Here is a 55,803-nt window from a genome sequence, read left to right on the forward strand (position 1 = left end):
ATATCCTGAGTTTTCCGTTCGCTGAGTTACGCAATATTCCCGACGACGAACACTACATGGTTCTGTCCACATCTTCCGATCCGCTGCACCCGGTCTGAAGGTCTGACCACGGCTTGTCAAACCGCGCAGTTGCGCGGTTTTTTTCTTTTTAAAACAGATATTTTTGCACTTTTCTGGGAACAAGTCGCGGCGTCATTCGTTTGTTCAACAAGACCGCGGGAAATGCGGTCAGAACAGACCAAAGGAGTGAGCTATGAAACGTTTTCTGACCACAACTTCGATCGTTCTGGTGATGTCGGCATCGGCCTATGCAGAAAGCTCGAATGTCGAAGAAGTCGGCAAGAACCTGGAAGAGGCAGCCGAGGCAGCCGGTGATGCGCTGTCCAATACCGCGCAGGACATCAAGAACGCCGCCCGGAACACGGCGGAAGACGTCGACCAGGCAGCCGAAGCAACTGGTGAGTACATCAGCGAAAAAGCCGGACAGATGGCCGATGCAGTTGATCCAACCACCATCGACATCACGGGCTATGTCCCCGTTGCCCAAGACACCATCCCGGCCAAAGATCTGACCGGCATGCGCGTCTATGACGTCTCGCAAGAGTGGATCGGTGAGATCGAAGAGGTTGTCGTTGACATGGACGGATCGGTTGATGGGGCCGTGATTGGCGTCGGCGGGTTCCTCGGCTTGGGGGAAAAGGATGTTCTGATCGATTTCTCGCGCGTGTCGCTGATGCGTGAAATCGATGGTGACACCACCTATGCCTTCGTTCATGCCGACAAGGAGATGCTGAAGGATATGCCGTCCTACGAAGGGTCGTAAACCGGCTCTTCAGTCGCAAAACTCGTGATCAAGCCGCCGGCCGATTTTTCGGTCGGCGGTTTTTCAATTCCTGTCCATCCGCCACGTTTAGATCAGCGGGCGCGGAACGGCTTCGGTGATTTCGACCAAGCCAAGCTCGGCCAGACCCTCAAGGTCGTTAATCTGCAGCACATTGTTGGACCACTCGGCCAAGCCGAGATCCTTCAGTCGGCGCAGGGTCTTGTTCGTGTGAACCAGAGACAAGCCCAACGCATCCGCAAGATCCTGCTGCCGGTAGGGCAGCGGACACCGCAAGCCTTTTGCCAATCCGACGGCCTGCGACCGTGTGTAAAACCGGTGCAGGCTCCACGCGATCTTCTCGATCGCGCCGCGCTGGCCAACGGTTGTCAGGGCGTCGCCCAGAAAATGCTCTTCGACGGCGGCCAGGAATGTCAGGTCAAAGGCGCGATCAGGCTGGTTCTGATATAATTCGAACAGCCGCGAGCGATTGAACACGCACAGCCGCATCGCGGTTGTCGCTTCGACGGAGTGCCGCATCTCGCCCATGACCCCAGCCTGCAGCCCGACGAGATCGCCTGGAAGCACAAAGCCGATGACCTGCCTGCGACCATTTTCCAGCGTTTTATAACGAACGCCCATCCCGCTCAGAACCGTGAACAGATGCGCGGATTTCGCACCCTCGATGAACAGTTGCGTTCCGGGTTCGGCCTGCATCTCGCCGGTTTTGAACCTCTGCATGAATCGCAGGTCGTCTTCCGAGAACGGCAGGAAGACGTCCATCTGCCTCAGCGGACAGTCCGCACATGCGATTAGAGAATTTTTTCGTTGCTGTGTCATAGTTTATTGCGGCGCTGTGGGATTGCCCTAGGGTGGCATCGAACAGATTTCAGGATGGTATTTATGGAAGCCTCTTCCCGCAGCGTAGCAGATGTTTTGATTGTTACGGAAAACTTTATCGAAGCAGCGGACATCAGTGACGCCATCCCCGGAGTTCCAACCGATCGCATTGTCCATATCCGCGAGCTGCACGCGGGCAGGCATTTCTGGCAGGAGCCCAAATTCGCCCCAGCCTTGAGCGTTCTGAGCTATCGCAGAAGTGAGACGTCATTTGACGCCGTCGCGCGGCTGTTGGCCGAGCGCGGCAGTGCGCTGTTGCTGTTGGACCCGTCCCCCGAGGTGCAAGCGCAATTTGAATGTGCGGCACTGATACGGCCTTTTACGGCCGCAGATCTTGCCCGCAAGATCGCAGCCATTGATTTTAGTGGGAACGGCTTGAAGATCGGTTCTGATCCTGGGTGAGACGGCGAAGGGTGCATTGTGCCCCCCAGATCCTTGAACCAAAAAAAGCGCGGCCGATGCCGCGCTTTTTTGTACCGAAAATCTCCGCGCTGATCAGATCGCGCTGCGCGCTGCCTTCGGGCCAAAGATCAGCCAGCAGATGAAGCCGACGACCGGAAGCAACAGAACGAAAAGGACCCACAGGATTTTTGCACCGGTCGTCGCAGACGAGCCGATGATCGAGATAATGGCCCAGATCGACAAAACCAGGACGATCAGACCGCCAATGCCATACACTTCCACCATACCGAAGTTCCTTTCGAGTTACTTGTCGTTGTTCCTACAAGGACACAACGCGATAGGTGGCCAAAAGTTCCCGACAAAGATCTGGGTGTGATCCCAGCTCTCGCACGAGGCTTGAGGATTTTTGCGCCTAATGGAACAAAAACGACCGGCAGAACGTTGGGTTTGAAGGTCGATACAAGGGGTCAAAATGTCCAATACACACAACGCGCCGCGAAAAGATCTTGTCGAGAAAGAGAGCGAGCGCGAAGCGGTCGAAGAAGCGTCCGGCCTGTCTCCGCGCCTGATTTTCGAGACCATCCGCCAAAACGGCGAGGAGGAACTGGACCGCCCGACCAAAGCGTTGTTCTGGTCCGGGATTGCCGCTGGAGTGCTGATCAGCTTTTCGGTGCTGGGTGAAGCGATTTTGCGGGCACATCTGCCCGAAACCAGCGGGCGCTTCCTGGTCGAGAACCTGGGCTATTCCCTCGGCTTTGTCCTGGTCATTTTGGGGCGGATGCAATTGTTCACAGAGAACACGATAACGACCGTCGTTCCAGCCATGATAAATCCGTCCGTCGCGTGCTTCACCAAAACCGCCAGGCTGTGGGCAATCGTTCTGGGTTCCAATGTGCTGGGGGCGTTTGCGATATCTGCCTTCCTGATCCATACGCCGGTGTTGTCGCCCCAACTCGTCGCGGTCATCAACGACCTGAGCCACCACGCCACCGGCATGGGCGCCTGGGTTGGCTTTCTGCGCGGAATACCGGCGGGGATCCTGATTGCGGCGATCGTTTGGATGCTGCCTTCGGCACAGAACAACGAGGTGCTGGTCATCGTAATCTTCACTTGGATGATTGCGGCCGGTGACTTTACCCACGTCGTTGCCGGATCGGTGGAAATGGCGGTTCTGATGCTTCAGGGGCAGTTTCCACCAGGCGCAGCCGTTTTCAGCTTTTTCCTGCCCGTTCTGGCCGGCAACATCATCGGAGGAACCGCTGTCTTCACGATGCTGGCCTACGCCCAGATCAAACCCGAAATAGAAGAAGACCCAAAGCGCGGCTGAGGCGCTTTGGGCCTTTGGGATGGCGGGTTGGTTGGCGTGGCAGTGACGAATAGCGCTGTCAGCGATTCCTGATGAAGAACCAGATCAGTAGACCGGCCAAACCCAAGCCGAGCATGGCCGGCAATACGTACTCGATGCCCATATCGGTCGCGAAGTATCGCGTGTTCTAACCGCGGTCCGCCTTGCGAAACGCGAGGCCCAGCAGGACACCCACGCCCAACGCTCCGACCATAGCCAGACCCGGGTTCTCGCGCACGAATGCGGCACTTTTCTCGGATGTCAGTGTCAGCTGCTTTTGCGCCTCGTCGCGCGCCGTCTTCAACGTGTCACGCGTTGCGGTTACGCCATCTTCCAACGCTGATTTGGCCTCCTTGGCCACTTCTTCGATCCGCGCCGCCATCTCCACATGCGGAGTGTCCTGAGGGGCCTTTTTCGCCGTTTTCTGTGTCATGTCAGATCTCCTTTCATCGACCCAACGCGGGCGCTCGTCAAAGGTTCCACCAAAATGACCCGGAACCAATCTGGGGTTCCAAGCGTTAACCCGTCAGTAGCCACAGAAATGAAAGGAAATCCCATGTTGTCCTGGGCGCTGATCTTTTTCGCACTTGCTATCGTTGCTGGCATCTTCGGGTTTGGCGGCATCGCGTCGGCCTCGGCCGGTATTGCGCAGATCCTTTTCGTGATCTTTCTGGTCCTGTTCATCGGTTCGCTGATCTTGCGGCTGATCCGTGGGTGAGCCCCCGCGCATCCCCATTCCCTGAAACAGTACCCCGAGGTTCAAAGCCCTATGAAAGATGCCGTCCATACCCAAACCGCCGCCGAATTGCTGGTTGCCTGCCTGGAAGCCAACGGCGTGGCCTGTGCATTCGGTGTTCCGGGTGAGGAAACAACCGATCTGATCGCCGCAATCGACAAGTCGAGCATCGACTTCGTCCTGTGCCGGCACGAGCAATCGGCGGCGTTCATGGCATCGGTTCACGGGCGTTTGACGGGGAACCCGGCGGTATGCCTCTCGACACTTGGACCTGGGGCGACCAACCTTGTCACCGGTGTGGCTGACGCCACGCTTGACCATGTGCCGCTTATCGCCCTCACGGGACAGGGTGCGCGGTCCAGGCTGGGCCGCGAAAGCCATCAGATCATCGATCTCGAAGCACTCTTCGCGCCAGTCACCAAGTTGAGCCGAACGCTGATGGTCGCGGATGAAATTCCCCAAGTCGTCGCCGAGGCCGTGCGGTTGAGCAAGCTCGACAAGCCCGGTGCCGTCCATCTTTCCCTGCCCGAGGATCTGGCCGAGGTTCCGATTCTGGCCGAACCTTTCGTGGCGCCGCCGACAGCCGAGGTGCGGCCGGCGACCGATGCGGTCATCCGTGCAGCGCGCCTGCTGGCCGAGGCAAACAAGCCCTTGATTCTTGCAGGACACGGGGTGATCCGATCCGGCACGGCAAGCGACGTGCGGGCACTTTCAGAAAGCCTTTCCGCCCCGGTCGTCACGACATTCATGGCCAAAGGCGTTTTGCCGCCGGGGCACCCGCTCTCGCTGCATTCGGTCGGTCAACCGGGCAAAGAATTGGTGTCTGAAGCCTTCGACCTGTGCGATCTGATCATTGCCATCGGGTTTGACCCGGTTGAATATCCAACCTCGAACATCTCGATGGGCGGTAAGAAGCCGGTTCTCGAGATCTCGGACGTGGCCTCGGCGGTTGATGTGGACTGGCCGGTAAAGGCCGCTCTGACTGGGGATCTTCCGCACTGCATTGACGTTCTGGCGAAGGCCACGGCCGAACGTTCCGCGCAAAGCTGGTTCAAAAGTCTCCAGCGGAGGATTGACGCCTCGCTGGAAGGTGGGCCAACACCTTCCGATGCCGCCTGTGTCGCGCCGTCGAACATTTGTCAGGCGATTTCCGAAACGCTTCGCGAAGGCGACGTTCTGTTGTCTGGTGTGGGCTTGCACAAACTTTGGGTCGCCAGCAAGGTTCAAGCGCGCCGGGCAGGGCAAATCATCATTCCGAACGGCCTGGCCGGTATGGGCCTTGCGCTGCCCGGAGCGATTGAGGCGGCCCGTCTGTTGGACGAGGGTCGGGTAATCGCCGTTTGCGGTGATGGGGACTTCCTGATGAACGTTCAGGAGATGGAGACGGCGGCCCGGTTGTGCGTGCCCGTGACTGTTCTGGTCTGGGAAGACAACGGCTATGGTCTGATCGACGAAAAACAACCAGGTGCGCGCGAGTTTTCCTTCGGCAACCCCGATTGGGAGTCACTGGCCCGATCCTTTGGCTGGGTCTATCACGACATCGAAAGCCACAGCAAACTTGCTCCTGCGCTGCAGGCGGCTGCCGACGTCGCCGTTCCGACTTTGCTGCGGGTGTCGGTCGACTATTCGGCTGATGGCGGAATGCCCACTGTCACCTGATTTTTTTCGTCGAAAGTGGAACAACGCCAGGCTTTGGGCGTTTCTTCCCCAGTAGAAAAAAGGAGTTGTCATGACCGACGCATTGAACGTTGTCCCGAACGAAAACCCCGTTTCCACTGGCGTGCGCGACACCGCGCCCTTGGCCAAGGGTCTGGCTGATGTTCTGGCCGACACCTACCGGCTGACCTTCAAGACACATGCGTATCACTGGAACGTGGAAGGCCCGCTGTTCTATTCGATCCACAAGCTGACCGAAGAACAGTACGAAAACATGTTCGCCGCTGCTGATGAGATCGCGGAACGCATCCGCGCGCTGGGTCATCTGGCACCCTCGCGCATGTCCGACATCCTGGATTTCTCGGTCATCAAGGACCGCGAAGGGGACCTGACCGCCGCCGACATGATCGAAGATCTGGCTGCTGATCACGAGCGGGTGGCGCACCGCCTGCACGCCTTGACCGAGCTTGCAGGCAGCCGCAAAGACGTCGTGACTGAAGATCTGGCGACCGAACGTTCGGCATTTCACGAGCAGGCAGCTTGGATGCTGCGGGCGATCTCCAAATCAAGCTGACGCGGTGTCCGGGCGCGTTTGGCATTTCGAGATCCAACTGCGCGCGCTTAAGGTCTTGTGCAGGCTTGCCGAAAAATAGGCTAGCCTGCACATTCTGATCTGGTGACCAGTCCAAAGGGTGGCAATGTCTGATAAAAACACGAAAAGCCAAAACTTGGCCGAAGAGCGGACCGACTGGGCCGAAGACCGCACCATTTTGGCCAATGAGCGCACGTTTGCGGGTTGGATGAGAACCGGGATGGCATGCGTGGCCATCGCCCTTGGCCTCAAGGCCGTATTTTCCGCCGTCGAGCCCGAGTGGTTGGCGAAAGCCGCAGCCACTCTTTTTGGGTTGATCTCGCTGCTGATCTATTGGGGAGCGTGGATGAACGCACGCCGCGTGTATTCCCGATTGGAAGCGCACAGCGCCCAACCGGCATCTCGCTTCCACTTGCAATTGGTTGTTGGAAGCCTGTCCCTCGGATCAATCGCATGTTGCCTTGTGTTGTGGCTTGTCTAAGTAAGGCACCTGGCGTGCCCCCGTCGGGTGGTCCGGTCTGATTGTTAGTTCATCGTCGGCCTCTGGTCCACCGGCACGATGCATTCTGACGCGGGCGGACGGTAGCCCAGTGCACTGTGTCCTGACGGTATTGTAGTGGACACGCCATTGCTCGATCAGGAATCTGGCTTCCTTTAGGCTATAGAATAGCTCGCCGTTGAGCAGTTCATCGCGGAACCGTGCGATGAAGCTTTCGCAGAAGCCGTTTTCCCAAGGTGACCCCGGCTCGATGTAGGCCGTTTTGGCGCCGACGGCCGCGATCCAGTCCTGCACCTTCTGCGCAATGAACTCGGGGCCGTTGTCGGACCTGATGTATTCCGGCGGTCCCCGCAGAATGAAAAGGTCCGTCAGCGCATCCAGCACGTCGGTCGAGTTGAGCTTGCGATCAACGCGGATCATCAGCGCCTCACTGGTGTATTCGTCGATGATGTTCAGGGTACGGTAGGCCCGCCCATCGGCGGTTCGATCTTGGACGTAATCATAGGACCAGACGTGGTTGGGCCGCTCTGGCCGAAGCCGAACGCACGACCCGTCTGCTGCCCGGCAGGGCATTGCGCAGCAATGTCCCGAGAGGGTTCAGCCAGAGTCCCCGCCGCGCGGCTTCGTTTATGGCGAAGTCCCTTAACTGCCCCGTGGTCAGGTCCGGCAGGTCCAGCACAACGCAGCGGCTCTGAAACGGTTCTGGCAGGCCCTGCCGGCTGTTCGCCGTCATCACCCAGTTGACCCAGGACATGTCCATCTTGACCTGGAAGAACGGGCATTCCCAGGTCGCCGCCGTCATCCGCTCCAGCAGCGGCAGCAGGGCGTCAGTCAGCGTGTGCCGCGTGCCTTTGTTGGAGTGGACCTCGTCGGCCTTTTCGATCTCGTCGATGATGACCAGCGGCCCGCCATGCCGGTTGTTCAGGACCGTGTTGACCAGTTTGCCCGCATGGGCGCTGCCCCAGCCGCGCTGGGATCCGGTGAGCGCGAAGGACGCCGGCTTGCCCGTTGCATCAATATTGGTCGCAGGGACCTCCAGATGGTGGGCCAGTCGCCGGGCCCAGAAGCTCTTGCCGATACCAGGCGGGCCGTTCAGGATCAGCGGGGCGAAGCGGACACCCGGCAGGCCCTCGCGTGTCGAGGCCCGCAACCCGTGCCAGACGGCTTCGGTGGCGGGCGCCATCCAGGGCATCTCAGCATGCAAGGCGGTCGCGATCTCGTCCGCCTCGTGTTCGGTGGTGATGCGGCTGACCGGCAGTCCGCCACGAATGGGCGTCAGCTTCGCGCGGTTTTCCTCGCTGAGGTGAGACAGACCAGACAGGGCGTCCAGCCGTTGCACGTAGCGGTGCGCGCGACGCCGGATCTTCCGCCGCTCGGCCTCATTCAGATAGTCGAAGAACTGGTCCATCTTGTCGCGGGCGCCTTCATCGTCACCGGTCTGCGCCGCCTGGCGTTGCCTGCGGAGGCCGCGCAGGAATGTTTTCAGGCGCCGTTCGACCGCGTGCAGCGTCGGCAGGTCGTCTTCGAAACGCAGCGCATGAAATGGATTCGTGGTGGTGGCACGGGGCATCGCAGAATCCTTTCGAGGCGCGACGGGGCTTGCCGCGCCGTTGTCCACACCGCCGGGGCTGGCGGGACTGATGGGTGTGAAAGGTTCCGGAACCTGTGAAACGATTAGGGAACAACTAACGTGCTGCGTGTCAACGCATCCTGGTTGGGTTGCGCCATCGAACCCGGCCGGAATGAACGAACCGATCCACGACACACAAGTTGTTGAAAGAACTGCGCTAAAAGGAAGGTAGATTCGAGGGCAATTCAAAAAACCGTTTTTTGTCGTAAAAACGGACTTTGGATGTCGAACGTCAATCTGGGAAAACTGGCGACCCCGGCAGGATTCGAACCTGCAACCTGCCCCTTAGGAGGGGGCTGCTCTATCCAGTTGAGCCACGGGGCCGCGCCCTGCCTTCTGTAACCGGGATTTTCCGGGTTGTCATCGCCTTTGCACAATTGTTGTACACACCGACCTGTTCACGCTAGCATCGGACAAAACAACAACGCAGGTGCCTCCCGTGAACAGTGAAACCAAACGCCCGCTTACCCTTCGTGATGTGTCCGAGGCTTCCGGTGTCTCAGAGATGACGGTGAGCCGGGTTCTGCGTAACCGGGGGGATGTGTCCGACGCCACCCGCACCCGCGTTCTGGCCGCCGCCAAAGAGCTGGGATATGTCCCCAACAAGATCGCGGGCGCCCTGGCATCCAGCCGGGTCAACTTGGTCGCGGTGATCATCCCCTCACTTTCGAACATGGTATTTCCCGAGGTGATGACCGGCATCAATCAGGTGCTCGAAGATACCGAACTGCAACCCGTGGTTGGCGTGACGGATTATCTGCCCGAAAAAGAGGAAAAAGTGCTGTACGAGATGCTCTCGTGGAGACCCTCGGGCGTGATCATTGCAGGGCTGGAACACACCGACGCGGCGCGCGCCATGCTGGATTCGGCTGGCATTCCGGTGGTCGAGATCATGGATACCGACGGCAAACCTGTCGACGCGATGGTCGGCATCTCGCATCGCCGCGCCGGGCGCGAAATGGCGCAGGCGATCCTGAAGGCCGGGTATCAGCATATCGGCTTTATGGGCACCAAGATGCCGCTGGATCACCGCGCCCGAAAACGCTTTGAAGGGTTTACGGAAGTGCTGGGCAAACACGGGATCGAGATCGAAGATCGCGAGTTCTATTCCGGTGGCTCTGCCCTGGCCAAAGGGCGCGAGATGACACAGGCCATGCTTGATCGGTCACCCGATCTGGATTTCCTGTATTATTCCAACGACATGATCGGAGCTGGTGGTCTGTTGTACCTGCTGGAGCAAGGCGTGGATATCCCGGGGCAGATCGGTCTGGCGGGGTTCAACAACGTGGAACTTTTGCAGGGTCTTCCGCGCAAATTGGCGACGATGGATGCCTGTCGTCTGGACATAGGACGTCAGGCCGCGCAGATCATCGCTCAACGCCTGAAGGACCCGGAGGCCGAAATCGAGACACGGGTCACGCTGACCCCCAAGATCAGCTATGGCGACACTCTGAAACGACGATGAATGCGCCCCTGAAGCGGCTCGACAACCGGACGGCCCGCGCCGTTTTCCTGGATCGCCATGCTTTGGCCGAACAGCCTGCGGGCGCGGCCAAGGGCGCCGGGCTTCTTGACCTTGTCCAGCGGTTGGGGTTCGTGCAGCTCGACAGCATCAACACCGTTGCCCGCGCTCATGACATGATCCTGTTTTCCCGACGGCCTGCGTATCGCAGCGCCAACCTGAAAAGGCTCTATGAAAGGGAAAAAGCGCTGTTCGAACACTGGACACATGATGCGGCCGTAATCCCCATGTCGTTCTATCCGCACTGGCATCTGCGCTTTCAGCGTGATGCGGATCTGTTGAAGGCACGCTGGAAGAACTGGCGGCGGGATGGGTTCGAGCAACAGTTCGAGACTGTCTTGCAACACATCCGCGACCACGGGCCCGTGTGTTCGTCAGACGTTGGCAAGGATGAAAAGAAAGGCTCGGGCGGTTGGTGGGACTGGCACCCGTCAAAAACCGCATTGGAGTTTCTGTGGCGTTCCGGGGCCCTGACCGTTGTGGGCCGCGACGGGTTTCAGAAACGGTATGATCTGACTGAACGTGTGATCGAAACCCGCCTGTGCCCCGGGAACATGGCCTGTGATGCGACGGCGACCGTGGATTGGCTGTGCAACGCAGCGCTGGACCGGTTGGGCTTTGCCACGTCCGGCGAGCTGGCCGCGTTCTGGGGCACGGTTACCACCGCCGAAGCCAAAGACTGGTGTGCCACGGCGTTGGCTCAAGGCAATATCGAAGAGATCGAGGTCACTTGCGCCGATGGACGCCTGCGCAAAACCTTTGCCCGCCCTGAATTGATGGATCGGGCAACCGACTTGCCGCAACCGCCTGGTCGGATCCGAGTGCTCAGCCCGTTTGACCCCATGCTTCGGGACAGAAACCGGGCCGAGCGGCTGTTTGGCTTTCACTATCGCATCGAAATTTTCGTGCCCGAAGACAGGCGCACATATGGGTATTACGTCTTCCCCTTGCTTGAAGGCGATCGATTGATCGGCCGGATCGACATGAAGGCGCATCGCGATCGCGACCTGCTGCATGTCAAAGCGCTCTGGCCCGAACGCGGAGTGCGCTGGTCTGACGCCCGCACCCGCCGCCTGAACGCTGAGCTGGACAGGGTGCGTAGGCTGGCAGGCGTCACGCATGTAGAGTTCGCAATTGACTGGCTGAAAGACCCTAAATAGGGTCTATCCGACGTCAGACAGCGTGAGCTGAATCGGCTCCAGCCCATCGATTTCACCAGTCAGAACATCTCCTGCTACAACCGGGCCCACGCCAGCGGGCGTGCCGGTCAGGATCAGATCGCCGGGGCGCAGATGGTAAAAACCGGACAAGTGCACAACGATTTCGTCTATCTTCCAAATCAGCTCTTCCAGTGTCGCGTTCTGGCGCAGTTCGCCGTTTACACTGAGGCGGATGTGTTTGTTTTCGTCCGGTGACCAGGCAGCGGTGGGCGTCAGCGGTGCGAATACCGCTCCGTTTTCGACGTCTTTGCCCAGATCCCAGGGTCGCTGCTTGTTTCGCTCGCGGATTTGCAGGTCGCGGCGGGTCATATCAAGCGCACAGCCATAGGCGTAGACAGCATCCCATGCCTGCGCACGGGTGGTCCGAAACACAGGCTTTCCAATCGCCAATGCCAATTCCATCTCATGATGGTAATTCTCGGTCCCGGCTGGATACGGGACGGTCGAACCAGTCAGAATCGCGTTTGGCGCAGATTTGGTGAAATAGAATGGTGCTTCGCGATCCACTTCATTCCCCATCTCGGCAGCATGGGCCGCGTAGTTTCGACCGACGCAGAAAATGCGCCCAACAGGATACCCTGCGGTCTCGCCAACAATGGGGATGGTGATTGGATCGGGAAGGGAAAACACACTGTTCGACATGTTGGTTCCTGAATATTGCTTTGCCGTCATCTTACGCCTGCCAGAACAGTCAGCAAGCCGGGAAAGCGCGCTGGATTTCGCCGCTATCCAAGAGTTGTTTCAGCGCGAACCTGCTCAATTCTGACCTGAAAGAAAACCGCCGTATCAAAACAAGTGCATATCCGTCTTTATGGACGCATCAAGGTACAAACAAATCGGGTTAACACTTGGCTCAGACGAAAGTCGGGCTAGGTACTGAGGAAGACTGGTTTGACGCATCCATCTTATGAGATGCGAAGACAGCAACACCGCGCCCTTGGCACCATAAGCGACCAAAGTGACGCGAGGAAACCACTTGCGGACCCACGTAACGATCGGCAATTGCCTAAGTCTGTTTCGGAGAGCATAGGTGCATGGCCCTTCCCCCAAGGGCCGAAAGACCCTAGTCAGAGCCACATTTCCGGCTCTTCAATACTCCGATGCGCAGGCCGGACCGTCAGGCAAGGCGTGACGCAACCGGCCTCAGGCCAGGCCTAACCCAAATCCAAGTCTGGCCACCCCGTCGGAGATCGCCCCTAAAATCTCCGGCGGGGTCCTTGCAGATGACACCCATGTTCTGCGACCGGCATCAGGTATCCAGGTCGTTCAACTCGTTCAGAAGATCCAGCAACAATTCGTGTTTTTCCGGCCCCAGAAGGGAACGAATGCGTTTCGCCTGTGCCATGCTGGCGGGCTGATTAGCATGAATGATCTGAACGCCACGCTCACCGATCTCGACAATCTGGCGACGCCGGTCCGCCGGATGGCATCGTCGGGAGATCAGGCCGCGATGCTCCAGTTTCTGCAATATCCGTGTCAGGCTTGGCAACAACAGACAGGCGCGTTCGGCAATATGCGTCGGTTCCTGCGGGCCTTCTTCGTTCAATACGCGCAACACGCGCCACTGCTGTTCGGTGACACCGGCGTCGGCCAGCATTGCTCGGATGGGTCCCATAACCTTTTCCCGCGCCCGCAAAAGCGCAATGGGCAAAGATCGCGACGTCAGTGGGAGGTCGTCGGTCATGCCAAAATTATCGCCGAAATCCGTGATTTACGCAAGGGAACCCTCGGCTTTCGGTTTGAAGCACAAGAACCGCAGGGTCGCCGCCGCCCTTGCGTGACACGCCTTTGCCGCCGTCAATCCGATGACGCCAAATTGCATTAAAACTGGACAATTTTGCGCCACGGAAGAAGATGTGGAAACGGCCACTTTCGCGACCACGTCGCGCCGAAGATTTTGCAACAAAGGAAACAGTATGGCTGCGCAGCAAAACGCGTTCAAACAGGCTCTGAAAAAGGGAGAAACCCAGATCGGGTGCTGGATGAGCTTTGCCGAGCCCGCAGCGGCAGAGATGATGGGAACCGCGGGTTTTGATTGGCTGGTAATCGATGGAGAGCATGCCCCTAACGATATCCGGTCGATCCGGGACCAGCTTCTGGCACTTGCGGCAAGCGACTCTCATGCGGTTGTGCGGGTTCCCGTGGGTGAGACCTGGCTAATCAAGATGGTTCTGGATGCGGGTGCTCAGACCATTCTGGTTCCGATCGTGGAAAGTGCCGAGCAGGCGCAAGATCTGGTTCGGGCCTGCCGTTATCCCCCTGCCGGTGTCCGTGGCGTGGGCGCGATGGCATCGCGGGCGACGATGTACGGATCGGTCGGAGATTATATTCAGACCGCAGATCAGGAGATTTGTTTGTTGTTGCAGGTGGAAACCCGCGCCGGAATTGCTGCTCTGGACGACATCCTGGATGTTGAAGGCGTGGATGGCGTATTCATAGGCCCTGCTGATCTGTCGACCGATATGGGCCATCAGGGCAACAGCGCGGCACCCGAGGTGCGCGCGGTTATCCGGGATGCACTGACGCGGATCAAGGCCGCAGGCAAAGCGCCGGGCATTCTGGCCACAAATGACGAGGCCCGTCAGGCATATCTGGATATGGGCGCACAGTTTTTGGCGGTTGGCATTGATGTGATGCTGCTGACGCAAACGGCACGTGATCTCGCCGCACGATGGAAAGCCGACTAACCGCTCAACGGACCATGGCCGCTGCGGCTTGGGCGTATCCGCCCGAGGCACCGTCGACGAAATGCACATGATCGTCCCGTGTGGCCGACGGGACGAAACAGGTCATCATCGCCTCGTCCTGCACGTGCAGACCGTATCGGATTTTGCCGCGCCCGCGCGCTTCTTTCAGCAAGTGTTCGATCTGTCGCAAAGTGGCCGGGTCACAATCCAACGTCATCTTCAGGCCGTCATCGAACTTGCGGAAATCGGCATTGCTGCTGACCATCGTCCTGTAGTGTTCGGGTTCGAACTGTCCCAGCTTCTTGCGTGTTTTGAACAATATCGCGATCAGCAGGTTCTGAAACAGAAGAACGAGCTTGTGCAGAAACAAATTCCGCCCGTTGCGCGAAACATGCGCATCAATGTCGAGGCCGGGGGGCGGCCACGTCATGGGCGGACCATTTACAGGCACCGGATGACCTGCGCGCTCCAGCTCTTCTGACGCGGACAGAACCGATTGCGCAAGGTCGGCAAAGTCGCGTTCAGTTGCCGACGCAGTGGGTTCAACGACCAGTGACACGATCTGACCGTGCCGCGCCGGGCTGTTTGACCATCTGCATGACAGGCCTGTCAGGTCCGGCTGCGCACCCGGTTCGGCAGGCGCGATCATGTGATGGCCCGCTTTCATCTCTGCCTCGGCCCAGGCCAAGCCTCCGCCCGAGAACATGGCATAATCCACCCCGGAAGAGGGCGCAAAACGAGCGACGCGCAAGTCCCTGCCTGCTTTTCGGATATCCGCCACCGACACCAGCGCCGCACGCAACGGCATGGAAAACTCTTCTTCCGCCCAGCGCCGCATGGCTGACAGAGTATCCCGCGCTGCTTCAATTTCGCTGGGGGGGATCGCAAACGCCGCCCCGTCGCCGCCAAAGACATAGGGAAACAACTTGCCGTCCATCGCGTTTATCATCGCCGAGATAACAGCAGCCCCCACGGTGTTGACGGTTTTGTATCGCCCCCGCGCGATCTCGCCGGTTGAATCGACGATGTCGGCAACCCCCAGAAACCAGTCGTCGGGCACCGGCGAAAACTGCGCCGGATCCGCCAGACGGGTGAAATCCCTCAACAGGGGCAGGTTTTCGTAAAATGCGGAATGGAGGTCTTTCATTTTCCCCCTCGAAATCAAACTTCTGGCAATGATAGCCGGAATGCGGCCCGAGTCCTCGTTTTGAAACATAGTACACATGCTTGTGCGTTGCATCATTGCGTGCCAAGCATTCCTTGCGGAAAAGCGGAAAAGAGGCGGAATATGCAGGCGGGTTTGGTGGTTTTGTGCCTGGGCTATGTGCTCAGCCAGTTTTTCCGTGCATTTCTGGCTGTGCTCAGCCTGGATCTTGAACGCGATATCGGCGCTACACCCGAAGATCTGGCCTTTGCATCCGGCCTTTGGTTTCTGGTGTTCGCTGCAATGCAAATCCCGGTCGGCTGGGCGCTGGACAAGGTTGGGCCCAGGCTGACCGCAGCCGCGCTTCTTCTGGTTGGCGGCGCAGGAGGATCCGCAATTTTTGCGGTCGCGACCTCACCGTTGCATGTCAGTGTTGCCATGGGCCTGATCGGGGTTGGGTGCTCTCCGGTTCTGATGGCTTCCTATTTCATCTTTGCCCGCGAATACCCGCCTGCGAAATTCGCGACACTGGCTGCCGTCATGCTGGGTGTTGGCTCGGTGGGCAATCTCGTGGCCTCCTATCCGACTGCGCTTGCGGTCGAATGGATGGGATGGCGCGCCACCATGGTTGGGCTGGCCGTTATATCTGCTGCGATTGCTTTGGGTATTTGGCTGAGCCTGCGCGATCCAGCGAAGGTTGATACGGAACACAAAGGTTCACTTCTGGACCTGCTGAAAGAGCCTGCACTGTGGCTGATCATGCCCTTGATGCTGGTGGCCTATGCGCCCTCTGCCGCGCTGCGCGGGCTATGGGCCGGGCCGTATCTGAACGATGTCTTCGGGCTCAGCACCACCCAGATCGGCACTGCGACACTGGTCATGGGGTCTGCGATGATCGCCGGTACCTTTGTCTACGGACCGCTGGATCGTGTCTTCGGCACTCGGAAGTGGGTTATCTTCACGGGCAACGCGCTGGGTGTCGTGGCGCTGACCCTGCTTTGCGTTTGGATCGACCATGCCACATGGCTGTCCGTTCTGCTGTTGGCCATCATAGGGTTCACCGGGGCCAGTTTTCCGGTCATCATGGCCCATGGTCGGGCCTTCGTTCCCGCCCATCTGGTGGGCCGAGGCGTAACCCTGTTGAACCTTTTCGGAATCGGAGGGGTCGGCATCGCCCAATTTGTCACCGGGCGCATTCATGCCGCCACGGCCCAGGCTGGAACAACCGCGCCCTACACCGCGATTTTCGGGTTTTTTGCGGTAACCCTTGCCATCGGTTGCGTGATTTATCTATTCAGCCAGGATAATGTGGATTGAAGCAATTGCGGAGCAAGCCGTGCAGGATATCGAGGTTATAGCGCCGAACCTGAAACACAGCCTCTCCGGCGTCACCACAACCGTAATCCGCCTGTTGCCGATTCAAAAGCACATGATCAGGATCGTCGCCACGGGACCCGGCCTGCCGGGTGATCTGCCCCATATCCGGTTGATCAAAATTCCGTTCCTTTCGAACAGAACGCTCCGGGTGTGGCATGCACGGCGCAACACCGAAATGCTGATGGGTTTGTTTCTGAAACATGTGCTGCGACGCAATCTGAAACTTCTGTTCACCTCGGCTGCGCAACGAAATCATTCGGGGTTCACCAAGTGGCTGATTTCGAAGATGGATGCGCTGATCGCCACAACGCCGCAAGCGGCGTCGTTTCTGGAACATCCCGCAACCGTCATCATGCACGGTGTGAACACCGAACTGTTTCACCCGGCCGAAGACAAAACCGCCCTGCGGCAGAAGCTGGGGCTGCCGGAAGGGACCTTGATCGGGTGTTTCGGGCGTATTCGACCTCAGAAAGGTGTCGATCTGCTGGTGGATGCGGCGATCGAGATTCTGCCGAACCATCCCGACGCCAGCATCGTGTTCACCGGGCGCGCCACCAAAGAATTTGAAGCGTTCCAACAGGAGCAGGAAGCCAAACTCAAAGCTGCCGGGCTGTCGGAACGGGTGCACTTCCTGGGCGAGCGCCCTTGGGAGGAGATCGTTGAAACCTACCGCGCCCTTGACCTGTTCGTGGCCCCGGCCCGTCACGAAGGGTTCGGCCTTACACCGCTTGAGGCGATGGCCTCCGGCGTGCCTGCAATCGCCTGCCACGGGGTCGGAGCGTTCAGCGCCCAGATCGAGGACGGGAAAACCGGCCGCTTGATCGAAAAGGACAACGCCGGGACGCTGGCTGAAGCACTGGAACAGATGTTGAGCGATCTGGACAAGCTGGTGCAATCCGGTCAGGCCGCAAGACAGCGTGTCGAGCAGCATTTTCGAATCGAAGGTGAGGCCGAGGCCATCGTGCGGGTCTATCGGTCTTTGCTGAACACGGGTGAAAAAGCGCATTCGGGTTAAAATCGACGTCAATTCGGCCAATTCACCCGTGATAGCCCTTTTTTCTTTGCTGCAACGCGGCTATGAACGCGCGTCCTTAACTTTGGAGACATGAAATGGGCTATCGCGTCGTTGTCGCCGGCGCCACGGGTAACGTGGGCCGCGAAATGCTGAACATTCTGGCAGAACGCCAGTTCCCGGTCGATGAACTTGCCGTGCTGGCAAGCCGTCGTTCGCTGGGTACGGAAGTAAGCTTTGGCGACAAGACACTGACCACCCAGGACATCGACACCTTCGATTTCACCGGCTGGGACATGGCCCTGTTCGCCATCGGCTCGGACGCAACCAAGACCTATGCCCCCAAAGCGGCTGCGGCTGGCTGTGTGGTGATCGACAACTCGTCGCTCTATCGCTATGACCCCGAGATCCCTCTGATCGTGCCGGAATGTAACCCGCAAGCGATCCACGACTATAAGAACAAAAACATCATCGCTAACCCCAACTGCTCGACCGCGCAGATGGTTGTCGCGCTGAAACCGCTGCATGACCGTGCGAAGATCAAGCGCGTTGTGGTGTCGACTTATCAGTCGGTTTCCGGTGCCGGTAAGGAAGGCATGGATGAGCTTTGGGATCAGACCAAGGCCATCTACAACCCGACTACCGAAGTTGAGCCGAAGAAATTCCAGAAGCAGATCGCCTTCAACGTCATCCCTCAGATCGACGTCTTCATGGAAGACGGCTCGACCAAGGAAGAGTGGAAGATGGTTGTCGAGACCAAGAAGATCGTCGATCCGTCGATCAAGGTCACAGCCACCTGCGTGCGCGTTCCCGTGTTTGTCGGCCACTCCGAGGCCGTGAACATCGAGTTCGAGGAATTCCTGGACGAAGACGAAGCCCGCGACATCCTGCGCGAAGCACCGGGCATCATGGTGATCGACAAGCGCGAAGCCGGCGGCTACGTCTCGCCGGTCGAATGCGCGGGCGATTTCGCCACGTTCATCAGCCGTATCCGTCAGGACTCGACCATCGAGAACGGTCTGAACCTGTGGTGCGTCAGCGACAACCTGCGCAAGGGCGCCGCCCTGAACGCGGTGCAGATCGCGGAGCTTCTGGGCCGCGAGGTTCTGAAAAAGGGCTGACATCCCGATTTTGGTCAAAGCTTGAGAACCAGGAAACCCGCTGATTGTTCGGCGGGTTTTTTGCGTTTCCCAATAGCTGGTTTACAGACGACGTGACGGTTCGGTCAGGTTGCTGATGCCAACGGAAATACTGCATGGTAGGTGTTAAAGATGGGCCGACCAACATCAACCAAGCACGATCCAATACCCTACGCCCTTGCCGGGGCGGGAGTGTTCTTTGCATCCATCTGTTTTGGCTTTGTACCCTATTTCAGCCGGGGTCTCACTGACCAGGGACTCGCGCCCTACGCGGTTGCGTTTTATCGGTACATCTTGACGGCGATCCTATTGTTGCCAACCCTTCTGAAGCATCGTTCAAACCGGCGGGAAATAGTCTGGGGTATGGCTGCGGGGGCAGTCATGGGGCTTGGGTGGGTCGGATATGTTACCGCACTTGAAACAGTGCCGGCATCAACGGTGGGTGTTCTTTACATGACCTACCCGGTGTTTACGATCATCATCGCTTGGGCGATATTCGCCGATCCGCCGACGCGGCGCAGCCTTGTTGCGGCCGGTTTGATTGTTCTTGCGGCAGGCATTGCAGGGTCTCCGGCATCCGTACCGATTGACCAAATTCCAACGCTGCTTGTCTCTTTGGCTGCACCTTTCGGATTTGGCTTCGGCATATGCGTGCTTGTACACCGTCTTTCGCGAATTGCTCCTTTGGCCAGGATAGCGTCGGTTTCGTTGGGGTCGGTCGTCGGGCTAACCCCTTTGATTATCTCTTCGGAAATTGGCGAAGTCCTGCCAGCAGGCGGCAGTGACTGGTTTCTGATCGTCGGGATCGGTCTTATGACGGCACTGGTTCCCCAGCTGATTTACACCGTCTGTTCCCCTGTCATCGGGGCATCGCGCACGGCCGTTATCGGCAGCATTGAACTGCCGACAATGTTTGCCGTGGGCGTTTTTGCCTTCGGTGAAACAATCACAGGTGCGCAAGCAGTGGCCTGTGCCTTGGTTTTGAGCGCCATTGCACTTGCACAAAGTCGCGCAACACGAACCTTTACCACCGTGATCAGCAGTCAACGTCACAGGTGAGTCCGCGCCCGAGGTGGCCCGTCAATGCGCTCAACAGAACCGGCTCGGATCACCTCTTCCACCAAATCGGCACCTTCCGGTCCATCACCCGCATCCATCATGGCTGCGCTATGAACCTCGGTTAGGGTACAGTCTTGCGCGCGGTGAAAATCGCCAACCTGTTGACAAAACCAGACACGCTTGCCACCTAAAACTGAACCTTGTTCGTGGCGGATGTCGGAAGTCCGGAAAAAAACCGCCCGGTGCAAGGTAAAAGAGGCAGGGCATGCACATTTCGACCAGACGCAGGATTGCCAGAACCCTGACCATCGGATGCACATGCGTTCTGATGATACTGGTCGTCATTGGCTTTACGGGGCAGGTTTTTGCCGTGGGAGATTCAATCGCTCTGCTCCGGCCTCAGGCTGGTGTTTTGCTTCTCCCCTGCGCGGTAATTCTTCTTTTCATGCGCGCCAGATATCTTGCATTGGCCACCTTGGTCTTTTCCGGGATTGCCATCGGGTCCATCGCGGCCAGCGTTGCCGCGCCCTCGGACGATTGCGACGACACCTGCCTGACGCTGTACCAGAAGAACCTGATGAGCAAAGCCTGGCCCCGGTATTCGCTGGCCGATGATATCCTTGAATCAGACGCTCAGATCGTGACCTTGCAGGAAGTCTCCAGCCACAACCGCAAGTACATGAGCAACCTGTTCGAGCATTACCCCGAACAGGTGATCTGTGAATTCCGCCCTGAACAAAACGTCGCCATCCTGACGACCTTGCCGATTGTCGAGAATTCCGAGTTCTGTCTGCAAGGTTATGGGCTTGTGGGGTTACAGGTCAAAGCGCCCGGCGGTGACTTGGTCTGGGTTGTTTCAGTTCATCTGAACTGGCCATTTCCTTACGACCAGTCCAGACAAAGCCAGGTGATTGCCGACCGCATCAGCCAACTTGAAGGACCGGTTCTGATTGCCGGGGATTTCAATATGGTGCCCTGGGGCGAAAGCGTCAGACGGATCGGAGCAGCCGCAAACAACCAAAGCTTTGGAACCGTCCTGAACACCCACAACCTCGGCAGTTGGAAAATCCCATTGCCGATAGACAACCTGTTGTTCCCCAAAGGCACAACCGGAACAGTTGAGCTGCGCCCCTTCATGGGATCCGATCACCTGGGAAAGCTTGCCCGGTTTCGACTGGGCTAGGGCTTCGGTCAAGCACACCTCCGCATGCTTTCCCACAAACAAGCAGCCTAGCTTTGGTTTTCAACCAGTGCTTTCAGATTGGTCAGACCACGGTCATAGTCCTCGCCCACCCACGTATCCATCATCAAACCCATCCAGCGGGACATGGGATTCAGACCCAGATCCGAGTCAAACCCCCAGGTCACTCTGGTTCCCGCCCCGTCAGGCTCAAGGATGAAGGACGCTGTGGCAGTACCCATCGGGCCAAAATCCAGCGCCGTTTTGACCCGTTGGTTTTCCACGCTTTCGACGATTTCCTGTGATCCCGTACCGACCTGCGGGTGATCCGACGCCCAGTTCAGAGTGTTCCCGACTCCGGCGGCAGGGCCAGAATAGGTCAGTTTGGTTTCGGGGTCCTGGTGCAGCCACGGAGACCACTTTTCGGTTTCCTGCATCGAATTCACGTACGGAAAGATGGCGCTTGCCGGCGCGTCGATCGCGATGCTACGCGAAACTTCCGCCTTGCCCGGCAACAGATAGGAAACCGCGACCAAAACCAGAAGACAAACGACCAATCCTGCGAAGATGCGCTTGATGACTTTCATGGCAGGCTCCAATCTTCAGGTGTAATGGGTGGAGTATACCAAAAACGGCCCTGAATCAGAGCCGCCATTGTTGTTTCGGATTTCCAGCTCTGTCACTGTCAGACCGGGACGAACTTTTTTTGGTAAGGGTCATAGCTTTCAAGCCCGCCTGCGCCGATATCCGTCCACAAGCCGTGCAAGCTCAGCGCGCCTTGATCAACGGCTGACGAGACGAAGGGGAAGGTCATCAAGTTTTCCAGCGAAGCGACAACCGATTGACGTTCGAACTGCCGGGCCTGTTCGACACCGTCCTCGATATCCGCGACCAGTTCGAATTTCGGCTTCAGAATATCCATCCAGCGGCCAACAAAGCTGTCCTTGGCATCCAGTTGCGGCGCCTGCCCCTTGCACATGTCGATGCAGCCCTGCACGCCGCCGCATTGCGAATGCCCCAGCACGATCAAATGAGCGACCTTGAGCGCCGTTACAGCGTATTCGATCGCGGCGCTGGTGCCGTGGTGGTCCCCGTCCGGTGCATAGGGCGGCACCAGGTTGGCGATATTGCGGTGAATAAAGAAATCGCCCTGGTCAGCGCCGAACATGGACGTTACGTGAACCCGGCTGTCGCAGCAGGATATGACCATGGCGCGGGGGCGTTGCCCTTCATCGGCGAGACGGCGATACCAGACCTGGTTTTCCGAATATGTTGTGGCCTTCCAACCGTGATACCGTTTTACAAGGTAGCTCGGCAGAGGTTTGGCAAATTCCATTTCAATGTCCCCGTTCTTGTCGCTGAAGGATGATCTAAACCGAATTCAACGAAAATTCGAGCCATTATCCAGTTTCCCCGCAAGGTTTTGCAAAGGAATTTTCTGCCAGGATCAACACCGCGCCGTGGGGGCGTTTGAACTAGGGTGAATGTGGTGGAAAAGATTATCACGCTTGAACATAAGGAATCCGTCCGTCTGGACTCGGATCAACTGAGCGGGCTGTACCGGCAACTTGGCGACAAGAATGCGCTGGATGTTCTGTGTCGCACGGTCGAAGAGCTTGCCGTGCGCCTGTCAAACTGCGAACGCTACTGGCGTCAGCGCGAATGGGCGGACCTGCGCAAATGCGCCAGGTCACTGGTCGCTATATCCGAACAGATCGGGATGACGGCCCTGGCCCGGGTGGCGGGTGACGTGGCCCACACCGTCGATGCCGGTGACGCCGTTGCGGCAGGCGCGACGCTTGGGCGTTTGATCCGCGTGGGCGAACGATCGCTGACCGCCGTCTGGGACCAGCAGGACCTTTCCGTCTGACAGGGGTTGCGGGCAGATCATGCGCGGCTAGTCTGTGCGCAGAAACCATCAGCCGAGACGCCCATGACCCTGTCCTTCGCCCCATCCTCTGACCCGTCCATACCGCTTCATGTGATTGCGCAGCCGGATTTGGACAGTTGGTTGCAGGACCAGCCGGATACCGTCCGGACCTGGGTTGCCGCAAGCGGGTTTACAGGTGCGATGGGGCAGACCCTGCTGGTGCCAGGCGCGCATGGCGCGGTTGATTTTGTGCTGGCCGGGTATGGAACAGAAGACAAGCGCGAGCGAAAAAGGTTCCCATTGGCCGCCGCAGCCATGGCATTGCCCGAAGGAACCTATCATATCGCGTCCGGCATTCCCGCTGATCGTCTGGAAATGGAGTGCTTTGGCTGGTTGATGACAGGTTACACCTTCGATCGCTACGCGTCTCAATCTGCTGGAACCGCGGCGCTGGTTGCGCCCGAAGGTGTCGACGCCAACCGTATCGAAGCGATGGCCAATGCCGAAGTTCTGACCCGCGATCTGGTGAATACGCCAGCCTCGGATATGGGTCCTGAGCAGTTGCAGCAGGCGGCCGAGGCTCTGGCCGGTGAATTCGGTGCCGCGTGCAGCGTGATCAGCGGCGCGGCCTTGCTGGAACAGAATTTTCCTATGATCCACACCGTAGGGCGCGCCGCCGAACAAGCCCCCCGGTTGATCGAGCTGAATTGGGGCAGCAGCGGCCCCAAACTGACTCTGGTCGGCAAGGGGGTGTGTTTCGATACGGGTGGATTGAACCTGAAACCGGGCGCATCCATGGGTCTGATGAAGAAAGACATGGGTGGCGCGGCCAATGTGTTGGGGTTGGCGCGGATGATCATGCAGCTGGGTTTTCCCCTGCAATTGAGGGTCTTGATACCGGCAGTCGAAAACGCGCTTGCCGGAAATGCCTTCCGCCCAGGGGACATCCTGACCTCTCGCAAGGGACTGACGGTCGAGATCAACAATACGGATGCCGAAGGGCGTCTGGTGCTTGCTGACGCGTTGGCGCTTGCTGAGGAAGGTGAACCCGATCTGGTGATCTCGATGGCGACGCTGACCGGGGCCGCCCGTGTGGCTGTGGGCCCCGATCTGGCACCTTTCTATACCGATGATCAGCGCTGCGCGTCTGCTCTGTCGCATGCCGCTGAGGCTTCGGCTGATCCGGTCTGGCGCATGCCGTTCCACGCGCCCTATGAAGCGATGATTGAACCCGGCATCGCCGATCTGGACAACGCGCCGTCGGGCGGGTTTGCAGGGTCGATCACAGCCGCTCTGTTTCTGCGCAGGTTCGTGGGCACACGCCGCTACATCCATTTCGACATCTATTCCTGGCAGCCCAGCAAAGAGCCGGGGCGCACCAAGGGCGGTCTGGGTCAGGGACCTCGTGCCGTGCTGACGGCGTTGCCGGAGATATTGGGACTGTGACACGCCATCGAGTTTCCGCACCCGTTGTCGATTTGCTGCGCAGCCCAGACGGGCCACGCGACCGGCAATTGTTGTTCGGTGATACGGTTCAGATCGAGGAAACAAAGAGCGGGTGGAACAGGGTCATCGCAGACAAAGATGGGTATACCGGCTGGTTGCGAACAGATCAGCTGACGGCGGATGCGCCTGCGACGCATTGGATCACGGCGCCTGCAACGCATGCCTACCAGGAAGCGGATTTCAAAAGCCGCGATCTGGTGTCGCTGAGTTTCGGAAGCAAAATCCAAGCCAGGACCGAGACGGACCGGTTTGTTGAAACCGAACTGGGATATATCCCAAAGGTACACACGGCGCCGATGACCGAAAAGCCTGACGACCCGGTCGAAGTGGCCCAGCTGTTTCTGGGCACACCCTATTTGTGGGGCGGCAACAGCCGGTTCGGCATCGATTGTTCCGGGTTGGTTCAAGCGGCGCTTTTGGCTTGTGGCCTGCCGTGCCCCGGCGACAGCGGCGATCAGGAACGCGCTTTGGGCAAAACCGTGATCGAAGGGGGCCCTGCGCAACGGGGTGATCTGTTGTTCTGGAAAGGGCACGTGGCCTGGGTTTCGGGCCAAAACATGCTTTTGCATGCGAACGCCAGCCATATGGCGGTGGTATTCGAACCAATGGATCAGGCGATCCGCCGCATAATGGATCAGGGTGACGGGCCGGTCACGGCCCACAAAAGGCTCTAATCCGGGTTTACGGCCCGGATCAGCTTGCGTTCCAGTACCCGCAGGACTGCCCGAAGATCGTGGCCGCGTTTCAGGATGCGGCCATCCATACCTATGACGGAATACATTCCCTGCCGGGACCTCAGGCGCGGGTGCTTTTCGACGCGGTAGATCGGATGTTCTGCGGTGCGCCGAAAGATCGAGAACACCGCCATGTCGCGCAGGTTGGAAATACCATAGTCACGCCATTCTCCGGCGGCGACCATCCGACCATAAACGGATAGGATTTGAGACATCTCATGCCGGTCGAAAGCCACGGGCATCTGCGCTGCGCTTGCCGAGAACCGGCTGGGAGGCTGCATATTCATACCTCCAGCCTTGCCGGAAATCGTGTTTGAATCAAGCCTGATGCGCAGTTGTCCTACAATTGCGACACAAGTGTTACCGTCGGCCGACCTGACGGCAGATCAGGATTACAGGTAACAGACCCACCGCCAGAATGACCAGCGAAGGCACGGCGGCGCCCTCCAGCCTCTCGTCCGAGGCCAGCCGATACGCCTGCACCGCCAATGTGTCGAAATTGAACGGGCGCATGATCAGCGTGGCGGGAAGTTCTTTCATCACGTCCACGAACACGATCAGCAGGGCCGTCAGCAGCGAGGGGGTCAGAATCGGCAGGTGAACCCGTCGCAATGTTCCCAACGGCGTCTGCCCCAGTGAACGGGCTGCGGCGTCCATATTCGCATGTACAGTGCTTTGGCCCCCCTCATACGCGCTAAGCGCGGCAGCCAGGAAGCGCACCATGTAGGCAGCGACCAGCAGCCAGATGGAACCTGTCACCAACAGCCCCGTGGATACGTCGAAGGTCTGTCGCATCCAGACGTCCAGCGCGTTGTCAAAACTCGCAAAGGGGACGATCAATCCAACCGCAATGACGCCACCGGGAACGGCATATCCCAGACGCGCCATATATGCGGTCGCAGACGAGGCGCGCCCGGGCCTCAGACGTTGAAAGAACCCGACACTGATCGCCGCAAAGACGGTGATGACCGCCGCCGTACCAGCAAGTATCAACGAATTCTGGATGAAACCGATATAACGCTGCGACAGCAGGTTCTGTTCGGAGTCCAGGCCCATCTCGACCAGAATGATGACGGGCAGCAAAAAACCGAAAAGAACGGGTATTGCACACAGCAGAAATGCCCCGCAGGCGCGCAGACCCGTCAGATTTGCCGCCGGTTGCGCCACATGCTGTTTCCCCGCCTGATAGTATTTTGCCTTGCCACGCTGGGTGCGCTCGGCCACGGCCATGATCAAGGCAAAGACCAGCAGGCACAGGGCCAGTTGCGCCGCTGCCGCACGATCGGCCATGGAAAACCAGCTTGTGTAGATCCCGGTGGCAAAGGTCTGTACGCCGAAATACGACACGGTTCCGAAATCTGCGATGGTCTCCATGACGGCCAGCAGAACGCCGCCTGCAATGGCGGGTCGCGCCATCGGCAGTGACACGCGCCGAAAAGCCAGCCATGGATTGTTGCCCAGCGCCCGCGCCGCCAGAAACGCGGTTGCGCTTTGTTGCAGGAACGCAGCCCGCGCAAGCAGATAGACATAAGGGTAAAGCACAAGGATCAACATGACCGCCGCACCCTCGGTCGAGCGGATTTCCGGGAACCAATAGTCGCGCGGGCCCCACCCCGTTACATCACGCAGCGTGCTTTGAACGATGCCCGGGTGATCCAGAATGAAGGTGTAGGCATAGGCCAGAACATACGCCGGAAAGGCCAGCGGAAGGACCAGTGCGATCTCCAGAATCCGCACGCCGGGAAAACGGGTCATCGTTACCAGCCAAGCCGCCCCGGTGCCGATGCTGAACGTGCCGGCCGCAACCAGGACCACAAGAATCAGGGTCGTCGCGATATAGCCGGGCAGCACCGTCTCCATCAGGTGCGAGATCGTGTCCGTTCCCCCGGTTACAGCCGCCAGGACCACGGCGATCATCGGCAAAAGGCACGCGGCAGCCACGACATAGGCGATCCCCGCCAGCAGTCGGGTACCGCGTACACCGCGATTGCGCGATCCGTTCTGTGAAAACTCGATTTCGGCCATCATCCCGGCTTGTGATTGGCAAAGGCGAAGGGTTCGCCTTTAATCGACCAAAAAGCTCGGAAACACCAGTGCATCGGTCAACAAATCTGCGGCACAAACTGCCGCAGATCTGAAAAACACCGCTATTCGTAGACGCGCTGATCCTCGATCACCACCCCGTCCTTGGGAAGGGATCCGGGGGCCACGACCTCGATCGCACCTTTCAGTTTCAACACTTCGGCCACTGACTTGGCATATGCCGGGTCGTCACCGCGCGGACTTTCGATCCGGACCGTCATCGTGTCCATCTCACCCTGGCGGGCTGCAATAACGCGGGCTTTGACAATTTCCTCATGCTTGTCGACCAGGGCCGCAACCTGTTCCGGGCGTACAAACATACCCTTGATCTTGGTGGTCTGATCGGCGCGACCCATCCAGCCTTTGATCCGGGTGTTGGTCCGGCCACAGGGCGAAACACCCGGCATGACGGCAGAAAGATCCCCGGTCGCAAAGCGGATCAGAGGGTAATCCGGGTTGAGAGAGGTTACAACAACCTCGCCCACCTCGCCCGGCTCTACCGGGGTTCCGGTTCCGGGCGTCACGATTTCGACGATCACATGTTCGTCGATGATCATCCCTTCCATCGCGGCGCTTTCATAGGCGATATTACCCAAATCCGCCGTCGCATAGCATTGCAGGCACGAAATACCGCGATCCGCATATTCCTGACGCAAAGACGGGAACAGCGCGCCACCACCAACAGCGGCCTTGGAGAAATTCAGCGAAACGCCCATCTCGTCAGCCTTGTCCAGGATGACTTTCAGATAATCAGGCGTGCCCGCATAGGCGGTGCAGCCAACGTCACGCGCGGCTGTCACCTGCAATTCGGTCTGCCCGGTTCCCGCCGGCAGAACGGCAGCACCAACAGCGCGGGCGCCGTTTTCAAAGATCATGCCAGCCGGTGTCAGGTGATAGCCAAAGCAGTTCTGAACAATATCGCCAGCTGCAACACCAGCGGCATGCAGGAACCGGCCCATGCGCCACCAGTCGTGATCGGTGCTGCCCGGTTCATAGATCGGCCCGGGGGACTGGAACACGTGATGAAAGTGGCGCGCGGGCTTCACGGTGAACCCACCAAAAGGGGGGCGTTCCGCCTGCGCCCGGATCAGGTCCGATTTGCGCAGCACCGGCAACATCGGCAAATCATCTGCCGAGACCACCTTGTTAGTGTCTGATTCAGAAAAATGTGCAGCAAACCCGGGGGCAGATGCAGCACGTTTGATTTGCTCTACCAGCGCTGCGGCCTGATCCGAAGCGCGTTCGTCCGCCGAGCGTGTTTCGAGTGCGTCGAAATACATCATCGCCATATCCTCCATCCGCTCACAGCCACCTCTTGCGGCGACGATAGGACCGCACATCGCGAAAACTTTTGCGACCTTCATCCGACATGCCAAGGTAGAATTCCTTGACATCCGGGTTCTCGCGCAGTTCGGCGGCCGGGCCATCCATCACAACGCGCCCGGATTCCAGAATGTATCCGTAATGCGCGAACCGAAGGGCAACATTTGTGTTCTGCTCGGCCAACAGGAAGGAAACGCCCTCTTTCTCGTTGAGATCCTTCACGATGCCGAAAATCTCTTCGACCAATTGCGGCGCAAGTCCCATCGAAGGTTCGTCCAGCAGGATCGTCTCGGGGCGCGACATCAAAGCCCGGCCCATGGCAACCATCTGCTGTTCACCACCCGACGTATAGCCTGCCTGCGAACGGCGGCGCTCTTTCAGGCGGGGGAAATAATTGTAGACCAGCTCCAGATCCTGCTGGATCGCTGCGCTGCCGTCCTTGCGGGTATACGCGCCCGTCAGCAGGTTTTCTTCAACCGTCAGGTGTTCGAAACAGTGACGGCCTTCCATCACCTGAATCACGCCTTTTTCAACCAATACGGCGGGGTCGCTTTCGTGTACGTTCTGGCCACGATACTTGATCGTGCCTTTCGTGACTTCGCCGCGTTCTGAATGCAGCAGGTTCGACACTGCCTTGAGCGTGGTCGTCTTGCCCGCGCCATTGCCCCCCAGCAAGGCCGTAATACCGCCCTTGGGCACAGTCAGGCTTACGCCCTTCAGCACGAGGATCACGTGGTTGTAGATCACCTCGATATTATTGACCTCAAGCAGGTTTTCCGCCTGCACGTCAGTGGTTTGTGCCGCATCAAGCATCAGCGCGTGTCCTCATGCCTGCCCCCTTCGGGACTGTTCGTGAGGAGCGGCGGCAAACCGCCGCTCCGGAGTTTTGAGAGCCGGCCTCAGCCGGGAAGAAACCGACTTTATTCGCAGCGCGGTTCGATGTTGTTTTCGGCCGCGTACGCTGCCGAGTCTTCCGCGATAAGCTGGCCGATCACTTCCTGATCAGTTGGCATAAAGTCCTGAAGCTTGTTCCAGGTACCGGTCGAGGCATCCCATTGAACAACACCCACCAGACCCGGGCCGCCATGGTTTTCACAAGTCACGCTGAATTCGGGACCAAATCCACTCATGCCCAGAGATTCCATCTTGGCATTGGTGATCTCCAGCGCCTCCATACCGTCGCGCATCATCGCTGGGGTGATATCGGTCACGCCATGGATTTCTTGTGCGGTCTTGATGGCTTCAGCCGCCAACATCGCTGCGTAGAGACCACGGTTGTATTGCACCGCGCCCAGTTGATCACCGGCGCCCGCAGCTTTACCCGAATCGACGACGTATTTCTTTAGGTCGTCGTAAACCGGGTAGTCATCGCCCAGACCGGTGAATGTAAGCGCCTTGTAACCGGTTGCTTTATCACCAGCAGGCTCAACGTCGAATTCTGCGCCCGACCACCAGACACCGATGAAGTTTTCCATTGGGAAACGGATGTTCGCAGCTTCCTGAATTGCGACCTGGTTCATCACGCCCCAGCCCCACATGACCACGTAATCCGGCTTTTCACGACGGATTTGCAACCACTGCGACTTCTGCTCCTGACCCGGGTGGTCCACTGGCAGCAGCGTCAGCTCATACCCATGCTTTTCAGCCAGCATTTCCAAAGTGCGGATCGGCTCCTTGCCATAGGCAGAGTTGTGATAGACCAGCGCGATTTTTTTACCGTTCAGGTCACCATCGTTTTCGCTCAGCAGATAGTTGATCGCGCCCGAAGCTCCGTTCCAATAGTTGGCCGGATAGTTGAACACGTTGCTGAACACCTTCCCGTTTGCAGCCGAAGTGCGGCCATACCCCATCGTGTGCAGCGGAATTCCGTCTGCCGTCACTTTGGGGATCAACTGATAGGTGATACCAGTCGACAAAGGCTGATAAACCAATGCACCTTCGCCTTTGGTCGATTCATAGCATTCCACACCCTTTTCGGTATTATAGCCGGTTTCACATTCAACCACCCGGATCGGTTCTCCTCCGATACCGCCATCCCGCTCATTGAGCAGAGTGAAATAGTCGTTGTAGCCGTCCGAGAACGGGATACCGCCTGCAGCATATGGCCCGGTGCGATAGCTGAGATCAGGGATCACAAGATCCGCCATCGCTGGCCCAGCGGCCATAAGGGCGCTCAGCGCCACGGTTGCCAGTTTCTTGTTCATCGGGTGTATCCTCCCTTGATTGATCCGATGGTGTATTCGGGTTTTCGCACCCGTCTTTTTGATTGGGCCTACCCTTAGTGCGGGAACGGCCAGAGTCTGAGTTTCTCTTTCGCGACGCGCCACAGCTGTGCCAGCCCATGGGGTTCGAGGATCAGGAACATGATGATCAGGGCGCCGACAATCACCAGCTGAAGATGGGCAACGATATCTGTGGGCCAGCCCAGCACATCGACGCCGACCACTTTCAGGACCACCGGCAGAAGCACAAGGAATGCAGCGCCCGCAAAGGATCCGAAGATAGAGCCTAACCCGCCGATAATTACCATAAACAGCACCAGGAACGATTTTTGGATGCCAAAGACTTCACCGACCTCAACCGCGCCCAGATAGACCGCAAAGAACAGTGCGCCCGCGATACCCACGAAGAACGAGCTTACGGCAAAGGCGGTCAGTTTCGCCTTGAGCGGGTTCACCCCGATGATCTCGGCGGCGATGTCCATATCGCGGATCGCCATCCATGTCCGCCCTGTCGTACCGCGTGTCAGGTTGCGCGCAACGAGGGCGCAGACGGTCAGGAAAATCAGACAGAACAGGTAGGTGGCCCAGGCCGATGCATTCGGACCGGTGATGATGATGCCGAAAACATCCCGTTCCGGCGCGTTGATCTGCCCCGAAGCCGAGTAATTGTAGAACCACGGCACTCGGTTGAACAGCCAGACCAGAAAGAACTGCGCCGCCAGCGTCGCCACCGCAAGGTAAAACCCCTTGATCCGCAATGACGGCAAGCCGAACAGCACGCCCACGATGGCGGTGATGCCACCGGCCAGGATCACATGGATGAACATCGACACGTCTGGAAAGGCGGTCATCAACTTGTAGCAGGCATAGGCCCCAACGGCCATGAAGCCCCCGGTACCCAGGCTGACCTGCCCGCAATACCCCACAAGAATGTTCAGCCCAATGGCCGCGATCGCATAGATCAGGAAGGGCAGCAGAAGTGCGTTGGCCCAATAGTCGTTGATGATGAACGGGATGATCCCGAAGGCCACCGCCAGCACCACATAGTACCGATACCGATCGAACTTGATCGGGAAAGTCTGGCTGTCATCCACGTAGGAGGTTTTGAAATCTCCGGCCTCACGATAGAACATGTCTTACTTTCCCCATTCTTCCTGCGCCCGATTCCGGGCTTCGGCGTCCAGTTGATTGGACCCTTTGGCATATCCGCTCGCCTCCGAGGCGCGCACCAGCTTCAAGTAGGCCAGAACCCCCATGATCAGCCCTGCAAAGGCCAGGATCGCTGCAATCGTCAGTTGGCCTTCGGTCAGATCGTCTGATGTGAGGGCGATGTAGCCAAAAGCCCAGAACCCCGCCCATGCGACCACGTTGATGATGGCGATCAGCTTGGTCATGCCCTATACCCTCTCGATGATCTTCTCTCCGAACAGGCCTTGCGGCCTGAACACTAGGAAGATCAGCGCCAGCACATAGGCAAACCAGTTCTCGGTTGCGCCACCGACCATCGGTCCGATTGCGAATTCGAACAGCTTTTCACCCACGCCGATGATCAGACCGCCCACGATGGCGCCTGGGATCGAGGTGAACCCGCCCAGCATCAGCACCGGCAACGCCTTGAGCGCGATCAGCGACAGTGAGAACTGGACGCCTGATTTGGTGCCCCACATGATGCCCGCGACCAGAGCGACAAACCCGGCCACCGACCAGACCATGACCCAGATGAAGTTCAGCGATATGCCCACCGAAAGCGCCGCCTGATGGTCATCCGCCACTGCGCGCATGGCCCGGCCCTGCTTGGTGTACTGGCTGAACGCCACCAGAGCGGCTACCAACAGCGCCGCGATGACCGTCGCCACGATGTCCAGATTGTCGATGAAGAAGCCGTAGTCGAAGATGTTATAGGTGGTCTCGTCAATCCACAGATTGATGCCCTGCGGCAGACCCACATCCAGCGTCTTGATCTCGGATCCCCACATCAGGTCGGCCACGCCTTCAAGGAAGTACGCCAGACCGATGGTCGCCATAAACAGAATGATCGGTTCCTGCCCCACCAGATGGCGCATGACGAACCGCTGCACGGCCCAGGCCAGCAATACCATCACACCCATCGTCAGAATGATCGCGAACAGCGCTGGCACATTCCACCCGAAATAATGGATATGGGTGCCGAAAGTCGCGTTGATCAGATGGGCAAACGGCACCTGCCCATTCATAATCCCGACCAGCGTCATCGCCGCGAACAGGGCCATAACCCCTTGGGCATAGTTGAAAATACCGGACGCCTTGTAGATCAGCACAAAGCCCAGCGCGACCAGCGCATAAAGCACCCCGGCCATCAGACCGTTGAGGATGACCTCCATCGCGAAGATAAGTTGTTCAGGCATGCCAGCCCCTCCCCAATTCTGCCCAGAGCTTAATCATGGCTGACCCCCAGATAGGCGTCGATGACTTCCTGGTTGTTGCGCACCTCATCCGGTGTGCCGTCGCCGATCTTCTTGCCGTAATCCATCACGACCACCCGGTCGCTCAGATCCATCACAACGCCCATATCGTGCTCGATCAGAGCGATGGTGGTGCCGAATTCGTCATTCACGTCGAGGATAAAGCGGCTCATGTCCTCTTTCTCTTCGACGTTCATGCCCGCCATGGGCTCATCCAGCAGCAGCAGCTTGGGCTCTGCCGCCAGCGCGCGGGCCAGTTCGACGCGTTTCTTCAGACCGTAGGGCAAGCGCGATACCGGCGTCTTGCGGATGTGCTGAATTTCAAGGAAGTCGATGATCTTTTCGACCGCCTCGCGGTTTTGCACCTCTTCCGCTTCGGCCTTGCCGCGCCAGATCGCCTGCTGGAGGATGTTGGTCTTCATGAAGTTCAGACGACCCGTCATCACGTTGTCCAGAACGCTCATACCCTCGAACAGCGCGATATTCTGGAACGTCCGCGCGATTCCCTGCTGGGCGACTTCAAAAGGCCGCATCGGCGGGCGTCTGGACCCATGGAACCAGACCTCGCCTTCCTGCGGAACATAGAATCCCGAGATCACGTTCAGCATCGAGGATTTCCCGGCGCCGTTCGGCCCGATGATGGCGCGGATCTCGCCTTCGCGGATATCGAACGAAATATCCTTGATCGCCACCACACCACCAAAGCGCAGGGTGATGTTCTTCATTTCCATCACCACACCGCCGATCTTGCGACCGTCTTCGGTGACATATCCTTCGGAATTATCCAGCATCGGTCACTCCCTGACTTGCGCGAAAACGGGACGGCGGGCGGGGCGATGACCGCAGGTCGAGCGGCGCTCGTACGGCCCTCATTCTGCGGCAACCTTGTGTTGGGCGACGGGAACAACCGGCGCATCGACAATTTCCAGCGTCGCCGAAATCGATCCTTTGCGACCATCCTCATAGGTCACCTCGGTCGTGGTCGAAACCGTCTTGGACCCGTCATAAAGCGCGGCAATGATGTCGCTGAATTTGTCCTCGACAAATCCGCGCCGCACCTTGCGGGTCCGGGTCATCTCGCCATCGTCGGCATCCAGTTCCTTGTGCAGAACCACAAAGCGGTGCACCTGACAGCCCGACAGCATCTCGTCAGCGGCGACCGACTTGTTCACCTCTTCCACATGGGCCTTGATCGTCTCTAACACACGCGGATGTCCCGCCAGTTCCTGATACGAGGCATAGGCCACGTTGTTGCGCTCGGCCCAGTTGCCGACCGCGGTCAGATCGATATTGATGAAGGCGACGCAGCGATCCTTGCCATTGCCGAACAGCACCGCCTCCAGAATATCCGGATAGAACTTCAGCTTGTTCTCGACATATTTCGGCGCGAACATCGACCCGTCGGCCATCTTGCCCACGTCCTTGGCGCGGTCGATGATCCGCAGATGACCCGAGCTTTCCTCGATGAACCCTGCGTCGCCCGTGGCCACCCAGCCTTCAGGGTCCTTGGTCGATGCGGTCGAGTCCGGGTTCTTGAAATATTCGACGAAAACGCCGGGCGAGCGGTAGTGGATCTCGCCCTTGTCGTCGATCCTGATCTCGACATCGGGGGCCGGGACGCCAACGGTGTCGGCGCGCACCTCGCCGTCGGGCTGGACGGTGATGAACACGGTCGCCTCGGTTTGGCCGTACAACTGTTTCAGGTTGATGCCTAAAGAGCGATAGAAATCAAAGATCTCCGGCCCGATCGCCTCACCCGCCGTATAGCCCACCCGAAAGCGCCCATATCCCAGCGTGTCTTTGAGCGGCCCGTAAACCAACAGATTGCCCAGCGCATATTTCACCTTGTCACCCAAGCTCACCGGCTTGCCATCCAGCAACCGACCGCCGACCTTCTTGGCATGCGCCATGAAGTAGTGGAACATGCGCTGCTTGAGCTTGCTGGCATCCTCCATTCGGATCATCACATTGGTCAGCTGGCTTTCAAATACGCGCGGCGGCGCGAAGAAATAGGTCGGCCCGATCTCGCGCAGGTCGGTCATCATCGTGTCGGCGCTTTCGGGGCAGTTCACGCAGAACCCGCACCAGTAGGCCTGACCAATGGAAAAGATGAAATCCCCCACCCAGGCCATCGGCAGATAGGACAGGATGTCTTCGTTGCGGGTCAGGTGGTCGAATTCGGCTGAGTTCTTTGCACTTTCGATCACGTTGCGGTTCGACAGCACCACGCCCTTGGGCTTGCCCGTGGTACCCGAAGTATAGAGCATCACGCAGGTGTCGTCATAGGTGATCTCGCCGATGCGCCTGTCCAGTTCGGCGTCGAAACGCGCATGACCGGCGCTGCCCTCGGCCTTGATGTCGTCAAGGGCATTCATCTGGCTGTGGTCGTATTTCCGCATACCGCGCTTGTCGGTATAGAGGATGTGTTTGACCTGATGCAGGTTTTCCTGAATCTCGATGACCTTGTCGACCTGCTCCTGATCGCCGCAGACGACATATTTCGCCCCGCAATGCTCCAGCACATAGGCCATCTCTTCGGCAACCGCGTCTTGATAGAGAGGAACCGGAATGGCACCGACCATCTGCGCCGCAACCATTGACCAGTAATGTGCCGGACGGTTGCGCCCGATTACGGCGATGTGGTCACCCTTTTCAACGCCAAGTTCAAGAAATCCAAGCGCCAGCGCGCGGATCTCGGCGGCCGTTTCCGCCCAGGTCCAGCATTGCCAGATCCCGAACTCCTTTTCGCGGTAAGCCGGGGCATCCCCGAACTGCGTCGCATTGCGATGTAGCAGCGCCGGAAGGGAGTGCATCCCCTCGGCGCCCGACTGCGTCTGAGCCAATTCTATCTCTCCTCCCCATCCGGCCCCGGGTCGGGCCGGAACGGCGTCGCCGGGTCAGACCGGAACGCTGCTGCCCCGATTAAGGACAAGGAGGACGATCAGCGTCAACTTTTTCGTGATGTTTTCTCAATTCTTACGAATTGTTACAGCCAATCCCGCAAAATCGGAAGCAGCGGCACATCCGCCGCCGGCATCGGAAAGTTCCGCAGGTCATTCGCGCGCACCCATTTCAGCGCCTGGCCCTCTTTCGACTGCGGAATACCCTCCCATTTGCGGCAGGCGAACAGCGGCATCAGCAGGTGGAAATCATCATAGCTGTGGCTGGCAAAGGTCAGCGGTGCTAGGCACGAGGCCCAGGTGTCGATGCCCAGTTCCTCGTGCAATTCCCGGATCAGGGCGGCCTCGGGGGTTTCGCCGGGCTCGATCTTGCCACCGGGGAATTCCCACAGTCCGGCCATGGATTTGCCTTCGGGACGTTGGGCAAGCAGCACGCGGCCCTCGATGTCGATCAGGGCGACAGCAGAGACTAACACGGTTTTCACGAGCGATAATCCGCGTTGATCTCGATATAGCCGTGGGTCAGATCACAGGTCCAGACGGTGGATTTCCCTTCGCCCAGCCCCAGATCGACCGCAATCACGAGGTCCTGACCTTTCATATAGGCGGCGGCGTCTTCTTCGCGATAATCCGGGCTGACCCAGCCGTTCTCGGCCACAAGAATATCACCGAATGAAATGCTGAGCTTGTCGCGATCCGCTGCCGCGCCCGACTTGCCGATGGCCATGACGATGCGGCCCCAGTTCGGGTCTTCACCGGCGATGGCGGTTTTCACCAGAGGGGAGTTGCCGATGGCCAGACCGTGGGTCTTGGCGTCAGCGTCCGAGGCGGCTCCGGTCACGCGGATTTCCACGAATTTCGTGGCGCCTTCCCCGTCACGCACCACTTGTTGCGCGAGGTCCAGCATCACTGTTTCCAAAGCCCGTGCAAAAGTGGCATCGCCGGTGGCATCAACGCCCGAAGATCCGGTCGCACACAGCAGCAGACTGTCCGAGGTCGAGGTGTCGCTGTCCACAGTGATGCAGTTGAAGGTGCGATCTGTCTGGGCGCTCAGCATTTCCTGCAACGCCGATTGCTCAACCTGTGCGTCGGTGAAGATATAGACCAGCATCGTCGCCATGTCTGGCGCGATCATTCCAGAACCCTTCGCTATCCCTGCAATAGAGACTGTTTTGCCACCGATTTCGACCTGTGCGCTCGCCCCTTTGGGAAACGTGTCCGTCGTCATGATCGCCCGCGCGGCATCTTCGATGGCATGGCGGCTGAGGCCGGATTTCAACGCTTCAAGCTGCGATATGATGCGATCATGTGGCAGCGGTTCACCGATGACACCGGTGGATGACGTAAAGACCCGTTCGACGGGGACGCCGGTCGCTTTGGAAACGGCCTGTGTCACCTCGGCAACCGATGTCTGGCCATAGTGGCCGGTGAACGCGTTCGCATTGCCCGAGTTCACAAGGATCGCCGCAGGTCCATCACTGGGGCCTCCTATTTTCTTCTGACAATCCAGAACCGGTGCCGCGCGGGTGGCCGAGCGGGTGAAGACACCCGCCACCGACGTGCCCGGATCAAGAACAGCCAGCATGACATCCGTGCGACCCTGATAGCGCACACCCGCTTCGACGGTGGCAAAACGCACACCGTCAATCGCAGGCAGTTCAGGGAAAGACGCCGGTGCCAGTGGCGATACCTTCGTGATCGTGGCCACTGGTCTTTACTCCTGAATCAGGTCCAGCTGGCGCATGATCTCGGGGCCTGCGCCTTCCAGCGCGGGGCGTTCGATCTGTGCCTGCTGCGTCAACTCGTCGATCCGCGCCTGGATGGCATCTTGCTGGATCGTTTGGGCCAGCTCATCGCGCACCGCGTCCAGTTCGGGGGCTTCGGTTTTGCGCTTGTCGTTCAGCTTGACCAGATGCCAGCCAAACTGAGTTTGCACCGGATCCGACACCTGCCCTTTTTCCAGCGCGATCACGGCTGCCTCGAATTCAGGTACCATCTGGCCTTTTCCGAACCATCCCAACGCGCCACCATTCGGACCGGACGGACCGGTCGAGTTCTCGCGGGCAAGTTCCGCAAAATCTGCACCATCATCAAGCTGAGTCTTGAGCGCTTTGGCTTCTTCTTCCGATTGCACCAGAATATGGCTGGCGTCGAATTCGTCTTCACCCGCAAAATCATTGAAACGCGCATCGTAAGCGGCCTGAATGGCTTCCTCTGTGACGAGATCGTTGGTCAGAGCCGCGACCGTCTGAACCGCCTGAAGCGACCGCTTTTCATTGTCGAGTGTCAGCGCGTTCCGCATGTTCAGGCCATCCTGTTGCTGTCCCAGCAATTGCTGCTGGATCAGCTGTTCCAGAATGAAATCGAACAGCACGTCGTCTTCCGCCTGCTGATATTGCGGTGGCAGAGAAGCGACGGTGGCGATCACGTGACCCAATGTGATCTCATCCCCGTTTACCCGAGCGACCACGGTCGACGCATCCGGCTGGGTTTCGGCGGCCAGCGGCAGGGCCATCACGGCGGCCAGGGCCAGCGATGGCAGAAAAGTGAGACCTTTGGGCATTGAATCATCCTATTTTCTTGCCGCGACAGGGCGCGGCGTTGACACTCTGGAACCTGCCGCTTACATCGCTTTGAAGCCTTGGACAGGGCCGCCTTTCACCCCCCGTATCTATGGGTTGCGCGCAAGGTGGGCAAGCCTGTCGCAACCACGAAAAGAACAGATCCTCTGGAGTGAACATGCTGGGACTCGGAACGCTCGCCAAAAAGGTGTTCGGAACACCGAACGACCGCAAGATCAAGGCGACCCGCCCTCTGGTCGAAAAGATCAATGCGCTGGAACCAGAGTTTGAAACGCTTTCAGATCAAGGTCTGATCGACAAGACCGAAGACCTGCGCAAGCGCGCACTGGATGGCGAAAGCCTGGACGACCTGCTGCCCGAGGCCTTTGCCAACGTACGCGAGGGCGCCAAGCGCGCACTTGGCCTGCGGGCCTTTGACGTGCAGCTGATGGGCGGCATTTTCCTGCATCAGGGCAACATCTCGGAAATGAAGACGGGCGAAGGCAAGACTCTGGTCGCCACCTTCCCGGCCTATTTGAACGCGCTGACCGGCAAGGGCGTGCATGTTGTCACGGTGAACGAGTACCTGGCCAAACGTGACGCGGAATGGATGGGTAAGGTGTTTGCGGCCGTAGGCATGACAACTGGTGTGATCTGGTCCGGCCAGCCCGACGCGGAAAAACTGGCCGCGTATTCCTGTGACATCACGTATGCCACCAACAACGAGCTGGGTTTTGACTATCTGCGCGACAACATGAAGGCGGATCTAGAGCAGGTTTACCAGAAACACCACAACTTTGCGATTGTGGACGAGGTCGACTCGATCCTGATCGATGAAGCGCGGACACCGCTGATCATCTCGGGTCCCGCGCAGGACCGGTCGGATCTGTACACCGCCATTGATGGCCTGATCCCGACGCTGAGCGACGATCATTACACCCTGGATGAAAAATCGCGCAATGTGACCTTTACCGATGAAGGCAACGAATTTCTTGAGGCACAGCTGCTTCAGGCCGGCCTGATTCCCGAAGGCCATTCCCTGTATGATCCGGAAAGCACCACCGTTGTGCATCACGTCAACCAGGCGCTGCGTGCACACAAGCTGTTCCAGCGCGACAAGGATTACATCGTGCGCGACGGCGATGTCGTTCTGATCGATGAATTCACCGGCCGCATGATGCCGGGCCGTCGCCTGTCCGAAGGTCTGCATCAGGCGATCGAAGCCAAGGAAAAGGTTCAGATCCAGCCGGAAAACGTCACATTGGCCAGCGTGACATTCCAGAACTATTTCCGCCTGTACGACAAACTGAGCGGCATGACCGGCACCGCGTTGACCGAGGCCGAAGAATTTGCCGAGATCTACGGTCTGGGCGTGGTCGAAGTTCCGACCAACCTGCCGATTGCCCGTATCGACGAAGATGATCAGGTCTATCGTACGGCCGCCGAAAAATACGATGCGATGATCGCCGAGACGAAAAAGGCGCAGGAAAAGGGCCAGCCGGTTCTGCTGGGGACCACGTCGATCGAAAAATCCGAACTGCTCAGCCAGATGCTGACCAAGGAAGGCATCAAGCACAACGTTCTGAACGCCCGCCAGCACGAACAAGAGGCACAGATCGTTGCCGATGCCGGTCGTCTGGGTGCGGTAACCATCGCCACCAACATGGCCGGTCGCGGCACCGACATTCAGCTTGGCGGCAATGTCGAGATGAAGGTCCTGAAAGCGATTGCCGAGAATCCAGACGCGGATCCGTCCGAGCTGCGGGCCGCCGAAGAAGCACGCCACGCCGAAGAAAAAGAAAAGGTTCTGGCTGCTGGCGGCCTTTACGTCATGGCATCGGAACGCCACGAAAGCCGCCGCATCGACAACCAGCTGCGCGGTCGTTCCGGTCGTCAGGGCGACCCGGGCCGAACGGTATTTTACCTGAGCCTCGAGGATGACCTGATGCGCATCTTCGGCTCGGAACGGCTGGACAAGGTATTGACCACGCTGGGCATGAAAGAAGGCGAGGCGATCATTCACCCCTGGGTGAACAAGTCGCTGGAACGCGCGCAGTCCAAGGTCGAAGGCCGCAACTTTGACATGCGCAAGAACGTTCTGAAGTTCGACGACGTGATGAATGACCAGCGGAAGGTGATCTTCAGCCAGCGCCGCGAAATCATGTCTGCAAACGACCTGTCCGAGATCGTTTCGGATATGCGCGAACAGGTGATTGACGACCTGATTGACGAATACATGCCGCCGAAATCCTATGCTGATCAGTGGGATACTGAGGGTCTGCACGTGGCGATAAAGGACAAGCTGAACATGGACGTCCCGGTTCGGGACTGGGCCGCCGAAGAAGGCGTGGATGACGAGCAGGTGCGCGAACGTCTGATCAAGGCCGCGGATGAGATGATGGCCCAGAAGGCCGTCGCCTTTGGCCCTGAAAACATGCGCAACATCGAAAAACAGGTTCTGCTTCAGACCATTGACAGCAAATGGCGCGAGCATCTGCTGACCCTGGAACACCTGCGCTCGGTCGTTGGGTTCCGCGGTTATGCCCAGCGCGATCCTCTGAACGAATACAAGAACGAAAGCTTCCAGCTGTTCGAAAGCATGCTGGATTCGCTGCGCGAGACCGTGACACAGCAATTGTCGCGCGTACGTCCGCTGACCGAAGAAGAACAGAAAGAAATGCTGGCGCAGATGGCCGGGCAGCAGGCTCAGGCGCAGGAGGCCGTGGACAAGGCCGCGAAACAGGCCGAAGCCAAGGCCGAGGCTGCGGCCTCGGGTGATGCGCTTCCGGGGTTCGACGAAAGCGATCCATCGACCTGGGGCAACCCGTCGCGAAATGATCCGTGCCCGTGTGGCTCGGGCAAGAAGTTCAAACACTGCCATGGCCGACTGACCTAACGTTGCCCGCCGAATCCACAATGTGTTCGCCTTGCGGCCACAAATTGGCCGCGATTCGTGGCGAATGTGCGATTTGCTCCTTCAACTGGGGAGGGTTTCTTGTTTGTAGTTCGAAACTACGTGACCATGTGCGGCACGGTCGCTTGTGCTTTGGGCATAGGCTACCTGATGCAGAACGGACCAACCGCGCAGCCTGCGAACGCGGGGGGTAGTGTTGATGTTGCCTCGGCATCTCAGCAATCCTCGGTTCTGTCGGGGTTGGATGCTATCGTACTGACTTCGGCTCCGGCGTCTGACGCAGATTTCGGGGCGGCAGCGCCCGAACCTCGCGCAGTTCCGTCAGCACCGAAAACAACGGATTGCAACATCAGCGCGCGCGCCGTCGCCGTCCCCGGTGCCATGGCACACCTGTCGCTGCGGGCACCCTGCCACCGAAACGAACGCGTTGAAATTCATCACAGCGGCCTGACGGTCAGCCAGAACACCGACGATTCCGGTGCCTTGAACATGTCCATCCCGGCACTGTCGGAATACGCGATTTTCCTGATTTCATTCGAAGATGAAACAGGCACGGTCGCCACCACTCACGTGACCGACATTGCCGAATATGACCGCGTCGTCCTGCAATGGCAGGGTGATACCGAGTTGCAGATTCACGCGCTGGAATTCGGGGCAAGCTATGGCAACAGCGGCCATGTGTGGAACGATTCCTCGGCAAATGGCGCAGGAGAAGTTCTGCGCCTGGGCCAGACGGGTCTGGGTCGTGCCAAGAATATCGAAGTATATTCCTTTCCGACGGGCGCGTCGGATCGGTCCGGCAGCATCGACCTGACGGTCGAAGCCGAAGTGACCGAATCCAACTGCGGGCAAACGCTGAATGTGCAGGCGCTGGAACTTCTGTCAGATAGCCGGCTGCGGTCGCGCGACATGTCCCTGACCCTGCCGGATTGTTCACAGGCCGGTGAGTTTCTGGTGTTGAATAATCTGCTCTCAGACCTGACAATCGCGGCAAAGTAATCCGCAGGCAGGCTCGACTCTCTTATGACTTTCTTTCGTGCGGCTGTGACCGCGCTGTTTACCGTTGCAGGTGCGACCTGTGCAATGGCGCAGGACATCACACTGACGTCTCATGACGGCAAGGTCGAAGTAACAGGCAACCTGCTGGGCTTCGACGGTGAATTTTACCGCGTTGATACGCAGTTCGGTGAGTTGACCGTTGATGGATCGGGCGTCACCTGCGACGGACCTGCGTGCCCCAGCCTGACGGATTTCGTAGCCGAGTTGCGGTTTTCCGGATCGTCTGTCATCGCCGAAACGGTCCTGCCCGCCCTGATCATCGGGTTTGCGCAGCAGGAAGGCTTGACCGCAACGCCTGCCCGCGTGGATTCTGACACCTTCGTCTATGAGCTTTTTCAGTCAGGCCGTGACGCCCCGTTGGCGCGGTTCTACTTTGACGTCGGGACCACGGATCGCGGCTTCGCCAAGTTGATCGGGGATCAGACAGATATCGTGATGGCCCTGCGCGAAGTACGCGAGGCAGAGCGGGATGCAGCCGATGCCGCGGGGCTGGGTGATTTGAAACGGGCCCGGCGATCCAGGGTTGTTGCATTGGACGCCATGGTTCCGGTGGTGGCATCCGATAGTGTGATGCGTCAGATTTCGCTGGCCGACTTGGCGCGCATTCTGTCAGGTGAAGTGAAGAACTGGATGGACCTGGGCGGGCCGGATGCTCCGATCGCATTGCATGTGCCGGATCCGGGATCGGGGCTGGCGCAAGCTGTCGAGGATCAGGTATTGAAGACCGCTGGCGTGGAACTGACCGATACCGCAATCCGTCATATTCGAACGAGCGATCTGACCAAGGCCGTGGCAAAGGACCCGTTTTCCATCGGAATCGCCAGCAAAGCGACAGCCGACAATACCCGAGCCCTGCCGTTGACCGGAGGGTGTGGGCATCCGCTGGCCGCCACCCGTCAATCGATCAAGACCGAAGATTATCCGTTGAACCTGCCGATGTTTCTGTATCTGCCCGAACGCCGCCTGCCGCGGATTGCACGGCAATTTCTGGCCTTTAGCCTAAGCCCCGGGGCCCAGATGGCCATTCGTGACGCAGGTTATGTGGATCAATCGCCTGAAACCTTGCCGGTTGGCGTACAGGGCGACCGGCTTGCCAATGCCGTCGCCACCGGAGGGCCCGAAGTTGGGCTGGATGAGCTTCAGCGCATGATCGAAACGCTGCGCCCGCTGTCGCGCCTGTCCCTGTCGGTTCGGTTCGAGCCCGGATCATCCCGTCCGGATGCGCAGTCACGTTCCAATATTCAGCAACTGGCACATATGCTTGACGCCGGCATATTGAAGGCGCGCAAGCTGGTGTTTGCCGGTTTCAGCGACGGGGATGGCGGGGCCGCCGCCAACGCCCGCATTGCCCTGCGACGTGCACAGACGGTACGAAACGCGGTTCTGGCCGCAGCCGAGACATCGATATCAGACAGTATCGAGGTGGTCGCGGAAGGGTTTGGCGAAGCAATGCCAATGGCCTGTGACGACACCGAATGGGGCCGCAAGGTCAACCGCCGGGTTGAAATCTGGGTGCAGTGAAGCTCACAGATACCCTTCGGACCGAAAGCTCAACTCGGTCGATTTTCCAATGATCAGGTGGTCGTGCAGGGTCAGGCCCAAGGCCGAACAGGCATCCTGAATACGGTTGGTCATGTCGATATCCGACTGCGAGGGCGTCGGATCACCCGACGGGTGGTTGTGCACCAGAATCAGGGCCGAGGCATTCAGTTCCAGCGCTCGTTTGGCAACCTCGCGCGGGTAAACCGGCACGTGATCCACGGTGCCTTTGGCCTGTTCCTCATCCGCGATCATTACGTTCTTGCGATCCAGATAGAACACGCGAAACTGTTCGATCTCACGATGCGCCATGGTGGTGTGGCAATAATCCAGTAGCGCATCCCATCCCGAGATCACATGCCGCTGCATCACCCGGGCGCGGGCCATCCTGTGGGCGCAGGCCTCAAGAATTTTCAGGTCGGTAACCACGGTATCGCCAACGCCCTTGATCTGGCGCAGCCGTTCCTCGGGCGCGGTCAGGACACGATTGAAATCACCAAAAGTGTCCATCAGCGCCCGCGCCAGTGGCTTTACATCCTGCCGGGGAATGGATCGGAACAGGACCAGTTCAAGCAGTTCGTAATCCGGCATCGCCGCCGATCCACCGGTCATGAACCGTTCGCGCAGCCGCTTGCGGTGGTCTTTTATGTAGGAGGGTAACCGGCCAGAGGGCAGCGGCTGCGCCGGCGCTTCGTCCGTATCAAACAGCATCGGGGCTTCGGCAAAGGCGTCCTGTGTCATGGGCGCACCCTGACCCAGAATCGGTTTCTGATTGGTTAACGCACCTCACCCGCCATGCGTGCCGTGGCCCGGCGGACAATCATGTGCAGAAGGATCGAGAATACGCCCAGGGTCAGCATCGCGGCAAACATGAGATCGGTCTTGGCACGTCCATTGGCCAGCAGCATCAGATAGCCCAGCCCCTGCGACGAGCCGACCCATTCGCCGATCACCGCTCCGATCGGGGCATAGACCGCCGCCAGCCGCATCCCCGACGCCAGCGACGGCAGAGCGGCCGGAATACGGATATGCCACAATACGGCGCGCTTGCTGGCCTGCATCGTTCGGGCCAGATCTAGATACCCCGACGGGGTGCGCATAAGCCCGTCAAAAAAGGATGAGGTGATCGGGAAATAGATGATCAACACCGCCATGGCGACCTTGGACCACAGCCCATAGCCCAGCCATAGCGTTAGCAACGGCGCCAATGCGAATACCGGCAGAGCCTGCGTGAACACGAGCATCGGCTGCACCAGGACCCGCGCCGCCCGCGAATTCGCCAGTTGCAACGCAGTGACGACACCCAGCAGCGTTCCGCATGCCAGACCGATCACCACTTCGATCGCTGTGATCCAGGTATGCTCGGCGATCACCCAGCGGTTCTGCCACCAGGTTTCGGCCACGACGGCGGGTCCGGGCAGGATGAACTTCGGCAACCCGGTCAGGGTCACGATGCCCTGCCAGATCAGCAAGGCAAACAAAGTTGCGGCCAGTGCAGAAAAATACTTCATGCCACGCCCTCGCGGAGAAGACGCAGCAAGGCACCCTGGGTTTCCAATGTCTCCAAATCATCCACGCGGCGCGGGGCCTGGGCCCGGGGCGGTTCGCACTGCGTCAATCCGTGTTCGGTCATCACCACGATGGATTGCCCCAGACGCGCGGCCTCTGCGGGATCATGGGTCACAAGAAGGACGGTGCGACCGTGCAATGCTTCAGCGGCCAGATCCTGCATGTCAGCGCGGGTGCGGGCATCAAGGGCCGAAAAGGGCTCGTCCAGCAAAACAACGGGGCGATCTTCCATCAGTGTCCGGGCCAGGGCGACACGCTGACGTTGCCCGCCGGACAACGCATTGGGCTTCTTGTTCATGTGATCCTGCAACCGCATACGCTTGATCAGGCGGTCACGTCGATCAAGATCAACGTTTTCCCCGCGCAGACGCGCACCCAGCGAGACATTCTGCGCGACAGTTGCCCAAGGCAAAAGAAGATCATCCTGCGCCATGTATGCGACACGCTCAGCCACAGGCAAGCCATCACTGGCCGTGATCCGCCCGGCGAAGACAGCCCCGGTCTCGAGCCCCGCAATCAACCTCAGAACCGTGGTTTTTCCCACGCCCGAACCGCCCAGCAGGCATGTCCACGCCCCGGCCCCTAGGGTCAGGGACAACGGCGCAAACAGGGTCGCGCCGTCGATCGTGGCAGTGCCGTTGATGGTCAGTTCGGGCGCAGGTGTCATGGCGTCAAACCCATCTGCCAGAAGTCGACTTCAAGCTCTGTCGCCTTGCGGAAGGTCTGGCACAGTCGATCCCAGCGTGGCGAACCCTGAAAATCAGCCCCAATACGTCTTGTTAGAGCCTGATCCAGCAACTCGCCAACCGCCACACATGCGGCTTGGTAATCTTCGCCGGCATAAGTGTCGATCCAGCCGCGATATGTCTCGGACGTTGCCTCGGCGGACAGGCGCGTACCGATCTCACCATACCCCATGACGCAAGGAACAAGGGCCGCCAGCAGGTCCAGAAGATCTCCGCTGTAGCCTGCTTCCAGAACAAACCGGGTATAGGCCAGATTCTCGTGTCGCTCTGGCGTGGCAAACAACTCTGCCTGCGAGATACCTTCCGCCGCGCAGATACCGATATGCAGTTTCATCTCTTCGCTGATCAAACCGTTCACAGTTCGCGATGCGGCAAGCATTTCTTTATGCGTTTCTGATTTCACCACGGCCAGCGCCCAGGCACGTGAGAAGTGGATCAGAAACACATAATCCTGCCGCAGATAGTGCAGAAACGCCTCGCGTGGCAGCGTTCCGTCTTTCATGCCCTCTACGAAGGCGTGGCGGGTATAATCCCGCCACGGATCCGCCGCAGCATCGCGCATCAGCGCAAAGGCTTTGCCATAATTGCTCATTGCGCGGTCACGTCGATGGTGATGTCACTGACCGGAAGGACGCTGTCGATCATCCCGCTTTCGTTCAGGAAGGTTTCGAACCGGGCATAACGACCGGCATCAAAACCTGCCGGACGCAGCGCAAAGCGCGGCAGTGTATCGACCCAGGCGCGGGCATTCAGCTCGTCCTGAAGTTCAGGCGAGGTCGCCGCGAAGATTTCCCAGCTTTTTTCCGGATTATTGACGATAAATTGGGTCGCTTTTTCAGTCGCGGCGAGGAACCGGGCGATCTTGTCCTTGTCCATCGTTTCCGGATTGGCGACATAGATCAGTTCATCATAAGACGGAACGCCCTCTTCCTCGATATAGAAGCAGGTGCCGGGACGACCTTCGATATCCATCTGGTTCAGTTCGAAGTTGCGATAAGCGCCAATCACCGCGTCCACCTGACCGGTCATCAGCGACGGCGAGAGGGAAAAGTTGACATTGATCAGCTCGACATCGCCCAGCGCAACATCGTATTTGCCCAGAACGGTGCCAAGGATGGCTTCTTCGACCCCCGCGACCGAGAAGCCGATTTTTTTACCCTTGAGGTCAGCAGGCGACTTGATCGGCCCGTCTTCCAGCACCAGAAGACAGTTCAGCGGCGTCGCAACCAATGTGCCGACACGCTTCAGAGGCAGGCCCTCGTGAATCTGCAAGTGCAATTGCGGCTGGTAAGACACCGCCAGGTCGGCTTGGCCGGCAGCCACCAAACGGGGCGGGGCGGACGGGTCGGCGGGCGGAACGATCTCGACCTCAAGCCCTTGTTCGGCAAAATAGCCGTTTTCCTGCGCCACGATGATAGGACCATGGTCAGGGTTGATGAACCAGTCCAGCAGGACGGTCATTTTGTCTTCGGCCCATGCCGGCGCGGCGGCCAGAAGGGCGATGGCTGTCATCAGCTTTTTCATATCTCGCGTTTCCCTTTTCTTCACGAGGTTGAGGCCGCGACGAGGACAATCTCGCCCGGCCAATCTGGTTGAATTTGTTCTGCGGCACGCCATGCCCGCAAACCGGTGGCACAGCAAAGAGCCAGCCTTTTTCCGCCATTAGGGTCTATTTCGCGCAAATTATCCGGCGAAATGCGCGTCGCGTTCGAATGGATGGGAACAGGGGCTTCCTGCGAACTGCGCAGCTCGATGATCTGATCCGTGCCCTTCAGCTGGCTTGCGGACAGAAAGCGAAAGCAGTTGCCGGGCTCGGGTGCGTCATCAAAGCGAAACCCGGTGCTGCGCAGGGTTCTTGCGTCATATTGAACCAACTGCCCAAGGGGTGAGGGATCAAGTCCAAGGATCAAGCTGAGCGCCATCTGCGCCTGCATCGCCCCGATCACGCCAACCACGGGGCCCAGAACCCCCGCAGTGGCGCAGCTGGCGCCGCTGTCCGGTGCATCGGGAAATACAGCGCGCAGCGATGGGCCCCCGCCGCAGAAACCGCCCACATAACCCGAAAGCCCCAGCACCGAGGCGCTGATCAAAGGTTTGCCCTGCGCCAGACACGTGTCCGACAGGATGTAGCTGGCTGCGTAGCTGTCGGCACAATCCAGAATGATATCGGCTTGCGACACCGAACCGGGCGCATTTTCACTGGTCAGAGCCTGATTCAGGCCAATGACATCAGTTTCATCATTCAGCGCGCGGCAACGGGCGGCGGCGGTTTCTGCCTTGGGTTGCCCGCAATCGGCCTCGGAGAAAAACGTTTGACGGTGCAGGTTCGACAGATCGACGGTATCCCCGTCCATGACCGTGATCCGCCCCACCCCGGCCCCTGTCAAAAGTGGCAGAACCGGTGCAGCCAGACCGCCAGCGCCGACGACCAGAACACGGGCCGCCGACAAGCGTACCTGCCCCTCTGCCCCGACTTCGGGCAAAAGCGTCTGGCGGGCATATCGACTCATCGTGTGACCTCGATCCACGCGCGCACCCGTGCTTCGGGGTCGGGGTTCAGGGTGATATCCGTGACTGCCGAGACGATGTCCGCCCCGGCCTTCAGCACACCGGCTGCGCGCTCGACACTCATGCCGCCAATACCGACCAAGGGAATATCACCAACCCGCGCCTTCCATTCCGTTACGCGGGGCAGGCCCTGCTGATGCCATTTCATCTTTTTCAGGATGGTGGGGTAGACCGGGCCCAATGCCACGTAATCGGGATCCATGGCCAGCACACGCTCAAGCTCATCGTCGTCATGGGTGGAAACGCCCAGTTTCAGACCCGCTTTTCGGATGGCTTTCAGGTCGGCGTCGTCCAGATCTTCCTGCCCCAGATGGATCCAGTCGCAGCCCAGATCGATCGCGTGTTGCCAATAGTCATTGATCACCAGAACCGCCCCATGGTCGCGGCACAATTCGCGTGAGACTGCGATCTGGTCGCGCACCGCATCGTCTGGCTGATCCTTTATGCGCAGCTGCACCAGCTTGACGCCCAGCGGCAACATCCGCCGCAGCCAGTCCGAGTGATCAAAGATCGGATAGAAACGGTCCAGCGTCATGACAGGAAGGCCTTTCCAACAACAGGAGTAGAGGGTTCCGCCATATCGCGCGGCTCGATCGGGTCGGCCTGATGGGCCAATTGCCCGGCAAGGGTAGCCTGCGCCATCGCCTTGGCCATCAGAACCGGATCTCCGGCACGGGCCACAGCGGTGTTCAGCAGAACCGCGTCATAGCCCAGCTCCATCGCGCGGGCCGCGTGGCTGGGCAAGCCGATACCGGCGTCCACCACCAGGGGAATATCAGGAAATTCGGCCCGCATCGCACGCAGGGCGTATTCGTTGTTCAGCCCGCGTCCTGACCCGATCGGTGCGCCCCAGGGCATCAGCACCTCGCATCCCGCTTCCAACAGGCGTTCGCCCACGATCAGGTCATCGGTGGTGTAGGGAAACACCTCGAACCCATCCTCGGTCAGAATGCGGGCGGCATCTACCAGTTGGAAAACGTCCGGTTGCAGACTGTCCGTATGTCCGATGAGTTCCAGCTTGATCCATCGGGTCTCGAACACTTCGCGGGCCATATGGGCGGTCGTCACGGCCTCTTTCACCGTATGGCAACCGGCCGTATTGGGCAGGATCAGAACTCCCAATTCGCGGATCATGTTCCAAAAGGTCTGGCCTGCACCCGCTTCACGCCGCAAGGATACAGTGGCAACGCCTGCACCGCTTTCGCGAAACGCCTGTTCCAGAATGGCCGGGCTTGGATATTGCGCCGTGCCCAGCATCAGTGAGTTGGGCAGTTCAGTGCCGTAAAACGTTTTCATCTTCAGCCCCCCTGCATCGGTGCGACGACCTCGACCCGGTCACCTTCGACCAGCTTGTGAGCGACGCGCAGGCTTGAGGGTACGAATTCTTCGTTCACGGCGGTGGCCACACGGCCCGAGAAACCGCATTCGTCCAACAATTCCGACAGGGTTTCGGCGCGCACCTCGCGCGTCTCGCCGTTAAGCACGATCTTCATCTACCATCTCCGAATGTGTGTTGTTCAGCGCCAGATCCGCAACACCCCGCGCCAGCGCCGGTGCCAACAGATATCCGTGGCGATAAAGCCCGTTGGCATAGATCGTGCGGCCCAAACGCCGGATGCGCGGTAAGTTGTCGGGAAAGGCGGGGCGCAGATCGACGCCTATCTCCAACACTTCGGCTTCACCAAAAGCCGGGTTCACGGCATAGGCCGCGCTGAGCAATTCCAGCATCGAACGGGCGGTAATGCGGCTGCTATCCTCGGATTCGATCATGGTCGCACCCAACATGTAGACGCCGCCGCCGCGCGGAACGATATAAAGCGGCATCCGCGGGTGCAGCAAACGAACCGGGCGCGTCAGCTCCACGTCAGGGCATCGTATGACCAGCATCTCACCCTTCACGCCGCGCAGATCATGTAGGTATTCGCGGGCGTGAAGGCCACGGCAGTCAATTGCATTCTCCAACTGGGCTGGCGCCAACTTCCGGTGGAACACGACGCCCTGGCTTTGCAGTTGACGATACAGATCTTGCAGCGCCTGACGCGGATCAACATGGGCTTCGCGTTCGAAGAACAGGCCTTGGCCAAACCCCGTCAGATCAGGCTCTAATTCAGATATTTCTGCCCGTTCAACCTTGGTGAACTCTTTTGTTCGACGCGCAAATCGGCGCAGGTCCGGCACATCACGGGCACTTGCGACAACAAGCGTTCCCCGCCGGGTCACTTTGGTGCGTTGGGCCCACCATTCCATCGCGGACTGCCCCAGACGCAACACCGGTTCTTCCGCGTTTTCATATTCGCACCAAGGTGCCAGCATTCCTCCGGCCCACCATGAACACCCATGCGGGCCCGGTGGCCCGCCGGGGTCGAATATCTGCACTTTTGCACCGCGCGACACCAGTTCGCTGGCAACGGCAAGACCGGCAACCCCTGCCCCTATGACAGACCAAAGCGTCACGAGGGCCAAACCCGGTGGAAATGATGCACCGGCCCGTGCCCAGCGCCGACATTCAACTCATCCGCGCGCGCGATGGCCCCTTGCAGATAGTCATGCGCCTGCACAACTGCGTCCCTAAGGGTCAGCCCCTTGGCCAAACCGGCGGTGATGGATGACGACAGGGTGCATCCTGTTCCATGGGTGTTTTTCGTATCCTGACGTGGGGCCCGAAACTCGGCCATGACACCCGACGGATCGATCAGCAAATCGTGGCAGATATCACCTGACCCGTGTCCGCCTTTCATCACGACTGCACCCGCACCCAAGGCGCACAATGCCCGGCCCTGTTCAGCCATCAGCTCACGCGTTTCTGCCGCTGGCATGTTCAGCAGGCACGCCGCCTCAGGCAGATTCGGCGTAAGAACAGTCGCCGTTGGCAACAACACATCGCGCAGCGTCCGGACCGCCTCTTGCTCCAACAGAGCGTCGCCGGATTTTGCAATCATAACCGGATCAAGAACCACGGGACCGTCGAACGCCGCCAGGCCCCTGGCGACCGTATGAATGATCTCAGGTGTCCCAAGCATGCCGATTTTAACGGCCCTGACGTCAAGATCGTTCAGAACCGCGTCGATTTGGGCGGAAATCACATCCAGCGGAATTCCATGCACAGCGGTGACAGCTTGCGTGTTCTGCGCGGTAACGGCGGTGATGACACTTGCGCCAAAAACACCCAGCGCCGACATTGCCTTCAGGTCAGCCTGAATGCCCGCGCCGCCGCCACTGTCGGATCCTGCTATGGTCAGGGCAATTGCCACCATGTCGTTGCTCCATCTTCTATGGGCAACGGAGTAGAGAAAACGTCTGTGTTCAAGAGACCGTTCCCTACGCCGGAATTGCCCGGATCAGGTTCGATGGGTTAACGCGGTTGCGTCTCTCAGCCCTGTCAAAGGGCACCCCAACGGTTGAAGCGGACAATCTCAGGGTCGAGGGCCGGAATCAAGACTCAATTTTCCAGATGTATTGCCACTTTCAGCTTTCTGCTAAGGCCAAAACTGCATGTTTAGGACAGTGACATGCGAGGCTCTGCCTCGCGCTCCGGGATATTTTTCGCCAGATGAATACAGGGTCCCTTGCTTCATCTGGCTGAAAATATCCCGGGGGAGTCGCCCAAAGGGCGGCGGGGGCAGAGCCCCCGTTCCTGGTCGTTCAGCCTTTCATGCCATCCCAGAAAGACTTGACGGACGAAAAAAAGCTTTTTGATTCCGGATGGTTGTCTTCACCCAGATCATCAAACTCGCGCAGAAGTTCTTTCTGGCGGCTGGTCAGGTTGACCGGGGTTTCCACGGCCAGTTCAATGAACATGTCACCAACACCACCGCCGCGCAACGCAGGCATGCCTTTGCCGCGCAGGCGCATTTGCCGACCCGACTGGCTTCCGGCCGGAATCTGAACACGGCCGCGACCGCCATCAATGGTCGGAACCTCGATCGATCCGCCCAGCGCCGCCTTGGCCATGCTGACCGGCACGCGGCAGTAGAGGTTTACGCTGTCGCGTTCGAACAGTTTGTGCTCGGCCACTTCGACGAAAATATACAGATCGCCCGGAGGGCCGCCGCGCATTCCCGCCTCACCTTCGCCTGCCAGACGAATTCGCGTACCGGTTTCGACACCGGCAGGAATGTTCACCGACAAAGCGCGGTCTTTTTCGACCCTGCCGGCCCCCTGACAAGATTTACAGGGGTTCTTGATGATCTGACCCAATCCCGAACAGGTCGGGCAAGTCCGTTCTACCGTAAAGAAGCCCTGTTGTGCCCGCACTTTCCCCATGCCCGAACAGGTGGGGCAGGATGTGGGTTCAACGCCACCTTCAGCCCCGGTACCTTCGCAGGACGAACACGCCACGGCCGTTGGCACGTTGATGGTTTTTTGCAGGCCCGAGTAGGCTTGTTCCAGCGTCACACGCAGGTTGTAGCGCAGGTCCGAGCCGCGCGCGGCGCGACGTCCGCCGCCGCCCCTTTGACCACCCATGAAATCACCGAACAGGTCGTCAAATACATCCGAAAATGCACTGGAGAAGTCGCCTTGACCGCCAAAGCCGCCACCGGGGCGGCCACCGCCGCCCATGCCGTTTTCAAATGCAGCATGGCCAAAGCGATCGTAAGCCGCCTTCTTTTCGGCATCGCGCAGCACGTCGTAAGCCTCGTTGGCTTCCTTGAACTGCGCCTCGGCATCCGGGTTGTCCTTGTTGCGGTCTGGGTGCAGCTCTTTGGCTTTCCTACGAAAACCCTTCTTGATCTCATCCGCCGAAGCGCCCTTGGACACGCCGAGCACTTCGTAATAGTCGCGTTTTGACATCAGTGTTTCCTTCCGCCTCAACGTAAATAGGCCGGCCCGGCATCCGGACCGGCCCATACTGGCCCGGTTACCCGTTACTTACGCTTGTCGTCGTCGAGGTCTTCGAACTCGGCGTCAACGATGTCATCGTCGCCTGGTGCAGCGTCTGCGGCAGCAGGTTCCTCTTCGCCTTCTTCGGCTTGCGCCTTATAGATGGCTTCGCCCAACTTCATCGCGGCTTCGGTGACGTTCTGGATGCCCGACTTGATCTTGTCGGCATTTTCGGTTTCCAGCTCGTCCTTCAGCGCGGCGATCGCCAACTCGATGGCTTCGATCGTGGTCGGGTCGACCTTGTCGGAATGCTCTTCCATCGACTTTTCGGTCGAATGAATGAGGCTTTCCGCCTGGTTCTTCGCCTCGATCAGCTCGCGGCGTTCCTTATCGGCTTCCGCGTTCTCTTCGGCGTCCTTGACCATCTTTTCGATATCCTCATCGGACAGCCCGCCCGATGCCTGGATGGTGATCTTCTGTTCTTTGCCAGTGCCTTTGTCTTTGGCCGAAACCGAGACGATGCCGTTGGCGTCGATGTCAAAAGTCACCTCGATCTGAGGCATGCCGCGCGGTGCCGGCGGGATGTCTTCAAGGTTGAACTGACCGAGGATCTTGTTGTCCGCAGCCATTTCACGCTCACCCTGGAACACGCGGATGGTCACGGCGTTCTGGTTGTCCTCGGCGGTCGAGAAGACCTGAGACTTCTTGGTCGGGATCGTGGTGTTGCGGTCGATCAGGCGGGTGAACACGCCACCCAGCGTTTCGATACCCAGCGACAGCGGGGTCACGTCCAGCAGAACCACGTCTTTGACGTCGCCCTGAAGAACACCGGCCTGAATGGCGGCGCCCATGGCAACCACTTCGTCCGGGTTCACGCCCTTGTGCGGCTCTTTGCCGAAGAATTTAGTGACCTCTTCGATCACTTTCGGCATCCGGGTCATACCACCGACCAGAACAACTTCGTCCACGTCAGCAGCCGACAGACCCGCGTCTTTCAGAGCGGCCTGGCACGGTTTCAGCGACTTCTTGATCAGGTCCGACACCAGCGATTCCAGCTTGGCACGGGTCAGTTTCATGACCATGTGCAACGGCTGACCGTTGGCGCCCATCGAGATGAAGGGCTGGTTGATCTCGGTCTGCGAGGTCGAGGACAGTTCGATCTTGGCTTTTTCAGCGGCTTCTTTCAGACGCTGCAGGGCCATCTTGTCCTGAGACAGATCGACACCGTGTTCCTTTTTGAACTCATCCGCCAAGTAGTTGACGATGCGCATGTCAAAGTCTTCACCACCCAGGAAGGTGTCGCCGTTGGTCGACTTAACCTCGAACAGGCCGTCGTCGATTTCCAAAATGGTCACGTCGAAGGTACCACCACCAAGGTCATAAACCGCGATGGTTTGGGTTTCTTCTTTGTCCAGACCATAGGCCAGCGCAGCCGCTGTCGGTTCGTTGATGATCCGCAGCACTTCCAGACCGGCGATTTTACCGGCGTCTTTGGTGGCCTGACGCTGGGCGTCGTTGAAATATGCCGGAACGGTGATAACCGCCTGCTTGACATCTTCACCCAGATAGCTTTCGGCGGTTTCCTTCATCTTGCCCAGAGTGAAGGCCGAGATCTGGCTCGGGGAATACTTTTCACCGCGGGCTTCAACCCACGCATCACCATTGCCGCCATTCACGATGGAATACGGCACCATTTTCTTGTCTTTTTCGACTTCTGCATCATCCACGCGACGACCGATCAGACGTTTGACGCCAAAAATCGTGTTGTCGGGGTTGGTGACCGCCTGACGTTTTGCAGGCTGACCGACCAGTCGCTCATCTTCGGTGAAGGCGACGATCGAAGGCGTGGTCCGCGCCCCTTCGGCGTTTTCGATGACCTTCGGCTGCGAGCCTTCCATGATGGCCACGCAGGAGTTCGTGGTTCCCAGGTCAATCCCGATTACTTTTCCCATTTTTGCAATCCCTTTCTCTTCAAGGCGATGTCCCGAGGGTCGGACCCTTTATGGCATCCCACCCCCGATCTGATGT

General features: G+C 58.8%; 57 protein-coding genes, 1 tRNA gene, 1 pseudogene and 1 riboswitch (1 of these 60 cut by a window edge). Of the genes and pseudogenes, 22 read left to right on the top strand and 37 right to left on the bottom strand.

The features are described from left to right. Window positions 1-98 carry the final stretch of a PRC-barrel domain-containing protein gene (locus ACR0FB_RS10450; RefSeq protein ID WP_171635508.1) on the top strand. Its footprint begins 523 nt before the window's first position, so the window shows 98 of its 621 coding nt (coding positions 524-621); the start codon falls outside the window, past its left edge; its stop codon occupies window positions 96-98. A gap of 155 nt (window positions 99-253) precedes the next feature. After that, complete coding sequence (locus ACR0FB_RS10455) at window positions 254-823, top strand: PRC-barrel domain-containing protein (protein ID WP_480620573.1); 570 nt, start codon at window positions 254-256, stop codon at window positions 821-823. An 87-nt stretch (window positions 824-910) separates the two neighbouring features. Here ACR0FB_RS10455 and ACR0FB_RS10460 read toward each other — a convergent pair whose 3' ends face one another. Beyond that, on the bottom strand, window positions 911-1,660 hold the full coding sequence (locus ACR0FB_RS10460) for a Crp/Fnr family transcriptional regulator (RefSeq protein WP_171635504.1): 750 nt from the start codon (window positions 1,658-1,660) through the stop codon (window positions 911-913). Between the two features lie 63 nt (window positions 1,661-1,723). Between ACR0FB_RS10460 and ACR0FB_RS10465 the strand changes: the two genes are divergently transcribed. After that, window positions 1,724-2,122, top strand: coding sequence for a hypothetical protein (locus tag ACR0FB_RS10465; protein ID WP_171724069.1), 399 nt, complete (start codon window positions 1,724-1,726; stop codon window positions 2,120-2,122). A 93-nt stretch (window positions 2,123-2,215) separates the two neighbouring features. Here the strand turns inward: ACR0FB_RS10465 and ACR0FB_RS10470 are convergent, their stop codons facing one another. Then, a complete protein-coding gene (locus ACR0FB_RS10470) occupies window positions 2,216-2,407 on the bottom strand; it encodes a PLDc N-terminal domain-containing protein (protein ID WP_171172676.1) in 192 nt (63 codons plus the stop codon). A 187-nt stretch (window positions 2,408-2,594) separates the two neighbouring features. On the opposite strand from ACR0FB_RS10470, the gene ACR0FB_RS10475 reads away from it, so the two are divergent. After that, window positions 2,595-3,449: a formate/nitrite transporter family protein gene (locus tag ACR0FB_RS10475; RefSeq protein WP_480620575.1), complete on the top strand. Its 855-nt coding sequence runs from the start codon at window positions 2,595-2,597 to the stop codon at window positions 3,447-3,449. Window positions 3,450-3,615: 166 nt separating this feature from the next. Here ACR0FB_RS10475 and ACR0FB_RS10480 read toward each other — a convergent pair whose 3' ends face one another. Next, entirely contained in the window at window positions 3,616-3,900 is a 285-nt protein-coding gene (locus tag ACR0FB_RS10480) for a hypothetical protein (RefSeq protein WP_480491751.1), read from the bottom strand. Window positions 3,901-4,023: 123 nt separating this feature from the next. On the opposite strand from ACR0FB_RS10480, the gene ACR0FB_RS10485 reads away from it, so the two are divergent. The 4 genes from ACR0FB_RS10485 to ACR0FB_RS10500 all read left to right on the top strand — a co-directional run bounded on the left by ACR0FB_RS10485 (window position 4,024) and on the right by ACR0FB_RS10500 (window position 6,932). Further along, the gene (locus ACR0FB_RS10485; RefSeq protein WP_093961673.1) at window positions 4,024-4,185 is read left to right on the top strand and encodes a DUF1328 domain-containing protein; all 162 of its coding nucleotides are present in this window, start codon (window positions 4,024-4,026) and stop codon (window positions 4,183-4,185) included. Window positions 4,186-4,236: 51 nt separating this feature from the next. Continuing rightward, window positions 4,237-5,862, top strand: a complete 1,626-nt coding sequence (locus ACR0FB_RS10490) for an acetolactate synthase large subunit (RefSeq protein ID WP_480620577.1) — start codon at window positions 4,237-4,239, stop codon at window positions 5,860-5,862. Window positions 5,863-5,932: 70 nt separating this feature from the next. Next, window positions 5,933-6,433 (top strand): Dps family protein, encoded by a 501-nt coding sequence (locus tag ACR0FB_RS10495; RefSeq protein WP_171635495.1) that lies wholly within the window; start codon window positions 5,933-5,935, stop codon window positions 6,431-6,433. A 124-nt stretch (window positions 6,434-6,557) separates the two neighbouring features. Beyond that, window positions 6,558-6,932: a YidH family protein gene (locus tag ACR0FB_RS10500; RefSeq protein WP_171635494.1), complete on the top strand. Its 375-nt coding sequence runs from the start codon at window positions 6,558-6,560 to the stop codon at window positions 6,930-6,932. Window positions 6,933-6,976: 44 nt separating this feature from the next. Here ACR0FB_RS10500 and ACR0FB_RS10505 read toward each other — a convergent pair. From ACR0FB_RS10505 to ACR0FB_RS10515, 3 genes and pseudogenes are all read right to left on the bottom strand, one after another. Then, window positions 6,977-7,505, bottom strand: a pseudogene (locus ACR0FB_RS10505) (integrase core domain-containing protein); the annotation flags it as partial. Further along, window positions 7,450-8,520 (bottom strand): AAA family ATPase, encoded by a 1,071-nt coding sequence (locus ACR0FB_RS10510; RefSeq protein WP_480620579.1) that lies wholly within the window; start codon window positions 8,518-8,520, stop codon window positions 7,450-7,452. The pseudogene ACR0FB_RS10505 and the gene ACR0FB_RS10510, both read right to left, overlap by 56 nt. 307 nt (window positions 8,521-8,827) lie before the next feature. Next, window positions 8,828-8,904, bottom strand: a tRNA-Arg gene (locus tag ACR0FB_RS10515). 115 nt (window positions 8,905-9,019) lie between these two features. Here ACR0FB_RS10515 and ACR0FB_RS10520 point away from each other — a divergent pair. Continuing rightward, a complete protein-coding gene (locus ACR0FB_RS10520) occupies window positions 9,020-10,045 on the top strand; it encodes a LacI family DNA-binding transcriptional regulator (protein WP_171724053.1) in 1,026 nt (341 codons plus the stop codon). Next, window positions 10,042-11,262: a winged helix-turn-helix domain-containing protein gene (locus ACR0FB_RS10525; protein WP_171724052.1), complete on the top strand. Its 1,221-nt coding sequence runs from the start codon at window positions 10,042-10,044 to the stop codon at window positions 11,260-11,262. Before ACR0FB_RS10520 ends, ACR0FB_RS10525 begins: the two co-directional genes overlap by 4 nt. Window positions 11,263-11,265: 3 nt before the next feature. On the opposite strand, the gene ACR0FB_RS10530 is transcribed toward ACR0FB_RS10525, so the two are convergent. Together ACR0FB_RS10530 and hpaR are read right to left on the bottom strand one after the other, a co-directional pair. Continuing rightward, a complete protein-coding gene (locus ACR0FB_RS10530) occupies window positions 11,266-11,964 on the bottom strand; it encodes a fumarylacetoacetate hydrolase family protein (protein WP_480620678.1) in 699 nt (232 codons plus the stop codon). Between the two features lie 607 nt (window positions 11,965-12,571). Next, window positions 12,572-13,006 (bottom strand): homoprotocatechuate degradation operon regulator HpaR, encoded by a 435-nt coding sequence (gene hpaR, locus ACR0FB_RS10535; protein ID WP_171206457.1) that lies wholly within the window; start codon window positions 13,004-13,006, stop codon window positions 12,572-12,574. Window positions 13,007-13,238: 232 nt separating this feature from the next. Here hpaR and ACR0FB_RS10540 point away from each other — a divergent pair, with 232 nt between their 5' ends. Beyond that, window positions 13,239-14,009, top strand: coding sequence for an HpcH/HpaI aldolase family protein (locus ACR0FB_RS10540; protein WP_480620582.1), 771 nt, complete (start codon window positions 13,239-13,241; stop codon window positions 14,007-14,009). A gap of 4 nt (window positions 14,010-14,013) precedes the next feature. Here ACR0FB_RS10540 and ACR0FB_RS10545 read toward each other — a convergent pair whose 3' ends face one another. Next, on the bottom strand, window positions 14,014-15,156 hold the full coding sequence (locus ACR0FB_RS10545; RefSeq protein WP_171635484.1) for a DUF3095 domain-containing protein: 1,143 nt from the start codon (window positions 15,154-15,156) through the stop codon (window positions 14,014-14,016). Window positions 15,157-15,297: 141 nt separating this feature from the next. On the opposite strand from ACR0FB_RS10545, the gene ACR0FB_RS10550 reads away from it, so the two are divergent. The 5 genes from ACR0FB_RS10550 to ACR0FB_RS10570 all read left to right on the top strand — a co-directional run bounded on the left by ACR0FB_RS10550 (window position 15,298) and on the right by ACR0FB_RS10570 (window position 20,923). Beyond that, window positions 15,298-16,470 carry an MFS transporter gene (locus tag ACR0FB_RS10550; RefSeq protein ID WP_480486124.1) on the top strand — a complete coding sequence of 391 codons (1,173 nt, stop codon included), beginning with the start codon at window positions 15,298-15,300 and terminating at the stop codon, window positions 16,468-16,470. Between the two features lie 19 nt (window positions 16,471-16,489). Then, window positions 16,490-17,545, top strand: a complete 1,056-nt coding sequence (locus ACR0FB_RS10555) for a glycosyltransferase family 4 protein (protein WP_480620584.1) — start codon at window positions 16,490-16,492, stop codon at window positions 17,543-17,545. Between the two features lie 95 nt (window positions 17,546-17,640). Then, on the top strand, window positions 17,641-18,663 hold the full coding sequence (locus tag ACR0FB_RS10560; RefSeq protein WP_480620585.1) for an aspartate-semialdehyde dehydrogenase: 1,023 nt from the start codon (window positions 17,641-17,643) through the stop codon (window positions 18,661-18,663). A 150-nt stretch (window positions 18,664-18,813) separates the two neighbouring features. Next, window positions 18,814-19,740 carry a DMT family transporter gene (locus ACR0FB_RS10565; RefSeq protein ID WP_480620587.1) on the top strand — a complete coding sequence of 309 codons (927 nt, stop codon included), beginning with the start codon at window positions 18,814-18,816 and terminating at the stop codon, window positions 19,738-19,740. A 265-nt stretch (window positions 19,741-20,005) separates the two neighbouring features. After that, complete coding sequence (locus tag ACR0FB_RS10570) at window positions 20,006-20,923, top strand: endonuclease/exonuclease/phosphatase family protein (RefSeq protein ID WP_171724046.1); 918 nt, start codon at window positions 20,006-20,008, stop codon at window positions 20,921-20,923. A 47-nt stretch (window positions 20,924-20,970) separates the two neighbouring features. Here ACR0FB_RS10570 and ACR0FB_RS10575 read toward each other — a convergent pair whose 3' ends face one another. Beyond that, window positions 20,971-21,507, bottom strand: coding sequence for an SRPBCC family protein (locus ACR0FB_RS10575; RefSeq protein WP_480620589.1), 537 nt, complete (start codon window positions 21,505-21,507; stop codon window positions 20,971-20,973). Window positions 21,508-21,605: 98 nt separating this feature from the next. Continuing rightward, window positions 21,606-22,256, bottom strand: coding sequence for a carbonic anhydrase (locus ACR0FB_RS10580; protein WP_152459543.1), 651 nt, complete (start codon window positions 22,254-22,256; stop codon window positions 21,606-21,608). 144 nt (window positions 22,257-22,400) lie between these two features. On the opposite strand from ACR0FB_RS10580, the gene ACR0FB_RS10585 reads away from it, so the two are divergent. From ACR0FB_RS10585 to ACR0FB_RS10595, 3 genes are all read left to right on the top strand, one after another. After that, window positions 22,401-22,790: a hypothetical protein gene (locus tag ACR0FB_RS10585; RefSeq protein WP_170345768.1), complete on the top strand. Its 390-nt coding sequence runs from the start codon at window positions 22,401-22,403 to the stop codon at window positions 22,788-22,790. A 63-nt stretch (window positions 22,791-22,853) separates the two neighbouring features. Then, the gene (locus ACR0FB_RS10590) at window positions 22,854-24,236 is read left to right on the top strand and encodes a leucyl aminopeptidase family protein (protein ID WP_480620591.1); all 1,383 of its coding nucleotides are present in this window, start codon (window positions 22,854-22,856) and stop codon (window positions 24,234-24,236) included. Beyond that, entirely contained in the window at window positions 24,233-24,970 is a 738-nt protein-coding gene (locus ACR0FB_RS10595) for an NlpC/P60 family protein (protein ID WP_171724044.1), read from the top strand. Before ACR0FB_RS10590 ends, ACR0FB_RS10595 begins: the two co-directional genes overlap by 4 nt. Here ACR0FB_RS10595 and ACR0FB_RS10600 read toward each other — a convergent pair. The 13 genes from ACR0FB_RS10600 to ACR0FB_RS10660 all read right to left on the bottom strand — a co-directional run bounded on the left by ACR0FB_RS10600 (window position 24,967) and on the right by ACR0FB_RS10660 (window position 38,561). Continuing rightward, the gene (locus tag ACR0FB_RS10600; protein ID WP_117871396.1) at window positions 24,967-25,317 is read right to left on the bottom strand and encodes a DUF2794 domain-containing protein; all 351 of its coding nucleotides are present in this window, start codon (window positions 25,315-25,317) and stop codon (window positions 24,967-24,969) included. The two genes, ACR0FB_RS10595 and ACR0FB_RS10600, sit on opposite strands and share 4 nt — an antisense overlap. A 73-nt stretch (window positions 25,318-25,390) precedes the next feature. Continuing rightward, entirely contained in the window at window positions 25,391-27,055 is a 1,665-nt protein-coding gene (locus ACR0FB_RS10605) for an ABC transporter permease (protein WP_480620593.1), read from the bottom strand. 122 nt (window positions 27,056-27,177) lie between these two features. After that, window positions 27,178-28,395: a phenylacetate--CoA ligase family protein gene (locus ACR0FB_RS10610; RefSeq protein WP_171635786.1), complete on the bottom strand. Its 1,218-nt coding sequence runs from the start codon at window positions 28,393-28,395 to the stop codon at window positions 27,178-27,180. A 19-nt stretch (window positions 28,396-28,414) separates the two neighbouring features. Further along, entirely contained in the window at window positions 28,415-29,248 is an 834-nt protein-coding gene (locus tag ACR0FB_RS10615; RefSeq protein WP_171724042.1) for an ABC transporter ATP-binding protein, read from the bottom strand. A 107-nt stretch (window positions 29,249-29,355) separates the two neighbouring features. Beyond that, window positions 29,356-30,639, bottom strand: coding sequence for an ABC transporter substrate-binding protein (locus ACR0FB_RS10620; RefSeq protein WP_171635465.1), 1,284 nt, complete (start codon window positions 30,637-30,639; stop codon window positions 29,356-29,358). 74 nt (window positions 30,640-30,713) lie between these two features. Continuing rightward, window positions 30,714-31,790 carry a branched-chain amino acid ABC transporter permease gene (locus ACR0FB_RS10625; RefSeq protein WP_171635463.1) on the bottom strand — a complete coding sequence of 359 codons (1,077 nt, stop codon included), beginning with the start codon at window positions 31,788-31,790 and terminating at the stop codon, window positions 30,714-30,716. Between the two features lie 3 nt (window positions 31,791-31,793). Continuing rightward, window positions 31,794-32,051 (bottom strand): hypothetical protein, encoded by a 258-nt coding sequence (locus ACR0FB_RS10630; RefSeq protein WP_171635461.1) that lies wholly within the window; start codon window positions 32,049-32,051, stop codon window positions 31,794-31,796. Between the two features lie 3 nt (window positions 32,052-32,054). After that, complete coding sequence (locus ACR0FB_RS10635; protein ID WP_171635458.1) at window positions 32,055-33,041, bottom strand: branched-chain amino acid ABC transporter permease; 987 nt, start codon at window positions 33,039-33,041, stop codon at window positions 32,055-32,057. A 29-nt stretch (window positions 33,042-33,070) separates the two neighbouring features. Further along, complete coding sequence (locus ACR0FB_RS10640; RefSeq protein ID WP_171116793.1) at window positions 33,071-33,889, bottom strand: ABC transporter ATP-binding protein; 819 nt, start codon at window positions 33,887-33,889, stop codon at window positions 33,071-33,073. Between the two features lie 78 nt (window positions 33,890-33,967). Then, the gene (locus ACR0FB_RS10645) at window positions 33,968-35,911 is read right to left on the bottom strand and encodes an AMP-binding protein (RefSeq protein ID WP_171724166.1); all 1,944 of its coding nucleotides are present in this window, start codon (window positions 35,909-35,911) and stop codon (window positions 33,968-33,970) included. A 173-nt stretch (window positions 35,912-36,084) separates the two neighbouring features. After that, window positions 36,085-36,483 carry a (deoxy)nucleoside triphosphate pyrophosphohydrolase gene (locus ACR0FB_RS10650; RefSeq protein ID WP_480486143.1) on the bottom strand — a complete coding sequence of 133 codons (399 nt, stop codon included), beginning with the start codon at window positions 36,481-36,483 and terminating at the stop codon, window positions 36,085-36,087. After that, window positions 36,480-37,706 (bottom strand): bifunctional glutamate N-acetyltransferase/amino-acid acetyltransferase ArgJ, encoded by a 1,227-nt coding sequence (gene argJ / locus ACR0FB_RS10655; RefSeq protein ID WP_480486145.1) that lies wholly within the window; start codon window positions 37,704-37,706, stop codon window positions 36,480-36,482. Before argJ ends, ACR0FB_RS10650 begins: the two co-directional genes overlap by 4 nt. 6 nt (window positions 37,707-37,712) lie before the next feature. After that, window positions 37,713-38,561 carry a peptidylprolyl isomerase gene (locus ACR0FB_RS10660; protein ID WP_171724038.1) on the bottom strand — a complete coding sequence of 283 codons (849 nt, stop codon included), beginning with the start codon at window positions 38,559-38,561 and terminating at the stop codon, window positions 37,713-37,715. A gap of 176 nt (window positions 38,562-38,737) precedes the next feature. Here ACR0FB_RS10660 and secA point away from each other — a divergent pair, with 176 nt between their 5' ends. The 3 genes from secA to ACR0FB_RS10675 all read left to right on the top strand — a co-directional run bounded on the left by secA (window position 38,738) and on the right by ACR0FB_RS10675 (window position 44,053). Next, window positions 38,738-41,455 (top strand): preprotein translocase subunit SecA, encoded by a 2,718-nt coding sequence (gene secA / locus ACR0FB_RS10665; RefSeq protein WP_480620595.1) that lies wholly within the window; start codon window positions 38,738-38,740, stop codon window positions 41,453-41,455. Window positions 41,456-41,554: 99 nt separating this feature from the next. After that, window positions 41,555-42,472: a hypothetical protein gene (locus ACR0FB_RS10670; protein WP_171724036.1), complete on the top strand. Its 918-nt coding sequence runs from the start codon at window positions 41,555-41,557 to the stop codon at window positions 42,470-42,472. A gap of 24 nt (window positions 42,473-42,496) precedes the next feature. Further along, complete coding sequence (locus tag ACR0FB_RS10675; protein WP_209834340.1) at window positions 42,497-44,053, top strand: phosphate ABC transporter substrate-binding/OmpA family protein; 1,557 nt, start codon at window positions 42,497-42,499, stop codon at window positions 44,051-44,053. A gap of 3 nt (window positions 44,054-44,056) precedes the next feature. Here the strand turns inward: ACR0FB_RS10675 and radC are convergent, their stop codons facing one another. From radC to dnaK, 13 genes are all read right to left on the bottom strand, one after another. Then, window positions 44,057-44,812 carry a RadC family protein gene (radC, locus tag ACR0FB_RS10680; protein WP_152459563.1) on the bottom strand — a complete coding sequence of 252 codons (756 nt, stop codon included), beginning with the start codon at window positions 44,810-44,812 and terminating at the stop codon, window positions 44,057-44,059. 35 nt (window positions 44,813-44,847) lie between these two features. Next, window positions 44,848-45,582, bottom strand: a complete 735-nt coding sequence (locus ACR0FB_RS10685; protein ID WP_152459564.1) for an ABC transporter permease — start codon at window positions 45,580-45,582, stop codon at window positions 44,848-44,850. After that, on the bottom strand, window positions 45,579-46,307 hold the full coding sequence (locus ACR0FB_RS10690) for an ABC transporter ATP-binding protein (protein WP_480486150.1): 729 nt from the start codon (window positions 46,305-46,307) through the stop codon (window positions 45,579-45,581). The genes ACR0FB_RS10685 and ACR0FB_RS10690 overlap by 4 nt, the downstream gene beginning before the upstream one ends. Next, the gene (gene tenA, locus ACR0FB_RS10695) at window positions 46,304-46,978 is read right to left on the bottom strand and encodes a thiaminase II (RefSeq protein WP_480620597.1); all 675 of its coding nucleotides are present in this window, start codon (window positions 46,976-46,978) and stop codon (window positions 46,304-46,306) included. The genes ACR0FB_RS10690 and tenA overlap by 4 nt, the downstream gene beginning before the upstream one ends. Then, a complete protein-coding gene (locus ACR0FB_RS10700) occupies window positions 46,975-47,910 on the bottom strand; it encodes an ABC transporter substrate-binding protein (protein ID WP_171635434.1) in 936 nt (311 codons plus the stop codon). The genes tenA and ACR0FB_RS10700 overlap by 4 nt, the downstream gene beginning before the upstream one ends. Before the next feature lie 20 nt (window positions 47,911-47,930). Next, window positions 47,931-48,896 carry a HesA/MoeB/ThiF family protein gene (locus ACR0FB_RS10705; RefSeq protein ID WP_209834344.1) on the bottom strand — a complete coding sequence of 322 codons (966 nt, stop codon included), beginning with the start codon at window positions 48,894-48,896 and terminating at the stop codon, window positions 47,931-47,933. Beyond that, window positions 48,893-49,489 carry a thiamine phosphate synthase gene (locus ACR0FB_RS10710; protein ID WP_171330620.1) on the bottom strand — a complete coding sequence of 199 codons (597 nt, stop codon included), beginning with the start codon at window positions 49,487-49,489 and terminating at the stop codon, window positions 48,893-48,895. Before ACR0FB_RS10710 ends, ACR0FB_RS10705 begins: the two co-directional genes overlap by 4 nt. Then, the gene (locus ACR0FB_RS10715) at window positions 49,486-50,250 is read right to left on the bottom strand and encodes a thiazole synthase (protein WP_480620599.1); all 765 of its coding nucleotides are present in this window, start codon (window positions 50,248-50,250) and stop codon (window positions 49,486-49,488) included. Before ACR0FB_RS10715 ends, ACR0FB_RS10710 begins: the two co-directional genes overlap by 4 nt. Before the next feature lie 2 nt (window positions 50,251-50,252). Further along, a complete protein-coding gene (thiS, locus tag ACR0FB_RS10720) occupies window positions 50,253-50,447 on the bottom strand; it encodes a sulfur carrier protein ThiS (protein ID WP_480620601.1) in 195 nt (64 codons plus the stop codon). Continuing rightward, entirely contained in the window at window positions 50,431-51,408 is a 978-nt protein-coding gene (gene thiO, locus ACR0FB_RS10725; RefSeq protein WP_171724028.1) for a glycine oxidase ThiO, read from the bottom strand. The genes thiS and thiO overlap by 17 nt, the downstream gene beginning before the upstream one ends. Continuing rightward, a complete protein-coding gene (gene thiD, locus ACR0FB_RS10730; protein WP_480620603.1) occupies window positions 51,405-52,208 on the bottom strand; it encodes a bifunctional hydroxymethylpyrimidine kinase/phosphomethylpyrimidine kinase in 804 nt (267 codons plus the stop codon). Before thiD ends, thiO begins: the two co-directional genes overlap by 4 nt. A 44-nt stretch (window positions 52,209-52,252) precedes the next feature. After that, a riboswitch (TPP riboswitch) is annotated at window positions 52,253-52,358 on the bottom strand. Between the two features lie 238 nt (window positions 52,359-52,596). Then, the gene (gene dnaJ, locus ACR0FB_RS10735) at window positions 52,597-53,745 is read right to left on the bottom strand and encodes a molecular chaperone DnaJ (RefSeq protein WP_171635418.1); all 1,149 of its coding nucleotides are present in this window, start codon (window positions 53,743-53,745) and stop codon (window positions 52,597-52,599) included. A 74-nt stretch (window positions 53,746-53,819) separates the two neighbouring features. Continuing rightward, window positions 53,820-55,727, bottom strand: coding sequence for a molecular chaperone DnaK (gene dnaK, locus ACR0FB_RS10740; protein WP_480620605.1), 1,908 nt, complete (start codon window positions 55,725-55,727; stop codon window positions 53,820-53,822). Between the last annotated feature and the right edge of the window lie 76 nt (window positions 55,728-55,803).

The sequence above is a fragment of the Ruegeria sp. P10 genome, assembly GCF_056534925.1.

Excerpts from the sequence above, each read along its gene's own strand:
- ACR0FB_RS10455 (WP_480620573.1), top strand. The coding sequence starts at position 254 with ATGAAACGTTTTCTGACCACAACTTCGATCGTTCTGGTGATGTCGGCA.
- ACR0FB_RS10460 (WP_171635504.1), bottom strand. The coding sequence starts at position 1,660 with ATGACACAGCAACGAAAAAATTCTCTAATCGCATGTGCGGACTGTCCG.
- ACR0FB_RS10465 (WP_171724069.1), top strand. The coding sequence starts at position 1,724 with ATGGAAGCCTCTTCCCGCAGCGTAGCAGATGTTTTGATTGTTACGGAA.
- ACR0FB_RS10470 (WP_171172676.1), bottom strand. The coding sequence starts at position 2,407 with ATGGTGGAAGTGTATGGCATTGGCGGTCTGATCGTCCTGGTTTTGTCG.
- ACR0FB_RS10475 (WP_480620575.1), top strand. The coding sequence starts at position 2,595 with ATGTCCAATACACACAACGCGCCGCGAAAAGATCTTGTCGAGAAAGAG.
- ACR0FB_RS10480 (WP_480491751.1), bottom strand. The coding sequence starts at position 3,900 with ATGACACAGAAAACGGCGAAAAAGGCCCCTCAGGACACTCCGCATGTG.
- ACR0FB_RS10485 (WP_093961673.1), top strand. The coding sequence starts at position 4,024 with ATGTTGTCCTGGGCGCTGATCTTTTTCGCACTTGCTATCGTTGCTGGC.
- ACR0FB_RS10490 (WP_480620577.1), top strand. The coding sequence starts at position 4,237 with ATGAAAGATGCCGTCCATACCCAAACCGCCGCCGAATTGCTGGTTGCC.
- ACR0FB_RS10495 (WP_171635495.1), top strand. The coding sequence starts at position 5,933 with ATGACCGACGCATTGAACGTTGTCCCGAACGAAAACCCCGTTTCCACT.
- ACR0FB_RS10500 (WP_171635494.1), top strand. The coding sequence starts at position 6,558 with ATGTCTGATAAAAACACGAAAAGCCAAAACTTGGCCGAAGAGCGGACC.
- ACR0FB_RS10510 (WP_480620579.1), bottom strand. The coding sequence starts at position 8,520 with ATGCCCCGTGCCACCACCACGAATCCATTTCATGCGCTGCGTTTCGAA.
- ACR0FB_RS10525 (WP_171724052.1), top strand. The coding sequence starts at position 10,042 with ATGAATGCGCCCCTGAAGCGGCTCGACAACCGGACGGCCCGCGCCGTT.
- ACR0FB_RS10530 (WP_480620678.1), bottom strand. The coding sequence starts at position 11,964 with ATGTCGAACAGTGTGTTTTCCCTTCCCGATCCAATCACCATCCCCATT.
- hpaR (WP_171206457.1), bottom strand. The coding sequence starts at position 13,006 with ATGACCGACGACCTCCCACTGACGTCGCGATCTTTGCCCATTGCGCTT.
- ACR0FB_RS10540 (WP_480620582.1), top strand. The coding sequence starts at position 13,239 with ATGGCTGCGCAGCAAAACGCGTTCAAACAGGCTCTGAAAAAGGGAGAA.
- ACR0FB_RS10545 (WP_171635484.1), bottom strand. The coding sequence starts at position 15,156 with ATGAAAGACCTCCATTCCGCATTTTACGAAAACCTGCCCCTGTTGAGG.
- ACR0FB_RS10550 (WP_480486124.1), top strand. The coding sequence starts at position 15,298 with ATGCAGGCGGGTTTGGTGGTTTTGTGCCTGGGCTATGTGCTCAGCCAG.
- ACR0FB_RS10560 (WP_480620585.1), top strand. The coding sequence starts at position 17,641 with ATGGGCTATCGCGTCGTTGTCGCCGGCGCCACGGGTAACGTGGGCCGC.
- ACR0FB_RS10565 (WP_480620587.1), top strand. The coding sequence starts at position 18,814 with ATGGGCCGACCAACATCAACCAAGCACGATCCAATACCCTACGCCCTT.
- ACR0FB_RS10570 (WP_171724046.1), top strand. The coding sequence starts at position 20,006 with ATGCACATTTCGACCAGACGCAGGATTGCCAGAACCCTGACCATCGGA.
- ACR0FB_RS10575 (WP_480620589.1), bottom strand. The coding sequence starts at position 21,507 with ATGAAAGTCATCAAGCGCATCTTCGCAGGATTGGTCGTTTGTCTTCTG.
- ACR0FB_RS10580 (WP_152459543.1), bottom strand. The coding sequence starts at position 22,256 with ATGGAATTTGCCAAACCTCTGCCGAGCTACCTTGTAAAACGGTATCAC.
- ACR0FB_RS10590 (WP_480620591.1), top strand. The coding sequence starts at position 22,854 with ATGACCCTGTCCTTCGCCCCATCCTCTGACCCGTCCATACCGCTTCAT.
- ACR0FB_RS10600 (WP_117871396.1), bottom strand. The coding sequence starts at position 25,317 with ATGAATATGCAGCCTCCCAGCCGGTTCTCGGCAAGCGCAGCGCAGATG.
- ACR0FB_RS10605 (WP_480620593.1), bottom strand. The coding sequence starts at position 27,055 with ATGGCCGAAATCGAGTTTTCACAGAACGGATCGCGCAATCGCGGTGTA.
- ACR0FB_RS10610 (WP_171635786.1), bottom strand. The coding sequence starts at position 28,395 with ATGATGTATTTCGACGCACTCGAAACACGCTCGGCGGACGAACGCGCT.
- ACR0FB_RS10615 (WP_171724042.1), bottom strand. The coding sequence starts at position 29,248 with ATGCTTGATGCGGCACAAACCACTGACGTGCAGGCGGAAAACCTGCTT.
- ACR0FB_RS10620 (WP_171635465.1), bottom strand. The coding sequence starts at position 30,639 with ATGAACAAGAAACTGGCAACCGTGGCGCTGAGCGCCCTTATGGCCGCT.
- ACR0FB_RS10625 (WP_171635463.1), bottom strand. The coding sequence starts at position 31,790 with ATGTTCTATCGTGAGGCCGGAGATTTCAAAACCTCCTACGTGGATGAC.
- ACR0FB_RS10630 (WP_171635461.1), bottom strand. The coding sequence starts at position 32,051 with ATGACCAAGCTGATCGCCATCATCAACGTGGTCGCATGGGCGGGGTTC.
- ACR0FB_RS10635 (WP_171635458.1), bottom strand. The coding sequence starts at position 33,041 with ATGCCTGAACAACTTATCTTCGCGATGGAGGTCATCCTCAACGGTCTG.
- ACR0FB_RS10640 (WP_171116793.1), bottom strand. The coding sequence starts at position 33,889 with ATGCTGGATAATTCCGAAGGATATGTCACCGAAGACGGTCGCAAGATC.
- ACR0FB_RS10645 (WP_171724166.1), bottom strand. The coding sequence starts at position 35,911 with ATGCACTCCCTTCCGGCGCTGCTACATCGCAATGCGACGCAGTTCGGG.
- ACR0FB_RS10660 (WP_171724038.1), bottom strand. The coding sequence starts at position 38,561 with ATGCCCAAAGGTCTCACTTTTCTGCCATCGCTGGCCCTGGCCGCCGTG.
- secA (WP_480620595.1), top strand. The coding sequence starts at position 38,738 with ATGCTGGGACTCGGAACGCTCGCCAAAAAGGTGTTCGGAACACCGAAC.
- ACR0FB_RS10675 (WP_209834340.1), top strand. The coding sequence starts at position 42,497 with ATGACTTTCTTTCGTGCGGCTGTGACCGCGCTGTTTACCGTTGCAGGT.
- radC (WP_152459563.1), bottom strand. The coding sequence starts at position 44,812 with ATGACACAGGACGCCTTTGCCGAAGCCCCGATGCTGTTTGATACGGAC.
- ACR0FB_RS10685 (WP_152459564.1), bottom strand. The coding sequence starts at position 45,582 with ATGAAGTATTTTTCTGCACTGGCCGCAACTTTGTTTGCCTTGCTGATC.
- ACR0FB_RS10690 (WP_480486150.1), bottom strand. The coding sequence starts at position 46,307 with ATGACACCTGCGCCCGAACTGACCATCAACGGCACTGCCACGATCGAC.
- tenA (WP_480620597.1), bottom strand. The coding sequence starts at position 46,978 with ATGAGCAATTATGGCAAAGCCTTTGCGCTGATGCGCGATGCTGCGGCG.
- ACR0FB_RS10700 (WP_171635434.1), bottom strand. The coding sequence starts at position 47,910 with ATGAAAAAGCTGATGACAGCCATCGCCCTTCTGGCCGCCGCGCCGGCA.
- ACR0FB_RS10705 (WP_209834344.1), bottom strand. The coding sequence starts at position 48,896 with ATGAGTCGATATGCCCGCCAGACGCTTTTGCCCGAAGTCGGGGCAGAG.
- ACR0FB_RS10710 (WP_171330620.1), bottom strand. The coding sequence starts at position 49,489 with ATGACGCTGGACCGTTTCTATCCGATCTTTGATCACTCGGACTGGCTG.
- ACR0FB_RS10715 (WP_480620599.1), bottom strand. The coding sequence starts at position 50,250 with ATGAAAACGTTTTACGGCACTGAACTGCCCAACTCACTGATGCTGGGC.
- thiS (WP_480620601.1), bottom strand. The coding sequence starts at position 50,447 with ATGAAGATCGTGCTTAACGGCGAGACGCGCGAGGTGCGCGCCGAAACC.
- thiD (WP_480620603.1), bottom strand. The coding sequence starts at position 52,208 with ATGGTGGCAATTGCCCTGACCATAGCAGGATCCGACAGTGGCGGCGGC.
- dnaJ (WP_171635418.1), bottom strand. The coding sequence starts at position 53,745 with ATGTCAAAACGCGACTATTACGAAGTGCTCGGCGTGTCCAAGGGCGCT.
- dnaK (WP_480620605.1), bottom strand. The coding sequence starts at position 55,727 with ATGGGAAAAGTAATCGGGATTGACCTGGGAACCACGAACTCCTGCGTG.